This window comes from Prochlorococcus sp. MIT 1223, assembly GCF_034092465.1.
Lineage (GTDB): Bacteria > Cyanobacteriota > Cyanobacteriia > PCC-6307 > Cyanobiaceae > AG-402-N21.
Window position 1 is genome coordinate 454,972 of sequence record NZ_CP139303.1, and the last position, 57,145, is coordinate 512,116.

Consider the following 57,145-nt stretch of genomic DNA (forward strand, 5'->3'; position numbering starts at 1 on the left):
ATCGAATCAGGTATCAAGGAAAGAGAGCACATCAAACAATCTGACTTCAAGATGGCAGCAACAGCATTGAAAGGACTGGGATATTTTCAAGAAGAGAAACGAATCAATGGAATTAAAGCTCGATGGTGGTTTAAGCGAATGTAGGCTGAAGTGTCGCATGTCTCAGGAAAATCCGAAAAAAATTGCTGCGACACCTGCGACATTATTTTTGACAATTACTTAAAAGTTCTTCTTAAACTCAATTACTTTTAGAAGACCAAGACTTATTTTCTAATACTTCACGTAGCTGGTTTCTCAACAGCCTGTCGGGCAAACCAGCTGCAGCAATTAGTCCGAGAATATTAAAAAGGACTCCGCCAGCGAACCATCGCCAAGGGCTATAGCCTTTGTTATTTGCCAACGATGCGCAAAGTAATCCACAAGGTACTCCAAAAATAAACGTAAAAAGGAAGAGGGAACCAATTGAACTGTATGCGCCATAAAAACTTGTCATGTCTAAATTCATTACCTATTGATTACTATCTTGCTCGACTTTGAACTAAATGGAACTTTTTAAGACTTAAAAAACCTAAAATAACTACAGGAAAAAGATTGGCTCAATGAGACTAGGAAAAGAAATTGAACGTCTACGTCAACGTGTACATAATCTATCTATAGAGAAAGATCCACCGACTCTTCGTATGGTGATCGTTAAAGATAATGAGACTCCACAAGAGGTATCAGCATGGGATCTACGAGTGACAGTGGAGAAAAAGAAATGAATATGACAGATATCAAAGAGAAAAGGAACGGGAGGCCCACAATCAAGGAGATTCCACTGCCTCCTCACGTACAACGAGCACTCGTTATTAGAAGTAATGGATCCACATGGAAAGTCGCTGCTGAATCAGTAGGAATGGATTATCGAACACTTAGGAAATATGTACGAGAGCATCCTGACGCGAATAAGTTCCTGGAACGTCAAACACAAGACGCATTAGATCAAAGCCATAGCAAACTCATTGCAGCGGCACCTGCAGCGGCACAAAGACTAATCGATGTTATTAATGACGAGAACAATAGAGGATATGTTGTCGTTCAAGCTGTTGAGAGTTTATTTAGGATTATTGATCGAGGTATTACTGATCGAGAGAACGCTGAGCATATAAAAGAAATCAAAGAATCTTTATTTGCATTAGAAGGTGGGCGTGTATTGGATATTTGATAGTTAAGACTGTGATGATTACTGAAGTCGATCAGCTAAAAAGGAATAAGAGAGGAAGACTAATGACTGCAGTGCCAAATGATACTGAGGAATTTCTTAGTTCTCCTTTAGGGAAAGCCTTTGCACGACTTAATAAGGAAGGTATTCGGGCGCATGGAAAGTGCGGAGAGACTCAAAGTGAAGCGGCTTATTTAATTACGGCTGATGGATATGAAGGCCCATGGCTATGTTTTACCTCACAGGATCAAGTCGATCTATTGCAAACTGTTGGAAAGAAAGGAACTTTTATTTGTTGTGGAACAGAACCTTCTCCAGAAGATGATGCAACAAATTTACAGCTGTATAACCGCGTCATCAAAATCTTAGAAGAAGAAGAAGGCATAACTTGTACATGGGATGGTGATTTAAATAAGAGAATCTATATTGAAGTGAACTACAACCATAATGTATATTTAAGCTTTTTCGATTTATTTACTGCTGCCTGTTTTGATGATGCCAACTACTACATGCTTTCATGTATATATGAGTCAATAGATGAAAATTTGGAGTGGTTTGATAGTGATGAAGAGTGTCTTAAAGGTTTTAATTTTATATTTAATAGCTCAAAGGAAGAGCTAAAGAAAGATTTTATTGATGATTTTAAGTGTAATGATTTCTTTAACCTCGGTATACCAGAAGGCGAATATTCATCTGAGGAAGAATTTCTAGAAGAACTGGATTGGGATGGAATCTTTGAAGCTATACATGAGTACTGTGATGAAGAAACAATCAAAGAAAAATTAGCTAAATATCTTAAGAAAAATATTCAGGAAATTGACTTTAAAAAGACTGTAAAAGTTAAAGAAGACTAATGACTCAAAAAATCAGATTTGAGCTTATCCATAAGGAACACGCCTTAGAACAAGCAGAAAAATACAATTACGAATTCAATGAGATTGAGGGATCGGTAGTTGACATTATTGTTGATGATATTGATATAGATACCCCAGGTGTTCCCTTTGATTTTGAAGATACATGCCTTTATTTTCACTTAGAACCAATGTATGTTTTTCGCTATGAAGCATTTGATAGTGAGGAAGATTATGAGCGTTTTTCAGAAGAAATAAGAGAAGAAACTAAAGATGATGATGAATTATGGGCAGAAGATCCAGAGGATGAGGAGGAAAACTAATGACTCGGCGTCAAAGTAACTTGGCCGCCTCATCTCGCCCTGCCTCCTTGCAGGATGAAGACTTGAGCCAGATCAGCTAGAAAGGGGGTAAGAAGAAAAACTTGATTTCAATAATGTCTAGCCTTCTACCTATAACTGAAGAACTAATCGAAAAGGCTAAAAAGCTAGTCGAGGAGAGTCTCAAAGAGAAAGAACAATTTTTAAAAGAGAATCTTGGCGATTCACTCTCTCATAAAGGAATCTCTGAGGAAGGTGTCCAACATCTCGCGGAATCGCTTTACGGAAACAAGACTAACTATGACTGGGTTTTAAAATCACTAAGATATTTACCAACTCCTCCATCAAAGATTGAGGCTCAATTCCCAGACGAAGAATACTTCATTGAATTCATTGATAAGCGACCTGATGATTTAGAAGAAGAGAGCTTAGATAACGCCTCACAAGAAGAAAAAGTAGCCTTCATAAAAGGATTATTTGAACCATACATAGAAGAGTTTGCAGAACCAGACGAAGAGGATCCATTCCCAGGGATATTTAATTTTGGAAATAACCAATTATATTCTCGTGATTATGAACATATGGAATCAATTATTGCTCCTAAGAATATTGCTGAAAAATATTTTCCATATGGTGAATATAAAGAGGTTGAGGATGAAGAACTTGAGAGAAATCTTTCTTACTTTAAAGATAGTGAGGAGTGGAGTGTCTATTATTTGAATCTTTTAGAACTAAATAAAAGTCCTGATACTCGAATTATGAAATATGAGTTCCCTGGGCTAGTTTTAATAGACCATTTTTCCGATCAAGATCCTGATCGTAAAGTTCTATCTTTTAAAGATTTAATTGAATTCAATGAGGTTGATCCGGAATTCGCCGTATATTGGGACAATGAAAATGATTGTTATAAACCTGCTCTCCTAAAACAAAAATCATAAGTAAGAAGGATCATTGCGTATGAAACTCAGAAACACTGCGATTGCCTTTGGTATTGGAGCTGCTACCGCTTTGGGTTTGTCTTTACTAAAGGTGGACAAACTAATTATTGTCGGATCAACTGTTGTTGTAGCAAGCACAGGATTGATCCTTTCAAGAAGAAAAAAAGAACAGAAAGACATTAAATATCAATTATCGGAAGATGAATGGGAGTACGTAGAGATTTTGAGAAACTATGATGAGAAGCTAAGCCAAAAAGAATGGCAAGAAAAATATGCTATTAGGACTAAGAAGGATTGGAAGAAACTAGAAAAGGAATTAAATAAAGAATGGGAAGAGGTGTGGGAGGGACCACCTCGCAGAACACTAAAAAAGACAAACCTAGATATTAGCCTTCCAGAAATAAAAAGTGATCTTCAACTAGCCAATTTAGGTATTCCTAGAGTGCAACTACTTTTAGGAGAGGGTTATACAACAGCTAAAGACTTAAGTGGAATGAGTTTTGATGATTTATTAAATATTCACCATAATCTCACATGGCAAGGAATATTAAATATTTATATTGCGCTACGTGCAAACAAGCTAATAACCAAGGAACTATTACTAGAACTTGAGGATTCCCTCCAAGAAGTTGAATATGAATGGACTAAAAAAGAAGTTCCTTATAAGCAGTTAAAATATAAATTGGAACCAGATAATGACCGAGAGTTGTCAACAAAATATTTTAAAGAAGCTTGGTCAAAAGAAAGCTTAGGTAACTACGAAGGTGCAATAATTGATTTTACTAAAGCGATAGAGCTCAACCCATCAAATTATGGTTATTTCAAAAGGCGTGCACATGCAAAACATCAATACAAAGATCTCAACGGAGCGATCAAAGATTATAACAATTCAATAGAACTAAACCCTATTCACGCGGAAACTTACAAATTAAGAGGTTTCACCAAAGAATTAATAGGTGATATTCAAGGCGCTATAGATGATTATAGCGAATCTATAGAACATCTATCTAAGGAAATCGCGAGAGGTCAAATTAATGACTTCAGTGTAAAAATAGATGTAGGGGGTAAAGGTAATAGTAAAAATGAAGCCATTGGCTGGTGCTATTGTTATCGGGGCAAGGCAAAGAAAAAACTAGTTGATTTTAAAGGAGCCTGCCTTGATTGGTGGAAAGCATCAAGATTAGATAATAAAGAGGCAGCTAAATTATTTGAGGAGCATTGTGATGGATATTTAGAGATTGAAGATTATGAGATTCTCGAATCTGAAGCTAAAGATCATAGTGAAAAGTATGATCTATTAACAAAAATGATCCAAATCAAGCCAAATAATGTTGACCTATATTTGAGAAGAGGACACGCTGCAAAAGAAATAGAGTTCCTAAAGGGTAGTTATTTAGATTGGAAGGAAGCAACCAACTTAGGTAGTGATGAAGCTTCTAAATTATTAGAGGAACATTGCAAAGATTACATTCATTTTTATGCAATCTATGACCAGATCTCAAATCAAAAACCAAGTTCAGAGATAGCACTGATTGAAGAATTAGATAGATGGGTGAGTCAGCTCATAGAAGAAGCAAAAAACGGAAGAGCTTCATGGGCTGATTCGAGAGTTATCAACGAATTTGCGCATTATTGTGACACGACTTCTTACGAGCCTATGCTTGAGGAAGAGAAAATAGATTGGTGGGAAGAACAAAGGGGAAACATTGCAGAGTTTTATACAGTTAAAGATGCAAAGGAACTTGTAGAAAGGCGGTTAAGCAATTGTGACTATGAAGAAACTGAGTGCTACTGGGGAATTGGAGAAGGAACACATCATGAATGTGAGTATCAAGATGAAGAATCCTTTAAGGAGGATATTAATTGGGAACGATTAGTTGAAATAGTCAAGCAGAGTTGGAATAAAGTTTGTGAAATACAAGTTAATGAATAAAAGATCAAATAATGCCAACTAATAAAAATAACAAATGGACAGATAGATGGTTAGTTAACGATCTGGCAAATGGATTGCTTTGGCTATTCAGTGTATTTTCATTCATTGCATTTATGTGGGTTGTAGTACATCTTCCCTGGTTGATTATCATTGCCATATCGATTTATATTTTTAAGCGTTATTTATATAAAGAAGAAAAGCCGAAAATCAAACGAATAGGTCATAATTCTTTCAACAAATCATTAAAAGAACCTCAATATCATTATAAGAAAGAAAAAAGTAAGCCATCAAATAATTGTATCTGTGGTTGCAAGGGAATTCCTTTTACTCATCTTCCTATAGGTTCAAAAATTGACTTGAAAAAGCACAAGGTTTGTCCAGCAAGGTGGCAGCGCAAAAGAACTGGGTTTTATACAAATGCATTAGGGGAAAGGGTCTCCTGGGTCAGTAGCGCTGGACAAAGATCTGGGCAAAGAGCATTAGAGCGCCAAAAAGAAAGAGAAGAAGCTCAAAGGCAATTGAAAAAGGCTGCCGTAGAGCTACAGATCAAGAAAGAGCTGAGAAAGAAAGAAGCGAAAGAAGCTCGGCGCAAACGAGAGGAAAATAATGAAGCCGCTCTTTCACGAACTGAGGCGTTAGAGAGAGGATTGACTACCTACATAGGGCATAGCTGCAATGTTGGGCACAGCGGCATACGTCATGTTCGAAATAGCGAGTGTGTCGAGTGTCGAAAAAACGACCAAAGACTTAGAGATGCCATGAGAAGGGGTGCCTATCCAAGAGATCTAACTCAAGAAGAAAAGCTACAAATCACAAAAATTTATAAGGAAGCAAAGTTTTTAACTAAAGCAACTGGTATTGAACATCATGTAGATCACATCAAACCACTTGCAGCAGGAGGCGAACATCACCCAGACAACCTTCAAATACTTACTGCAAAAGAGAACCTATCGAAAGGTGCTAAATGGGAAGGGGGGTAAGAGAGAAAAGCTAATAGATTTTCATGCATTTATCGCTCTATAAAATCAAATTCTTGTTTACACATTTGCCAAACGTTATTTGTATCTTCCCAATCAATCTGTTCAGAGAGAAGATTCTTGTTGCCTTGGCAAACTTTATAAATTGCTTCCAGAGGAGTATCTGGACTTTGATCCCAATATGTAACTATCGCCAGTCGAACTTTAGTTCTAAAAGTTAATGGAGTATTAAAATTAAAAAGTTTTTGAAGTTGTTTAGGCTTAAAACTATTAACGATAACTTTTATAGCAAAGCAAGATAAGAATCTACTGGAAGTAATATTTTCTTGGGTGAGTTGATTATCTAGGAACTGATTTACTCTAGGCTTATTATTCTCGTTCCTAATCCGTTCCATAGATCTATCAAAATTAAAACCACCACCAATCAGTCCTAAGAAAAGAGATAAATAAACCCAATTTATAGAAAGATCACCTAGCAAAAGAGCTTTAGGAGATCCCTTACTTAGAAGAAACAACCCTATGAAAGCAACAAAGAATGATTTACTTGAAGATCTGACTCTATCTTTCCATTTTACTCCCATTGGGTGGAAGGTTGACTCAATTAGACCTGCTAAACCACCACATAAAAAAGTAAATCCAAACCAAGTCAGAAAACCTGAAGGCAACTCTTTTAATGCAAAAAGGCTTATTAAAGATACTGCAAAAGACCAAACAATTCTTTTAGAATAAAAGGTTTCTTTGACAAGTTGCTTATAGAGTTTAGATTTGGTCAAGATAAGAAATATTGAGATTATTTAAATCAGGCTAAATCAAATTTATTAAATAACTTCAATTCGTAAAAATTTTTCGTACAACTCTTGAAAGCCCATCTAGATTCTTGATGGTTCCTGAAAGTCAAAAGATTATGGAAATATGGTTATCACAGTTTGAAGTGGCTCAAAACCCATCCATATTGCATAGTAATCGAGCATGAGACTTAGGGATACAGCAATTGCTTTAGGTGTTGGCACAGCTACTGCACTTGGCCTTTCATTTTTAAAGGTAGAAAAGCCTATTGTAATGGGTTCAACTACGGTAATCTTTATTGCAAGTATTATGATCTCTAGCAAAGAGGAAGAAGACTTAAATGAAGAATATAATTCTGACCAAGCTTATATAAAAAGAGGAGGGGAAAAACTCTCACAGGGTAACATTAATGAATCTAAAAATGATATAGAACTTATAAATCTAGGATTGGCTCAACATAAGCTTGGTAATTTTCAGAATGCACTACTTGCCTACAACAATGCTCTTAAAGTTAATCCATTATGTGTAATTGCAATTAATAATAGAGCTTGTTTGAAGATTGAACTTGGTGATTATAAGGGTGCAATTGATGATGCAAATAAAGCAATAGATTTAGACGGAGAGTTTTCATTGGCTTACCTTAATCGTGCATTTGCGAATTATTTTTTATGTAATTATGATTCTTCTATAGAAGATTACAATCAGACAATAGATCTTGACCCAGAAAATGCAGACGCCTATTTTAAACGCGCTGTCTCCAAGAGTTCAATTGGAGACACTAAAGGTTCTCTTGATGATTTTATTCAAGCTTTAGAAATCAACCCTAATTTTAAAGGTGCTTATTACAATATCGGTAATAGATATTATGAACTAGGTGAAGTTGAAAAAGCAATTGATGCATATTCAAAAGAGTTAGATATTAATCCAAGCTGTCAACTCTCATATAATAACCGTGGTATCAGAAGGCATGAAATAGGTGATTTTGAAGGAGCTATTGAAGATTACAAAAAAGGACTTTTGATTGAAAATAAGAATGAAATTGACACTGCAAGTCTTTACCTTAATCTTGGCAATAGTTTACTTTCTTTAGAAAAATATCCTGAAGCAATTGAATCATACAACCAGTGTATAGAAAACAACGAAAACCTTACTTCTGCTTATTGCAATAGAGCTCTTGCAAATATTGAAATAGAAAACTATGAAGGTGCTAAAGTTGATTCACAGAAGGCTATTGCTATAAACCCTGATATTGCACTTGCATATACTAATTTAGCACTTCTAAAAAATCTTAAAGATGATTTCTTAGGAGCAATTTCAGACTATAATAAGGCAATAGAATTAGATCCTAATAATGGAATTAATTATCGAAATAGAGGCATTTCTAAGCTAGGGATTGAAGATGTAGAAGGTGCTATAAATGATTTAAATAAATCATTAGAAATAAATCAGTATGATGCTCTTAGCTATCAGAGAAGAGGAGTAGCAAAATGTCTTTCAAAAGATATTGTTAGTGCCTGCGAAGACTGGAAGATAGCAATAGAATTAGGAGATACGGAATCTGCTAATTATTTAAATGAAGTTTACAGCAGTGATTATTTTGATAGTGAGGATATAAATTCTGGTGCTGAAGATAAAAAACTTTTTACTCGTAAAGATGATGATGGCAAAGAGTCTCAAGCAGAATTGAGCAGCGAATGTGATAGCTACACAGCCGAGGATGGTACTGAGATATTTCAGATCAACGGGAAGGAATACATTGATGATGAGAACCATACTTGCCCCGTAACTATTAAGAAGTCAGATGCCAAGAAATACCCTGAGTACGACTGGGAGGAAGATGAGGAGAACCCAGAACTTGTTTCGGATTCTTTCTTTGAAATCATCCCTTGGAAGGATGGAGAAGAAACCCGTGATTACGACACGTATGAGCAAGATTTCTGTAGTTACTATGGTCTAGATCCGAAAGACATTGTCGATATAGGACCAGGTGCAGGTTGATGATCGACCTCAAAGGTGCCTGTGAAGATTGGAAGAAAGCAGCAGAATTAGGCGATGAAGATGCTGCGAAATTATTGAAGGAGCATTGCGAATAGGAGGAAGACTAATGAAATTTCACGAATGGGGACTAGAAGGAAATCATTTAACTAAAGCATTTGCTGATATTGGTAGTGAAGTAAGTAAAGAAGAGTTTGCAGAAATGTCTGGGTACAAATCTGTTGATGATTTAGATAAAGCTTTAGAGCAAGCGGAAAAAGCAGAAGAGGAGGAAATTAAAAATAAAACCATGTCCACACCTAACGATTCAAAATCCTCCTATAACTACTTCGTCATTAATGACTGTTTAGCCCAAACCATCTATAGATGGCAAACGGCTTACATGACAGTTGAGTGCTTCAATAAAAATTACAGAGATCTTGATGAAGATTGGGAAGATTGTTGGGAAGAAGTAGAAGACGAAGATGAAATGGAAGAGTTTGATGAACCAATGATGAAATGGGATATTCCTTTATTGATGTATGTAGATGGAGAGCCTGTAGAAACTGATGATATTTTGGAGCTACATGAAATAAAAAAACAACACTTAGACCCTGACTCTCCATTTCTTAACTTCTAAGAGTAAGACTAATGACTGGAAAAAGAGATGTTTACTACCAAAAGTATTTTCCTGATGGAAAAGGAATAAAGGCGAGCGAGGAACACATGCTCAATATTTGGTTGGATGATGATGCTGTAACCAGAGATGACTTGCTAAAAGCAGGATTAGTGGAAGGTAAAGATGAAGATGATGATGAATGCGATTTTTATCTAGATGACGAGGACCTTTTATGTGTTCCTCCTCTTGCCGTTCCAATGAATGGAGATGTAGGAATAGAGCAAGAGGACTTAGATGAAGGTTTACCAGGAATAGAAGTATTGCCTGATGATTGGGAGGAAGGTGTTCCTGAACTGATTGGGTTTAAACCTGAATGGGTTGATGGAGTATCTATGGATGGTTAAAAGGTTGCCCTCCCTCACCCTGCCTCCTAACAGCATGAAGACCTGAGCCAGATCAGCTAGAAAGGTTATAGCTAGAAAATAATTCACATATGTCCACTTGGTTGCCAGTTACGGATGAAATTAAGAAAAAAGCGAATGAGATCCTTGTAGAGAATCTCAAGGAAAAAGAGCAGTATATGGAGGAGAAAAGAGGCGGTTCAATTTCAGAGGAAAATATTCAATTTCTTGCAGATGGAGTGTTTGACAACAAAACTAATCTCGACAACATTATTCGGTCATTAACTTTTCAACCTTGGGATTCATCTGAACTAACTGATGAGCAGGTTTTACAGCTTTTTAATAGCAACCCCAAATTTAAGAAGTTTTTTTATAGGCAAGAAGAGGTAGAAGAAGCCATGGTTAGTGCGATTGACTGGGACTACGTTGAAAATAAATACAGCAAAAAAGAAATAGACGAATATGACCACTGGTGGGATTTTGGATCAGAAGAAAAAGAAGATCTATTTTGGATAAGACATATGAGAGGTTGGATTGCCTATCATTGCCAAGACTTGGATCTTGTTAATTCATTTTCAGACTTAATTGAACCTATTTCTGAAGTTCGAGATCCTGAAGATGGTCTAGGTGTATATGACGATGACGATGTGGAAATTATTGAGAAATCTACTGTCGATAAAACTTTTTCTGGTCACATCTTTTCTGCTTGCAGCACAGCGGAGGATATTGTTAGTAATGATTTTTATGGTAACAAAATAACTCGAGCCACTGCTGACGCTGCTTACTATCACATCCCATCAATAGAAGGTTCTGATGGTCCTGAAGATAAATTCTTCAAAAAGTTTTTTGCCAAAACTATTTCGGATTTAAAAGAAGATTTAAAATGTGAATTTGATGATCTTCTTGGAGAATTTGAAAATGATGAGGAAGGATTGAAAGATCACTTCGAAAGTTATGGAATAGGTTCAAATTGTCGTTATAAAGATATTGAAGATTTCCTAAAAGATGTTGATTGGAATTATGTTTTCAAAATGACTATTGAGATGGAATGGAATGGGATAAACAAAACAAAAATCAGTAATAGTCCTCCTCCTAGCGGGATGAAGAATTGAGCTAGATCAGCTAGAAAGGGATAAGAGATAGTTGAGCAAACCTAATGACTGAATACGCCTCTCTAAAGATTTTCTGCAAGCTTTCTTTAGTCAAGAATCTAAAAAAAACAAAGATTAATAAGGCTAGAGGAGATTGGTCTTACACCAGTCTTTTTACCGATAAAGAGCTTTGCCTAACTATGGACTACGTGGATGGTAGTGATGAAGAAATAGCGGAATATTTTGCTATAGACCCTGATCAAATAATTGCTATTAAACGAGTAAAACCAAAGACAAGATGGAGCCAAATTCATGTTCATATAAAAGAGTCTTATGATGATGAACTTGAGGATCTGGAAGTGCCTTTTACTTATGGTGACGGTGAATTAGATGTCTTTTTAGATAAACTCAAAGGCAAAACTAATGAAGAAATTATTGAAGAGAAAGGCATTGACCTTGAATATGTCACGCAAGTGGAAGATGCAGGAACTTTAGTAGAAGACTAATCTTCTCGCTCTAGCTCCTAGCAGGAATGTCTAGTTGAGCTAAATCAGCTAGAAAAAGAATAGTTTTTGATTGATCAAAATAAGATGTCAGAAAAAAATGAACAAAGAGGATTTCTCAAGAAATTTGGCAAATGGGCACCAATTATTGGTGGTGCTTGGATCGTTTTGAACATTGTTCTGCCTTTAGCCTTATTACGTATTCCTGCAGTTCAGAAATTCCTTGTAGCAGCATCAGAAAAGCTTCCTTTTGATATTCCTGGAAATGGTTAAATGAATTTTGCTGATAATTGGGCCAGGATTTTTGTTGTGATTACGTTTCTTACTTTTGGAGAAGCTCAGATTATTGGGGGCATCGTTCCTAATCTGATTGCTTTTAGCTTGTTTCTTGGAGCGATTGGATATTTTGCATTAACTGGAAAAATGGCTGAGATGTTCGGCTGGAAGAACAAGAAATAAAGCTATCACTAGCGAGTAAATACTCAGGAGATCCCGCTGAGATCCCGTTCTTATTTTGAGACTCTTCAAAACCCAGTCGGGGCGACAGGATTCGAACCTGCGACCTAGTGCTCCCAAAGCACCCGCGCTACCAAGCTGCGCCACGCCCCGTCAAATCAAATAATAAACCGATAAACGCCATATAAGAAAGTTTTGATAATGAAAAGCAAGTAAACCTATTTCTTAAAGTCATACACATTTATTAAAATTCAATCTTTTGATTAAACAAATCAAGAATGGAGCTTAAGAAAAAATAAATTTATTTACCTTAATCAAATAAAAGAATCCAGAACCATGAGATTATTCAAGACTTTAATCTAATTAAATTTTATACCATTTGTCTTGGAAAGGTAATTTATAATCCTCTTGGTTCATGGGGATCCAACTCCAATCACAACAAATAGTTACTTGATAACCTATTACATAAATAGCTAAAATCATGTTAAATAGGTTTACATGTGCCAGTGGGGACAAGCTAGGTTCCAACTTAAATTTATCATCTTAAACAATTATATAAGAATCATCCTTGTTGCGTGGTTCAAATAATAAATCCATAAGAAAGGTTTATCGAAAAGATTATTAGCTTATTATTAGCTTAATTTAATCTTTGAAGTCTTTTTTCCAACCTTTTATAAAACCATCTAAATCAAATATCTCTGACCTTATCTGATCTATAGACCTTCCCCTTTTTCTTTCTTCAGGTGTAAGAGGTATCCAATTCCAATCGCAAGTAACAGTAATTAAATATCCAACTAGTATATGCCAAGTTAAAATAATAAAAGGATTTTCCAAATGAGGTGCCAAAGCTTTTCCTTGATAATTATTTAGAATAACTAATTAGGAGAGAAATATACAAGTTATTCAGAAAAGATTTGCTTCTTTAAAAGATCAAGAGACAGGCCTCTTGATCTATCTGAGTCTGATATGGGGATCCAATCCCAATCACAAAAGAGAGTAATTCCTATTCCAAGCATAAGAAGACCTAAGAATAGACCTGCAAAATCAAGAAAAGTAAGAGAAGACTGATCCACTAAGAGTAATCTCAAGATGCGTAATTATACTTAATAGACTTAATGAAAATATTGCCAGACCGGTAGATATAACGCTAAATCCTGTCACAGACACGGTTTTCGGTCATTCAAGAAAACAATAGAAGCAGCAATAGAAATTCATAAAGTTAAATTTAAAAAGAATTAGATGAAAAAAAGCAGAACCATCTTAAAAAATGAGATATCCTCTGCTGTTAATACATCATTTGCCCCCGTTTTCATGTTTATTCAAACATTTGCCGCTCTAGCGTCATTCAACCAATCAGCAGCTCTTGTTGGGGTTCTGTCTATGGTTCTTTTTGCAATAGTTGGTGTAGTCGTTGGTCCTGACTACGACGGAATGAATGCTCCTGCAGTAAAAAAAGACTAAGTATTTAAAATACTAAGATTTTAACCGTAGGAAAAAGGACGGCAATAAGAAGCTGTCCTTTTTCTATGGTTGCACTAATTTTCCTGCAAGTCTTTTCTACTAAAAGAATTCACCTGCAAACCTATTTCAAAGAGCGATGTAATACCAGCAATACATTTGAGACTTACTTGTGTAAAAGTTTTTTCTGATTAAATATACTAACTAAGAAATTAAATTTAACTCGAACAGCAATTGTAATTTCTACTAGATAAAAATGAATTTAATATATAATGAATAGTAATAAATGATTATTTCACTTGGATACTTCATTTAATATTCATGGTAAATCTTTGCCTAATGGAACTACTTTATTAATAGTAGAAGATGACCAAAACATTTTATCGATTTTAGAAAGAACTTTAGAGACAGAAGGCTATCTCGTTAAATCATGCAAAAATGGAGAAGAAGCAAAAGATTTATTATATTCTAATAAAGGGAAATCAATAAGCTTAATAATTATGGACGTAGTATTACCTGGAATAAATGGATTAGAACTTTGCCACGAATTACGCAAAAACGGTAATCAAGTGCCAATTCTAATTATTAGTGGAAGAGATAGCGAAATAGATAAAGTATTAGCTTTAGAATCTGGAGCTGATGATTATCTTGTAAAACCATTTGGACTTAGAGAGTTAGTAGCCAGATGTAATTCTCATATAAGGAGAACCTTATTCAGAGATACGTATAAACTTGCCGAGGTCAGGGGGCCCTATAAGCATTCAAATATTTGTTTATACCCACAAGAGTATAGAGCGACTATAAAAGAAATAGAATTAGAATTATCTCCCAAAGAGTATAAACTACTTGAATTATTTATCCAAAGTCCCAAAAAAGTATGGAGCAGAGATAAGATTTTAGAAAAGATCTGGGGTATTAATTTTACTGGAGATAGAAAAACAGTTGATGTACATATCAGATGGCTAAGAAAAAAAATAGAGGATGATCCTTCAGACCCAAAACTAATTCAAACTGTAAGAGGGTTTGGCTACAGATTTACTTAATGGCAGATGAACTGGTTTTCTATAACAATTGGCTGAAAATTTATAATCTGAAATTAACCTGAAAAAATTTATTTTAAACATTTTTGCTTTTTCTTTTATCAATACTACTAATCTAAAAAAAATATCTTTTTAATGAAGATGACCTGCATCAAAAAGGCAATTTCATTTTTTTCATTTTTTGTGGTTGGGTTAAGCGCTAATGCATTAGCTGGAATGAGGATCAGTGGAGCAGGAGCAACTTTTCCCTCCAAAATTTACACTCGATGGTTTGCCGATCTATCCAAGTCTCGAGGCATAAGGGTTAACTACCAAGCGATAGGTTCTGGAGCAGGTCGCAAGGCCTTTATGGATCAAACTGTAAATTTCGGAGCTTCTGATGATCCAATGAAAGATGAGGATATAGAAAAGATAACTCGAGGTTTAATCCAAATACCAATGATCGGGGGAACAATTGCTTTTGGCTACAACCATAATTGCGACTTACAACTAACACAGAAACAAGCCGTAAATCTTGCTCTAGGAAACATCAAGAATTGGAGCGAACTAAACTGTCCTTCAGGGAAAATACTTTGGGTTCATCGTTCTGATGGCTCTGGAACTACCAAAGCATTCACCAGTTCGATGCAATCATTCTCAAAAGACTGGTTTCTTGGTACAGGAAAATCTGTAAAGTGGCCTTCTGGTATAGGAGCCAAAGGGAACGCTGGGGTTGCTGGAGCTATTAGAAACACACCTGGAGCTATTGGATATCTAAATCAGTCATACATAAGAGGAAATATAAAAGCAGCGGCCATAAAAAACCTATCTGGTGAGTTCATAAAACCAACAAGAGAAAGTGGTGCTATAGCACTTAACGAAATATCCCTCGATAAAAACCTTGCAGGGAGTAATCCTAACCCCAAAGGTAAAGGTGCTTATCCGATTTCAACCTTGACCTGGGTACTGGCTTATGAAACAGGTAATGGAAAAAATAGCAATGTATTAAAAGAAGTTTTTTCGACCTTATTAAGCAAAGAATATCAAGACAAGGCTAGCGATCTTGGATACATTCCTTTAGAAGGTAAAATACTCTCTAAATCGCTTAACGCAATTAATCGCATTAGCAAATAATAGATTAACTATTTTTTAAAATTAAATCTAAAAACAATCTCTACTTATATTACTATTTTAAAGTGTTTCTATGAATTAACTTCTTATAGATAATTAATTAACGATATTTCATTTACCTCAATTAAAGATATATTATTAGAATAAAGTTCTACATCATTTTAAAATGCCAGAAAAAATAATACTATATGGATATTCTCGATGTAATACTTGTAGGAAAGCAGAGAAGTGGCTTAAAAAAAATAAAATAAATTTTGACTCAATTGATATTATTGATAATCCTCCAGATAAAAAGATGATTTTAAAGGCTATAAGACAGTATGGTCACAAGAAATTCTTATTTAATACTAGTGGACTTAGTTATAGAGCTATTGGGGCAAAGAAAATAAAACAATTAAGCGAAGATGAATCTATAGAGGCTCTACTAAATGATCCCAAGTTGATCAAAAGACCTTTAATTATTAATAAGGATAAAATTCTAATTGGATTTAAAGAAATTGAATGGGAGGAAGTATTTCTTTAAGCTACCGATTTACAGACAAATTAACTATTTATTGGAAGTACTTAAACGGAAAGAAGATAACATCAGGCCCAGCAAGTATGACTGAACAGCCAATGATCAAAGCAATCACCTGAACGCCGAAGTACTGCTTCCAACGGTAACTAAAAGCACTGGATTCAGTATCTAGTCCCCAGCCCGCTTGTGGTTCATTTTGAGGAAGTCCATAAAAAAATATTTGAGAAATTTGAAATAAAATCAAACCTCCTGTTATGGCTGCCAAAGGATTAAACCCTCCAAAAGCTATTGTTCCAAGAAAATGAGGTGCGAAAAGCATCTTTTAGTCTTTTGTCATGCCAACCATTAATAGCCTATATCCCTGAAATAGTTGCAAAAGATCAATGAGACGTTACAAAAACGTATTAATTTATTGTGCCTACAAATATTACAAGAAAAAATCAATGCGGTGAATTTAAGAATCCATTGAAAACCAATTCAGTATTTTTTATTAGTCATAGCCTTGATTAAAAAATTGTTCCTTTTATTCACTACAAACAAAATATATCTATATCAAGCTAACGATTATAGTATTACTAGCTAGTTTTAAAGGCCTTACTCCGTTTGTTAAATCTTTTTTCTGCAAATTTAAAGAGTCCTATGATAAAAGGTATATGAGCAATACCTCCTACGGCTACTAGTGTTTGAGTGTAGGCCATAATCTTTTTATAACTTTATATAGAATATAATTGAGAACAGGGTATATGATGATTTATTTTTATTTCGTAATCTATTTTATTAAATAATAAAATCATGGCAAATTTTATTAAATTTAATCTAAAAACTAATATCTAAGAAGATTAAGGTATTTACAGAACTCTATTAAAAATCTTAGGGGGATCAATTTTATTATTAATGCAAGCTTGCCTTCATTAGGTTTACCTGGTTAAAGCTTTTAAAGTAATTTAGAATGATTAGAATATTGAATAATTTCTAAAAAGAGTTAAAACAAGCCACCACAAGGCTCTAGCTTATAAAGTTGATATGGTTAACGTCAAGATTTAAGGAGATTATTTGACAAAATAAAGAAAATTTAGTATAAAGAATTATGGAAAATAAAATTAAAAAGAAGTTAGCAAAATTGGACTCTCTTACCAATTTTGAGGAAATTGACCACAGATTAGCCTGTGGCTGGCATGTTGAGATAGAAGGTAGCGGGCAAAGGAAAAGATATCTTAGACAATTGAAGCCTGAAAGTAAGGTCGCATAGGATCGAAAAAGGTAGTATTTTATAAAAAATTCTCTTCAAATTTTTACTATAAATGAATTATACCGCCACATTTGGCATATTAGTAATATTTTTTTTATGGGTAATTATAGCAACAGTTTGGTGGTCCAGAAAGATGACATCTCTTAATGATCAGGCAGAAGAATTAAGGAGGCGCAAAAAAATCAATTAAGAACTAACCAATAATCTTCCAGATCCCTCCTTCTGGTATTTCTGGCGGTTGATTTAAATCAGTAGGCTCAGTAGATCGAACTCGCCATTCAGGAACTCGACAAGATACATATGAAGGGCTCTCAATCAATATCCCAGGCTTCTCGTCTTTAGTACCAGTAAAGCCTCCCTTCCAGTAACCCTGCTCCTTTATAGATCCTTTAAACCAAACCCAGCAACTCTCTTTTAGCATTGAAAATTACTGGTACACAAAGCTAATAATTAGAATACACTATAGAATAAATTATGATATGTATTTAGAGATTAATAAAGCAATATCTTTAATCTCTATAAATAATGATGCCTCCCTAATTTGATAAATTATTTATAAGCTTTTAATAAATTATTCTCAAAGAATAATTAGTATTTAATATCTTCTAATACTATTTTTAATATCGATTGAATTCTCACTTCTACGCATCAATCTTCATCTTCTTCCTCTGAATTAATAAATGAATCCATGAGTTTTTTATATTCATTTTCTTGAGAGCTTTTTGTAAAACCTATTATAAATAAAAGAGATGAACCCACAATTAATGAAATTATAAATGGGTTTAATCCCATTTCATTCATATTCAAAGCAAAGGTTAAATTCATTTTCTCATCTCTTTATATACAGAAAGAAATTCCTCTGTCGTTAAACCTGGCTTATATTGCCAAATCATTCCGAATTTCTCTCGCCATGGCCCAAATACTCTATATAACACAGCTGCATTTTTAGCTTTGCAAATAACTATACCAGTCCCATCCTGGGGAGTGTGGATCCAAGAAATCCTTTCATAACCATCTGGAGTTTGCTCTGATTCTCCACTTTCTACGTAATCAAGCAATGCATCAAGGGCAAACGTTTGATCTTCTGAAGACTCAAATTTCCATGTCACGACATAAAGCTGCATGTGAATAATTTAATTAATACTTACTATTTTGATCTCAAGAATCAATGCAAGCAATCTAAAAGTTATAACCCTTACAAAGGAACAAGAGATTAAAAGGTAATAAGTAGATGCAAAAGAAATTTTAGATTTTATCTGCTTCTTTTCTCTTTAATACGAGGCTCAACTTGTCTAAATAAAACTTTTGTTCTCAATAGGATTTGTCTACCTGAACTTAAAAAGCTATATCTAAGAGCTTTTCCTGATTTAAACATTGCTTCTCCTATTGCTTTGGCTCTTGTGATTTCTATTTTATAAGCACGGGCAATAGCCTTTTCTGCATCAATATTTGCAAGTTTTGCCTGAGCCGCTAATTTTTTTGTTTTTGATTTTGGAATAATTGAAAGTGTACTTTCAGGCTCCTGCCATTTCCATAACCAACCCTGTCTAGTGGGCGTAATTGATGATTCTTTTTTAGCCATTTAGATTGAACCAGAGTTACAAAGCTATAGCCTCTGTCTTAACTTAATGGGTTTATAGGCGATCAAAAACCATTAAGGGAGAAAATATACAGTACGCCTGAAAAGTTTTGATCAAACTGCTTTTGATGGGCACGTAGATTGGGAGCCCTATCAATCTATATATCAAATCAAAACAACTTGGAAAGCAAGCTCTGAATCTGTGCACGTAAACACTTTTAAAGTGGGGAGGAATTGGCCAAAGCCCAGAAATAAAGAACAAAATTAGCGCTTATAGCAGCAGCAACAGAAAATTTCTTCACCTTGAAAAGCAAGATATAACAATAATCAAACTTAAGAACCAACTATTTAGCGAGCATTTGTTAGCCCTCCAAAACAAATTACTAGATTTGGCAGGCCATCTAAGGAAGGTAAATTAAACCTGAATTTCTACACGAATTCAATGCATCCTTAACTTCCAGAATAGCTTTATTAGACCTATATGATTTATCCTTCAGTTGAAAAGGTTCAACAAGGTCTCCTTTCTTATCTAATCTTATTCGAGAAGAGAACCAAGTTCCTTTCTTGGGAATAGAAGCCCTGCAATAAATCCTGTTTGTCTTTGAATCAATTTTGCGCTCAATAATCCATATATTGACTTTGTCCAGATATGAAAATTTATCTAATCCCGCTAAAGCACTTTTGAAAAAAATAGAATAAATAAAGAGCATAAAGAAAAGAATTTTTTTAGAAACCTTCATATTCTTAAAATTTTCTCAATCTAATTACTTAAAAATGAATGGGTCGCCTGAGATTCGAACTCAGGACCAGCCGGTTAAAAGCCGGATGCTCTACCGCTGAGCTAGCGACCCTTGATGCATCTTTTCCTCGATGAAGTTATCACGCTACCTATCTTGAAATAAAATAGCTACAAGGACAAATTAATTTTGTACGCTGAAGCTAACAAAAGTGGTCGAAAAAATTGAATGAAAATAAATCAGTAATAATCATTGGAGGAGGACTCGCTGGGGCTGAAGCAGCTTGGCAAGCCGCAATTTCAGGTATAGAGGTAATTCTTATCGAAATGAGGCCTATTAATAAATCACCCGCTCATCACACTGATGAATTTGCCGAACTTGTTTGCAGTAATAGCTTTGGAGCTTTAAGTAGTGATAGAGCAGCAGGCCTTCTTAAACAAGAGTTACGTGAATTAAATTCTCTAGTAATAGAAACTGCTGATAGGCATTCAGTACCAGCCGGAGGAGCTCTTGCTGTTGATAGAAGTAAATTTAGTGCTGCAATTACTGAAAAGCTCTATTCGCATCCTCATATAACCGTAAAAAGAGAAGAATTAAAATCCTTACCTTCTGAAAAGCAATTATCCATTATTGCAACTGGCCCTCTTACTGGTGAGTGCTTAGCGAATGACTTGAAAAAATTCACAGGAGAAGAAGAATGCCATTTTTACGATGCTGCTAGCCCAATTATTTCTGGAGAAAGTATTGACTTTTCAATAGCCTTTCCTGCCAGCAGATATGACAAAGGAGATTCAGATTATTTGAACTGTCCTATGAATGAATCTGAATACAAGGAATTCAGGAAAGAATTAATGAAAGCAAATCAGAGCGAATTAAAAGACTTTGAAAAGGATAGTGCCAAATTTTTTGAAGGATGCCTCCCTATAGAAGAACTCGCCAGAAGAGGTGAAGACACTATGAGATATGGTCCACTTAAACCCATTGGGATATGGGATCCTAGATGGGGAGATTTATATGATCCAGATATAAGAAAAGAAAAAAGAGCTTATGCAATTGTCCAATTGAGGAAAGAAGATAAGCAAGGACAATTATGGAATCTGGTGGGATTTCAAACCAATCTGAAATGGGAAGAACAAAAAAGAGTTTTCAAAATGATTCCTGGTCTTAAAAATGCCGATTTCATTCGGCTAGGAGTAATGCATAGAAATACTTTCCTAGAATCGCCAAAGCTTTTAAAACCAACACTTCAATTCAAAAAAAGATTAAATCTTTTAGCTGCTGGACAAATAACCGGTACTGAAGGATATGCTACTGCCGTTGCAGGGGGCTGGATTGCTGGTATAAATGCTGCCCTCATAGCAAAAGGAGAGCAACCTATTACTCTCCCATCAACTACGATGATGGGAGCATTAACTCATTTTGTTAGTGGTCATGAGGACCTTTATACAAGATCACAAAAGAAAGGTGTTTTTCAACCTATGCCAGCGAACTTTGGTATCTTACCAAAACTACCAAAACATCTACCTAATAAAAGAGCTCGTTATAGCGCTTACCGTGATAGAGCCTTAGCAGAAATTTATCAGTTCAAAAGGAACCTACCTAAATCTCTACTTAAAGATAGATATTCCCCAAAATAAATCCAACTCACTTGATATCATGAAATCATTCACTCAATCCGATACCGATACCGATACCATTACCTGGGATGCAATAGTAATTGGCTCAGGTATAGGTGGCTTAGTTACAGCAAGTCAATTATCGGCGAAGGGAGCAAAAGTCCTTGTATTAGAAAGTTATTTAATACCAGGTGGAAGCGGTGGATCATTCAAAAGAAAAGGGTATACATTTGATGTTGGTGCATCTATGATCTTTGGGTTTGGCAACCAAGGATATACTAATCTTCTTACAAGGGCTTTATCGGATGTAGGGGAAGAGTGTGAGACAATTCCAGATCCTGTTCAGTTGGCTTATCATTTACCTAACAACTTAGAAGTAGCTGTTAAAAGAGATTACCAAGAATTCATATCAGACTTATGTTCTTGTTTCCCTCACGAAGAATCTGGAATAAAGAAATTCTACCAAAAGTGCTGGGATGTATTTAATTGCCTTGATGCAATGCCATTACTTTCAATAGAAGATCCAAAGTACCTAGCAAAAGTTTTTTTCAAGGCACCTTTTTCGTGCCTTGGACTTGCAAAGTGGTTACCAGTGAATGTCGGAGAAATAGCCTCTCAATATATTAAAGACCCAGAGTTACTTCGTTTTATCGACATTGAATGTTTTTGCTGGTCAGTTATGCCAGCAAGCCTGACTCCAATGATCAATGCAGGAATGGTCTTTTCTGATCGACATGCAGGTGGTATTAACTATCCCAAAGGAGGTGTCGGAAAAATTGCTGAAGGCCTTGTTAAAGGCCTCGAAAAAAATGGTGGTAAAATTAAATACAAATCAAAGGTCAAAAGAGTTCTAGTAAGAAAGAATAAAGCATATGGAGTTGAATTATTAAATGGCGAAAAGGTATTTGCAAATATCATAATTTCAAATGCAACACGTTGGAATACCTTTGGAGGAGAAGGAGTCAAAGAGCCTCTGATAGATCTTGACGACACTCCAAATAACGAGAAAAAATGGAGAAATAGATACAAACCTTCTCCATCCTTTTTGTCACTACATATTGGCGTTAATGATGTGGCCATTCCTGAGAATATGGACTGCCATCATTTGATCTTAAAAAAATGGGATGAAATGGAAAAAGAGCAAGGAGTTGCCTTTGTCTCAATACCTACTCTCCTAGATAAATCATTATCTCCAAAAGGATCTCATATAGTTCATGCATTTACTCCTTCATCAATTAATAAATGGGAAAATATAAGCAATAAGGATTACTTAGCTAAAAAAGAACAAGATTCAAATCAACTCATTAATAAAATTGAAAGTATCTTGCCGAACATAAAAGAAAATATTAATCATATTGAGGTTGGGACCCCTAAAAGTCATAGGAGATTTCTCGGACGTCATAAAGGTAGTTACGGTCCTATTCCTAATTTCAAACTACCTGGTTTATTACCTATGCCATTTAATAGCACAGGTATAAAAAACTTCTACTGCGTTGGTGATTCATGCTTCCCAGGGCAAGGTTTAAATGCCGTTGCCTTTAGCGGCTTCGCATGTGCTCATCTAATTGGATCAAAGTTAGGAATAAACAAATGGTCTCTGCCTAAATAAATACGAATTTAAGATGGCAATGTATCCAAGCTAAATCTATACCCCTGTTGACGGACAGTGGTAATACCACCTCCATCACCAAGGCCTGCTTGTTCAAGCTTCCTGCGAAGAGTTAATACCTGTGTATCCACTGATCGAGGCCCACCACTAAAAGGAGGCCATGCCATCCTTAAGAGTTCATTACGACTGCGTACCATACCTGGTGGCATTAATAATGCACATAAAAGAGCAAATTCTCTCGGACTCAATTCAACTGGCTTTTCTCTCAATGTGACTTGACGTAAAAGAAGATGTACTTCAAGTGGTCCGACAGAAACTCTTTCTTGCAGGCCAATTCGACCTCTTTTTAAAAGAGTTCTGCATCTTGCTGCTAATTCTTCTAACCCAAATGGCTTTCTTAAAACATCGTCTGCACCATCATCAAGTAAGCCAACTAAAGGTTCTACTCCTGATCTAGCTGTTAAGACAATTACCGAACATCCCAATTGTTGAGCCAAGCGCAGAGCAGAATTCTGCTCTAACAACTCTGCACTTACTAAAAGGTCAGGAGATTGCTCTCTGCACAAATCAACAGCCTCGTTAGCGGAACTAACAGCTGCCGCAAGATGTCCATCTTGTCTAAGCCTCTGAACTAAAACAGTCCTAAGGGTTGGATGAGGCTCTACAACAAGGACCTTAGATGGACTTTGAGTTGTGGCCTGAATGGATTGAGCCCCAGTAGCGACTGGGCTCTGTTCGTTTGAAAGGAGGTCTGAAGAAATAGAGGTCACAGGCCTAAAAATGGCTCAATTTGAAAGAGCTTCGTTAAAATAAAGCATCCACAGGACAATCTGTAAATTATGCATGTGGAGATTGCACACTATGACATCATTTGATGCTCCAGAAACAATAAGGCACTTCCAATCAATATGTGATGCCTGTCAGGATCTAGTAAGCAAATATCACACTCAATCTGATTTGAGACTATACGCAGACGGGTATTTAAACGCTTTACGAAATTGTAGGAATTTGGAAAGAAAAGATCAGGAAAAGCTAGAGAAGGTTATTGAAAAATGGATACTTGATCCATCTAGCTTTATTGGACCTGACGGAGATATTCGTAATCTGTTCTTCCAGAAAGAATTTTGATCTAAATATCAAGAAGCCAAAGCAATTTCAAGCTTTTCCAGCAGTTCTCCAGAGTTATACATTTCAATCAAAATATCTGAGCCTCCCATAAATTCTCCTTTCACATACACCTGTGGAATGGTAGGCCAATTAGAATAATCCTTTATACCTTCTCTTATTTCCATGTCTGAAAGGACATCAAAGGTATCAAAATTTACGCCAAGAGCGTTAAGGATCTGAACAACATTATTGGAAAATCCACATTGAGGCATTAATTTAGTGCCTTTCATGAAAACCAGTATTGGGCTTGAATTGATCAACCCTTCGATTCGATCCTTTGTATTAGTCTCCATAATCACAAAATAATTAAATGAATTAATTAGGAGTAGAGGTATTCAAGGCTAAAGCATGAATAGACTCATTAGCCATTTCATTAGAAAGTGCCCCATAAATCATTTGATGCTGTTTTATTAGAGAAACACCTTCAAATGCAGAAGAAACCACATTCACTTGGAAGTGATCTCCTCCGCCATTGAGATCTTCAACAGTAACTTTTGCGTCAGGTATCACCCTAATAATCGCAGAAATAACTTCCTCTTGTTTAATCATAGAAAATTCAAAAATTTGAAATTTTAAGGAAAAAAGAAATATTGATCAATTTCTTTGCCTTCCAGCATAAGGAGTTTCAACAAAACCTAGTTCTAAAAGAGACTGATAGGCTTTCTGACCATCTGCCTTGGTAGGTGACATAATTTTCACAACTTCTATAAGCAATGGAACTGCTATTTCTGGTTGATTCTGTCTTCTGAATAAAGCCGCTAACCTGAGATTAATTTTAGCTAACAAAGATTGAGCTTCTCTTCCTTTTGAATCCATTTCTCGAGGAATTCTTGCATCGATCCCACGGAAGGCACCATTAACATCTCTATAAAAGCCTAATAATTGCCTAGTTAAAAGCCTCGCCTTGTCATAAGACTTTCTTGCCTGAACTAAATCATTTTTGGATATAGCTTTATCACCTTTATCAATAAGGTCTTTAACGGTAAAAAGATTAAGTCCAGTCTTTTTACTAGCCAATACCTTGTAATCAGAAGAGGCAGGTTGCGCAGATAAAATCGGGATTTGATAGAAAACCAATCCTGCAATAATTAAAAGTGAGGCTTTAGGAAATCGAAAAACCATCTATTGGTAAAAGTACAATATACAGAGACTTTAGATCCCCTGTTATTTTCGGCCAACTGCTTTAAGGGACATTTCTTCCGCTAAATGCATTTTCTCAGATAAAATAACGTTAAAATTTTTTGCTCCAATCTTTTCAAAATCAGAGATTTTCAAAGGGTTAGCAAAGCAGATTGCAGCCAAACCAAGTGGATTAGGAATTATTTCGCTGTAACTTATCCCTATTGGTAAAACGTTAATCTCAACTCCCTGCTTATGCGCAAGTTGTGCAATACGAAATAATCCCTCCTTAAGTCTTTTAGGATTACTACTTCGTCTAATTCTCCCTTCAGGAAATACAACCAACTGTTCTCCTTGAACCAATAAGTCAACCGAATATCTCAAGCTAAGCAAAGAAGGGCAATATTGATCTATAGAGAAACATCCAAGTCGATTCAAAAACCAACCTTGCAAACCTTTCATTTCAGATTGAGTAACCATAAATCTACAATCTCTATTTGTAACCCTCCTCCCTGCAGCCATTGTTAGCATCAAAGCATCCCAACGAGATCGATGAGTAGGTGCCAGTACCACTGATCCTTTTAGTGGCAAGTTTTCCTGACCTAAGATTATTCTTTTACTGAAAAAATATCGTAATGCAAAATCCTGCGTAACTCCCATAGCAATACGGCTTAGGAGTGGGTCAATCCCTAGACATGCCTTTTTCTCGCGATCAACTAGGGACAAGTGCTCCTTCACCAAATGTTTATTTAGTCCTAAATTTAACTAGAAATGTATTCCTAATTCAATAAAAAGGGCAGTTGCATTAGCGTCTAGGCTGAGAATGGTTTGGCCATAAAGAAGAAAATGGGCTTATTAAGCTATAAATTCTGGGTATAATTTCTTCTATGTATCAAAAAAGAAAGAATTTGATAGTCAAATATGAATCAAAAGCCTTTATAAAAGCTAAATTTAATATGCTGTATATATCTTTCTAAAGATTTTTTATCTCTATGAATAATATTAATAAATTGATCTAAGCAAAAAATATTAAGCAAATTAATTGAAAATAGAAAATAAATATATTAAAATATTTTCAAATAAAATCATCTATTACTCGTCTTATTTAAATTCTATACTTACAGAAATAAATATAATAATAATTAAAAATTTACTTAAATTCAGCCACTAAATAACTATGCAATTAATATGAGCAGGACTTGTACCCAGAGAAGAAATGCCAAATCTTGGGGTTAATATCGATCACATTGCGAATGTGAGACAGGCTCGAAGAGCAAACGAACCGAACCCAGTTTCCTTAGCGTTTTTAGCTGAACTAGGAGGTGCTGATGGAATAACTGTCCACCTAAGAGAAGATAGAAGGCACATTCAGGATAAAGATTTAGAGTTACTAAGAAAAACAATATCGACAAGATTGAACCTAGAAATGGCTGCTACTCAGGAGATGCTTGACATAGCGATTAGGACCAAGCCATACATGGTAACTCTAGTACCTGAAAAACGAGAAGAAGTGACAACAGAAGGAGGATTAAATGTTATTAGTCAAAAAGAATACTTAAAAGAATTTACAAGAGAGCTGCAGTCAAAGGATATACCAGTAAGTTTGTTTATTGATCCAAGCTTAACGCAAATTGATGCCTCGAATGAAATAAATTGCAAGTGGATAGAATTACATACAGGTAAATATGCAAGTGCAACTAATACAACACAATTAAGTGAGCTGTCTATAATTAAAGAAGCTACAATTTATGCAACCAGTCTTGGACTGAGAGTAAATGCAGGGCATGGTCTCACCTATCAAAACGTAGAGCCCATAGCATCAATAAAGGGTATTGAAGAACTAAATATTGGTCATACTATAATATCAAGATCAATTGCCACAGGACTTAAAGAAGCTGTTAGAGAAATGAAATTACTTATTTTAAACCCACGTGAAGATCGCTTAATTAATAGTTAACTTTTAGAGAAGACTAAAAGCAATCAACAATTCCTCCAATGGAATATTAATTATAGAAAGAAATTTCTAGTAAAGAAAAGCCATAATCAATAATATAGAGATACAGTTAAAAATAAAAGTTTTCCTTCTTAAGAAAATTGCTAACCATATATCGCAGTAACAGAGCTGAATGGTTAGCAAAGTTGTTAGCCGAACAACTTCGTCTCGCACCACCTAATGTTTGCAGGACAGTAGAAGTCATGGTTAACACATGGCCAACTAGCAGATGGTTAGGGGAACAAATAGCTTTAACTAATGGCATAAACTCTCAAACAAAATTTCCATTCCCTGGTTCATGCATTAGAAGCCTTGTATATAAGGTATTAGAAGTAAAAGCTGAAGAAATCGATCGTTGGAGTACCCATCAACTAATTTGGCCATTACTAGAAGAATTGCCGAATCTTGTTAAATATGAAGAAGCTAGTGATCTAAAGGATTGGATAGACAATAAAAAAATAAACCTGGATGAACTGAATATTGAGACATGGAAACTTGCAAAAAGTATTGCTGAAGTTTTTGATGACTACATTCTTTATAGGCCTGACTTAATTCAATCATGGCTGAATTTGGAAACACAACATGAGAGAACCCCTTTAACCCTTACTTGCAATGAAAAGTGGCAACAAACCTTGTTTAGATTAATAAGTAAGAAAATTGGTAGTAAGCCCCTTTGTATTCATATCAAAAGAGCTATCGAAATACTTAAAGTCAACAATATTTCCGACAAAGGGCTTCCTAATGAAATTCATCTATTTGGAATAACAACTCTTGCTCCCATCCAAATTGAATTTTTACAGGCTCTTTCTGGTTCAATCGATATTCAAATCTTCCTACTCACTCCTTGCAAAGACCTTTGGCAGAGATTTAAGCAACGTAGAGACATTCTTAGTAGTAAATGGAATGAGCAACTTGATGAATTATGGCTCCTAAAATCTCCCCGATTAGAGGCGACATTTGGCCGAATGGGAGCAGAGTTTCAACAATTACTTGAAGGCACAGGTGAAAGTCAATTAGGAGAGATACAAGAAGAAGATCTTTTTGCGCTACCTGCTCAAATATCAAGGAACAATTTCAAGAAAGCATCACTTCTAGAGCAATTGCAAGAAAGACTCGTAAGTGAAGAAAACAAGATAAAGCTAAAACGAGATAAAACAGACGAATCAATACTCTTCATAGAAGCACCAGGACTAAGAAGACAAGTACAACTAGTACGTGATCAAATCATTAGATGGCTTGCAAAAGATGAAACTCTACAGCCAAGAGACATTATAATAATGACCCCTCAGGTAAATCGTTTCTCTCCATTAATCAATTCGATATTTAATGATGTTAATGCTACAGGTATCGATATACCTTGGAGAATAACTGATCGAAGCCAAGAAGATAATCCAGGGCTAATTCATTACATGATCCAACTTCTAGAGATATCAGAGGGTCGCATAACGGCTTCTGCATTGGACAGTTTACTCTCAAATCTAACTCTACAAAAACAAAATAAGTTTAGCCAGGAAGACCTTATAAACATAACGACATGCCTTCAAGAGACAGGATTCAGATGGGGAATTGATGCATCGGAGCGTGATGGTGACGAGACTCATAGTCTCAATTGGTGTCTTGATAGGTGGTTAATGGGATTAATACTTCCAAGTTTGAGAGGTCTTCCTCCAAATGGAATCGCCCCATTTTCGGAAGGAATGGAGACTGATGAGATAATCAAATGGTGGCATCTCTTATCAGACTTGTCTAACCAAATCTCCGAAATTCGTAAGTCAAGAACAGCTACGGAATGGGTAGATCTCTTAAAGAATATAGTTGATCAATCTTTTGGGAACAAAGGTGATTGGGCCTGGGAATATCAAAGTTTCGTCTCAGAAATTGAAAGTTTTCATGATGCCGCTAAAAACTTCAAGAAGAGAATCCCCTGTTCAGTTATCAAGGATATGCTCAAGGAAAAACTATCTAAGAGCGCCACTCGTTTTGGGCACAGAACTGGGAAAGTAACTATCAGTGCGCTAGAGCCAATGAGAGCAATTCCCCATCGAATAATAATTCTAATGGGGCTTGATGAGAACATCTTCCCTCGTAAAGATATCAGGCCAAGTTTTCATTTATTTGATCACACATATAGTTTAGGGGACAAGAAGACAAGTGACCAAGATCGTTATGTACTTTTAGAAGCTCTAATCTCCTGCAGGCAGCACCTACTCCTAACATGGAATAGTCGAGATGAGAGAACTGGCGACAGAATAGAGCCATCATGCCCTGTTCAACAGTTACTTGAATTTATTAACAACGAATTAGGTAAAGAGTATGAAGGCGTATTAAGAAAGCCTCCTTGTAACCCACTTGATAAAGAAAATTTCAAAGGGCCTTCACTTAGTTGTGATAAAAGGGATTTAGGAGCATGCTTATTGCTTAATGAACATCAAAAAAGGAACTCAATAGGAATTGGTATGCCCCTTGAGTGGGACCTAAATAAAACAACTCAAACCAATATACTTTCAAATAAAAAGCTTAAAGAGTGGCTGATTGCTCCACAATTAACCTGGCTAGCGCAAAATCAACTTAGGCCAAAAGAATGGGAAAAGCCTATACAAGATCTTGAATCACTAAGCTTAGATAACTTGCAACGCTATAAGCTCATGGAGAGACGTCTTATTGAGCTGTATAGTAAATCCGATATAGAACCAGAAGATCTAGAACAAGTCTCAGCAAAAAATTTCTGGAAAGATCTCTTAATGGGGAAAGGCGTCTTACCACCAAAAGCCGCAGGAGACATAGAAATAGCATTACTAGAGACCCGATGGCAGAACATCTATAAAATAATTAATGAGATCGGAGAAATAAGAAATCAACAACTTCTCATAGACGATGATGTAAATACTTACCAAATGATAGGAGATGTCGTTCTTACAATTGAGGTAGGAAGACTTAAGAGTAAAAATGTTATGAGCAGCTGGTTAAACCATCTGTTAATCTCAGCAAATGGTATGGAAATCGAAGGTAGTCTTATTATCGCGAGAAAGTCAAAAGAAGAATATGGAGTCCTTTTGAAACTAACTCCAACTCCTCAAGACGAAGCGATTTCAATCCTGACTCAACTAAGATCTTTAGCAAATCAAGGTCTTGAAAGATGTTGGCCCGTCCCACCTGAAAGTGGGTGGGCTTTTGCTAAAGCAAAACAAGATTCTCCGGAAAAAGCAATTAAAAGTTTTAAAGAAAAATGGAATGGGGCCTTTAAAATGGAAGGAGAACGAAAAAATGCGGAAATGCAGCTTTGCTTTGGCTCAGAAACTGATCCATCCATATTCCTAGAGAGTATGGTTTATCAACAGGCTATACCACTTATGTACGACTCCCTAATCAAAAATTTATCATTCAAAAATTAATATTATGAATAAATCAAAAACAAAACTATATCGCCTCAAGAAAGCATTCTCAGGATGGGGAGTCACTTGGTCTGGACTAATAAGAAATAGTGATGGAGAATGGTTGCTAATAGGACAGTTGTTAATTTTATCTCTACACCTGCTTCCTGCGTGGCCCAAGCTAATATCCCTAAATAATACTGCTAGAGGAATACATGAGACAGTTGGCATTGGGATAATTATATTAGGTATGTTGCTTTGCTTAAAATCATTATTTTCTTTAGGCACTAATCTATCACCTATTCCCAAGCCAAAATTCAACTCATCTTTAGTTACATCGAATTCATATAGGTATTATAGGCATCCATTATATAGAGCACTCATAATTAGTTCTATTGGATTTGTATTATATAAACTTAGCTTAGTACACCTTATACTACTTATCTCCTTAATCAAGATATTGATAAGTAAGGCTAAGAGAGAAGAACAATACCTTCAACTAAAATTTTCTTCTTATAGAAAGTATATGGTACTTACTCCTGCAATCTTTAAGAATTTTAGATACCTGGATTGGCGTAAATAATAATGGCTTCAGAGCAAAATAATAGAAATTATATATTCAATGCAAACAAATATCCGTTAAATAGTGGAATACAATTAATTGAAGCTAGTGCGGGTACCGGAAAAACATTCTCGTTGTCACATTTAGTTCTTAGACTCCTAACGGAGAAAAGGATATCTATTCAAGAAATACTAGTAGTAAGCTTTACGAGAGCAACTGCGTCAGAAATAAAAGCAAATATAGTAAAAAGAATTATTTCTGCATTGAAGTTGCTTGAGTCAAATCCCCATAAGGATTATGATAATAATAATGACAAAGTTCTTCTTGATTGGTTTAACTTAACGGCAGGGAATGAAGGCAAGAAGAAGGAATGGATTAGTCTATTACTTAAAGCATTGGATAAGGTTGACCAGGCTGACATAACAACTATTCATGGCTTTTGTAGTAGGACATTAAAAAGAGAGGCAATCGATTTAGGAACAAGTATTCAGCCAGAAATAAAAGATGATCAAAAAGACTTAGTAGAAGAAGTTGTTCATAGTTATTGGAAAGAAAATATACTAGACATTGAAATCAAACATATTAAAGGTCTTGAGAAAGCAGGACTTACAACAAAAACTCTAGAAGGAAGCCTACATAAGATTGAGAGCGATCCAAGTCTTAAATTCAGAGGTTATGCTGACTGTACAGAGATGTTTTCAGGGAAAGAACTAAGAGTTCAATTTAATGATTTATATCTTAAATATTGGCTTAACTTTCTTAGGCTCTGGTCTGAAGAATCTTTAGAATTAGATAAATTATTAAGAGATTATGCTGCTCAACTAAGAGAGTTAGGGATAAAAGATACAAAGCCCTTCAGTCCGAAACCTAAAAAAAGTAGACTTGACATAATGAATGCTTGGATTGAGACTTTTCAATTAGAGAAATATTCTTCAGTTGATGAGATTGCTCCATTTTATGATGAAATATTAAACGATAAGAACCATTTACTTAATTATTATCATCCAAAAAATTTATACTCTTTAGAGAAAAAATTTTGCTTGAATAATAATATAGAGTTCACTCCTCGATTACAAAAAGCCATTTCACTATTAACTGAAGGGCCTGGAGAATTTGTATGGGCACATGCATTATTGAGAACATCAAATGCTTTAAAGGAAAAAAGAGAGAAAAGAGGTTTTCTAAGTAATGGTGATCTTTTAAAGGTGTTAGACCCAAGCAATAATGAAATTAAAATAGATAAAAAGAAAAATATTTTCAAGAAATTACGTATGCGCTATAAGGCTGCCTTCATTGATGAATTCCAAGACACTGATCCACTGCAATGGAGAATACTGGAGGAAATTTTTGGGAGTAGTGAAGAGCACCTCTTAATCATGGTAGGGGATCCCAAGCAAGCTATTTATAGATTTAGAGGTGGAAACATCAATACCTATATAAAAGCCAAAAAACAAGCTAAAAGAATTGACATCTTATTAGAAAACTTTAGGACAACCCCATTGCTAATGGATTCATTAAATAAATTAATGTCAAGAGGTCTTATACGCTCAGGACTATGTACCTCTAAATTAATACCCAAGTCTATCGAAATACCTTATACAAATATAAAAAGTAAACATCCACTACATCTACTATGTGTGAGGGAAAGATCTAAGGGTGATGACTCAAGAAAGAAAAGTTTAATGAGCAAAACGGAACTAGAAGAAAAAATTCCAAATATTATTTCCAATTACCTACTAACGCAAATAGATTTGAAATCCTCAGAAATTAAATTATCCGATATCTGTATTCTTGTAAATAATCATTATCAAGCAGAGAAAGTCAGAATATCCCTTTCAAAGGCACGGCTTCCAACTCGACTCGTCACGCAAGGAGATATCTTTAAAAGTGAGGCTGCTGATCTTTTACAAAGATTCTTAGATTGTCTTGCGTCTCCTGGCCATTCTGAAAAGATAAAACTTTTAGCCTGTTCAACATTAATTCAATGGTCAGCGGCAAAATTAATAGTAGCTGAAGAAGATGGTGAATTTGATAAATTGGCTTCAAAACTCAAATACTGGGCAGAAAGTATAGAAACATTAGGGCTTCCAGGTTGCTTATTTGAACTACTGGAAGCTCGTAATCTTGCTAATATTGCCTTTAGAGGAAGGCTACTTAGTGATTTAAATCAATGCTCTCAACTTGTTCAAGAGGAAATACATAAACAAGGTTTTAACACTTTAAGGGCCGCGAGATGGCTAAAGCAACAACGTCTAAAATCATCCTCTTCAATCCCAGAAGATAGACAACCAAATAGTGACTCAAACGAAAATGCTATTAATATAATAACTATTCATCGCAGCAAGGGACTCCAATTCAAAATAGTAATATGTCCATTCTTGTGGCAATGTCCACCAATTGAAGATGGTCCACTATGGAGAATAGATAGATCTGAAAATTGGCTACTAGCTAATAGTAGTAGCTGGAAAGAAGGAGTCGAAGCTCAGGAAGATTCTAAGAAAGATACCTTACAAGAATATGAAAGGCTTGCATATGTCGCACTTACAAGAGCACAAAAGCATTTAACTATTATTTGGGGAAGAGCTTCAAAGCAAGAAGGAAATCCTTTAACAAGTCTTTTATTTGGTCCTTCTGAGATTAATTCAAAGATAGAAGACCTTTCTCAAACAAAATTAATAGAATGGCTCTCAGGAAACAATGTCCCAATTACTATTGACTGCATAAGCTGTGATCCAATAGACAATAGCTGGCAACCTAATCATACGAATGAAGTCTTAAAAGTCGGAGAATCACCAAAACGTTTTTTAGATTCATCTTGGGGTAGATATAGTTACTCATCCTGGATCAAAAATAAAAACTCTAAAATTGTCAAGCTCGTTAATTACCCCGCATTAGAAGAAGGTCGCGATACCGATATTGAAGACAGTGATTATGTCCTTCAAGATAAGAGTTCTATAAACAACTCATTAGATAATCTTGAAAATATAATCTCCGAAGAAAGTCCATTATCAAACTTTCCTCGTGGATCAACTGCAGGAGATTGCCTACACAAGATTCTTGAAAAGATTGACTTTCAAGTTCCTTTTGATTCCAGCCAATCAGAAAAAATAATATTAGAGGAGCTAAGGAAATCTGGCTTTTCAAAAAAGCTTCTTCCAATTACCCAAAAAGCTCTCGATAGATTAATTAAGACTCCTCTTGGGAAAGAACTAGATAACCTAAAACTTCATCAAGTAAGTTCCAAAAATAGAATTCACGAAATGAGCTTTGACTTACCTATTGCAATAAATGGAAAACCAATTAAAGCACTTGATCTTTCTAAAACTTTTGAAAAAGATAACGCATCAAGATTCAGTATTGATTACAGCAAAAAGATAAATGATCTAACCATTTGTAGCAAAGGCTTTTTGACTGGTTCAATTGATCTAGTATTTCCAGACAAAGAAAATCATTCCACTGCGAAATGGTGGGTTGTTGATTGGAAATCAAATTGGTTAGGAGTCAATGACGAAGATGGTGTCGCAAAGTGCCGACCTAAGGACTACGGCAAGGAATCCATGGAAAAAGAAATGATTCTTCACCATTACCCTCTACAAGCACACCTGTATTTAGTTGCTTTACACAGATTACTTAAATGGAGATTACCTAATTATTCACCTTCAAAAAATCTAGGAGGATATATATATATATTCATAAGAGGTCTTCCAGAACAAGATAATATATTCAATAAAAGCAATGAAGAGTATACACCGGGAATTATTACAGAAAAGGCTCCTATTAACCGCATTATCGAAATAGATAATCTTATGAAAAGAGGTGGACAATGAAATCTGAAGATAGTCATAGGACAACAATCATGGCAAAGTCAACACTAAAATTACTTGCATCTTATATCCCAAATAATACACAGTTAAGTTATCTAGAAGATATATTCTTTCTACTTTTTGACTCCTTATCAAGGGGAGATTTATTTGTTCACTTAGACAATCAAACATCTACTCATACTCTAAAGAACAAAGGGTGGCCAATAGATCATATTAATGCATTATTAGAGACTGATTTAACTAAAGGTGAGAACTCTCCTATTGCAATTAATGACAACTATATAAGTTGGCGAAGGTGGAATAATGAGCTAAAGGAAGTTATTCAATTACTTTTAAATAAAACAAAACTATTTTCCGCTTCAAGTAATTCGTTCCAAATCAATGAAAAAGTCCTGGACATTGTCTCCGTAAATAAAGAGCAACTACTCGCTATCAAGAAAATCATTCAATGTGGTCTTGTTTTAATGAGTGGTGGTCCTGGGACAGGTAAAACCATGACCATTATTCATATGGTTAATCAAGTCCTTTGTAATGATCCTTTAGCTAAAATCACTCTTTCTGCACCAACAGGTAAAGCGACTAGACGCCTCCAAGAATCTCTACAAGCTAACATTTCAACGTCTATAAGTTCTTCAAAAGAAAGGCTTCTAAATATACCCTGCATAACTCTCCATAGCTTACTGCAGGCAAGGCCAGGAGGTTTCGGGAAAAACCAAAAATCGCTTTTAGATCTTGATCTTTTAGTTATTGATGAAATGTCTATGGTTAATCTTGCTTTAATGCAAGCTGTCCTAAATGCACTGCCTAATAAATGTAAGTTAATTCTTGTCGGGGATCCCGATCAGTTACCACCAATTAGTACTGGAGCCATATGGCAAGAACTACAGAAACCAAGAACAATTGATAAATTTGATGACTCAGCAATTCATCTAAGAAAGCTTTACCGAAATCGAGGAGCAATAGCAGAGCTTTCAACGGTAATTCGTGATGAAGGACTAGAAGCTTTTTGGACAACACTATCCACTTTAGATAGCTCCTCAAATGTCCAACTCATAAGATCAAAGCTAAATGTTCTCCCCAAAAAAGTAATCTCTATAATGAAGCAACAAAAACAAGAGTTGGAAACCCTAACTCGCCAATTCAAGAAAGACATCTCATACGAGACAGAATTCTCAAATATTCAAAAAACTCAACCTATTGAACTAAGCAATAAGGTATTCAGATGCCTTGATAGGCTTATAGTTTTATGCCCTCAGAAGAATGGTCTTTGGGGAGTGAGGGATATACACCAAAAACTATTAGGGAATTCACTTCTTGAGGGATTGATGAGTTGGCCTGAAGGTACTCCTGTTATCTGCTCAACAAATCAACCCGAACTAGGCCTATCTAATGGTGACATTGGAATAATTATTGGAAACTCAGAAACAAGACGTATCTTATTCAGAGTATTTACAATTGAGCAGAAGCTTGTTTCCTCTATAGTTCATCCTGCAAGAATAAAAAAACTTGAACCAGCTTTTGCCCTAACAATTCACAAAGCACAAGGTAGTGAAGCAAATAATGTAATACTTATGTGGCCAGAAACTATCAGTGATTCAAATGCCAAGAGCATTGCTCCGACAAAAGATGAGTCATATAATCAAAAATTGTTATATACAGCAATAACTCGTGCCAAGCAAAACTTAATTATAAATATCACTTACTTTGATGCGTTTAAAGATAAAAACTCTCAAATATGAAAATAAAACTTCTCAAGATGATAAGTTAATAGGAGACTTTAAATAGGCGAGTCAACAGAGCGCGGTTAAATTCCGATTGGACGTTGTCTGCCTGAATTGAAGCATCCAGCAGGCTAACACTTAAATTAAATGTCAAAGTCAAAAGAAATAGAAGGATCTGAGCTCTCACTTGAATCAGCATCTAAAGAACTCCCCTCTTCTGTGGAAAATAATGATAGGGCTGAGAAAATCCCGGCCACACCAATAGATTCAACCGTAAAAGACGATCAGACTATTGAGGGGCAACAGATAAATGGTTTTGAAGGTTTTGGTTTTAACGAAAAATTAATAACAACACTCAGGAATAAAGGGTACAACGAACCTACTCCGATACAAAAAGCAGCCTTCCCAGAGCTAATGCTTAGTAGGGATCTAGTGGGCCAAGCTCAAACAGGAACGGGGAAAACAGCTGCATTTGCTTTACCAATAATTGAAAAGCTAGAAAAGCCAGGTGGTCCACCTCAAGTACTAGTCCTCACTCCAACACGTGAATTAGCTATTCAAGTTGCTGAATCATTTCGTTCATATGCTATTGACCAACCTGGATTAAAAATACTTGCTGTATATGGTGGAGCAGACTTCAGAGGGCAAATAAATGCTCTAAAAAGAGGAGTTGCCATTGTTGTTGGTACCCCTGGAAGAGTTATGGATCATCTAAGACAAGGAACAATCAATAAAAGTGAATTAAAGTGTCTAGTTCTAGATGAAGCGGATGAGATGTTAAGGATGGGTTTTATAGATGATGTCGAATGGGTTCTTGAGCAATTGCCGAACGAACGTCAAATGATTTTATTCTCGGCAACTATGCCTTCTGAAATCAGAAGAATCTCCAAACAATATCTCAATGATCCTGCAGAAATAACAATTAAAGCAACTAAACAGAAAACAAGTCTAATAAGGCAGAGGCATCTTATTGTACAAAATAGTTATAAGATTGATGCTCTTAAAAGGGTTCTTGAAGCAATTTCAGAAGAAGGTGTAATTATATTTACTCGAACAAAAGCAATAACACTTACGGTTGCCGAAAAGCTCGAAGCTTCTGGTCATAGTGTAGCAATATTAAATGGAGACGTTCCCCAGAACCAGAGAGAAAGGACAATTGAACGACTACGAAAGGGTACAGTAGATATACTCGTTGCCACCGATGTAGCCGCTCGTGGACTAGATGTCGATAGAATCGGATTGGTAATTAATTTTGATATGCCCTTCGACAAAGAAGCCTACATCCATAGGATAGGTCGTACTGGCAGAGCTGGAAGAAGTGGTGAAGCTATCCTTTTTGCGAGCCCTAGGGAGAGAGGTTTCATAAACAATCTAGAAAGAGCAGTAGGGCAACCGATAGACAAAATGGAAATACCTAATAATGAAACCATAAACAAAAATAGAATTAATAAATTACAAAAGAACCTTGTCAAAGCCTCTGAAACGGGAAGAGATCATGAAAAAGAAACTGTACTCCTAAAAGAATTAATAGATAAGATTGGGAAAGAACTAAAGATAGATGCCAATGAAATCGCACTTGCTGCAATAAATTTGGCCTTAGGGCCTTCTCCATTATTAAGTCAAGAAGATGAAAGCTGGATAAAACAAACTGATCAAAGAAGGTACAGGAATGACCGGAGAGAAGAAAGAGGAGGGAGGAGAAGTAGAAGAACTGATTTCGATCAAAGCTCTATGGATAACAATATGGAGAGATTTAGAGTAGAGGTGGGGCATCGAGACAGGGTCAAACCAGGAAATTTAGTTGGAGCAATTGCAAATGAAACAGGCTTAAAAGGGAGAATGATCGGTAAGATCCAAATCTTTGAAACACACAGTTTTATAGACCTTCCAAAACAAATGCCATCAGATATCTTTAATAACTTGAAAAGAGTTAAGGTTATGAACCGTGAATTACAAATCAATCGAAGTGCCTAAAGAGTTAGATTAATAATGAAAAAACATAAATTATTAACATATATTCTAATTACGTGGGTAATGACATTACAAGTTTCCTTTGCGAAAGAAAAAACAGAGAAGAAAGAAGATTCACTTTTAAAAAGTATGTGCATTATTGGATTTAATTATGAAATGGAGCTGGCAAATAAAGTTCCACCAAAGGGAATGAGTGATTTTACCTGTGATTGTTTCCTCGATGAGTTTAACTTAGGGACAAACCTTGATAAAGCTCAAGAAAAATGCAAAGATAAAGCTTCTTCAATATTTGATTTATAAATATAGGTTCAATCTAAAAGGCAAGATTATTCGTTATTCCATGAAAAAACATTTAAAAGAAAATAAGAAAACTGCATTACACCGATTATTCGAATTTCTAGAAAATAAGCAATTGTTAATTTGGGCTGCAATAAGCTGTTCAGTCATTAATAAGATATTGGATCTTGCTCCGCCAGTTTTAATAGGACTTTCAGTAGATGTAATTGCAAGGGAAAATGCTTCATGGATAGGAAGCCTTGGTTTTTACAGTGTCCCAAGTCAATTAGGCGTTATTGCGTTTATGTCCTGCTTGATTTGGAGTGCAGAATCATTTTTTGAATATCTTTATGGACTACTTTGGCGTAACCTTGCTCAAACTACTCAACATAAACTTCGTATTAATGCATATAGCCATCTTCAAAAACTTGAAATGGCTTTTTTTGAATCAGATAATTCTGGTCGATTGCTATCTGTACTCAATGATGATATTAACCAACTTGAAAGATTTCTGGATCAAGGAGCAAACCAAATACTTCAATTAATAATTACTGTCTTTTTAGTTGGAGGAGCAATGGCTTTTTTAGCTCCAGGAGTAGCATTCTTTGCATTTATTCCAATACCTATAATTCTTTGGGGATCGATAAGATTTCAAAGAAACCTTGCTCCTAGATACAAAGAGGTAAGAGAAAGGGCAGGAGATATTGCCGCAAGACTAAATAATAATTTAGGAGGAATAGTTACAATCAAAAGTTTTGCGACCGAAGATTGGGAAGTAGAAAGATTAACATTAGAAAGCAAGTCATACCAAAGAAGCAATAGTAAAGCGATAAAACTTTCAGCAGCTTTTATTCCACTAATAAGGTTTGCAATATTATTTGCTTTCCTTGCAATATTATTATTTGGTGGACTTCAAGCATGGTCTGGAGAAATAGCTATAGGTACATATAGCTTTCTAGTATTTATTACTCAGAGACTGCTCTGGCCTTTAACAACACTTGGACATATTCTTGATGATTATCAAAGATCAATGGCCTCAACAAATAGAGTATTAAATCTAATTGATACACCTATAAAAATTTCCAGTGGAAGTTATTCTCTTAGAGATAAGGAAATAAAAGGTGAGATCAGCTTTGAGAAAGTTTCATTTAAATATGAAAATGGACTAGATATAATCAAAGACCTGGATTTAACCATAAAGGCTGGTAAGACAATTGGAATTGTAGGACCAACTGGTTCAGGTAAAAGCACATTAGTAAAACTACTTTTAAGACTATATTCGATAGATTCAGGCGAAATTAAAATTGATAATAGATTAATTGAATCATATAATTTAAAAGATTTGAGAAGGTCAATAGCTTTAGTTAGCCAAGAAGTTTATCTATTTCATGGGACAATTGAAGAAAATATTACTTATGGTACAAATAACCCATCTAAACATGAAATTATTAAAGCTGCAGAGCTATCTGAATCTTCAGAGTTCATAAATCAATTACCTCACTCCTATAAAACATTAGTAGGGGAGAGAGGACAAAAGTTATCTGGTGGTCAAAGGCAAAGGATTGCATTAGCCAGGGCAATCCTTAAAGATGCACCTATACTTATTCTTGATGAAGCAACTGCCTCAGTAGACAACGAAACAGAAGCCGCTATTCAAAGGTCTTTAGCCAAAATAACAAAAAATAGAACTACTGTTGTCATTGCTCATAGATTAAGCACAGTAAGGAATGCTGATGAGATAATAGTATTAGATAAAGGTTCTATTATTGAATCTGGTACACACGAAGAACTAATAAAAAATGATAATCTTTACTCGGCTTTGTGGAAAGTTCAGGCTGGTATTCTAGAAGTCTGATCTAATTAAATTAATAAAGTAAATGAGTCTACTACTCTTTGAAATATTGAATTAACTTTAGGCCATCTAACCTCATCAGTTCCAGCCGCAAACGTATATAAAGTCCCTCTATCAATAACAACAGTAGCCAACTCATGTCTAGTAGAGCTTGGATAAGTTACCTTATATTCCAAGTCGTAGAAAATGTGTCCAGAACTCTCTCTTTCTTCTGAATCAATCAACTCAATCAAACGACTCTGATCGTCAGGAGAAATCAATTGTTTAATTAACCTATCCCCAACCTCTTCAGGAGTCCCAAGATTTTCAAGGTCAATATCATTATTTATTTTAGAGATAACGAGACTAAGAGTTTCGTCACTGTTAATTAGGTCATGAAAAACGACCGCTGGCCCATTAGGAACAGAGACTCTTGTCCAGCCAGTGGGATACAAGAATCCATATCGGCCATCAGTACTTTGAAAAGGTTCTAAACCAGCAGAGGGATTAGCACTACATGCTCCAATCAAAGCAATAAGAACAAAACTCAAAAGCACACGTGCTGAAGAACGGAGCATTTGAATCATTAACAAAACCTATAACCTGTTATCCATTCTGCCTGAAACATCACCAAACTGAAAGAAGAGTTAGAAAAATAATGTTCAAACCAGATAAGTTGATTAAATTCAGAGTAACTGCATTCGACTCCTGAGCGGCTTTACCAGACCTCTTGCACGTCTAATAGACCAATTCGAGCAATTGCCTGGCATCGGGCCTAGAACAGCTCAAAGGCTTGCCTTGTTTCTATTAAGACAACCTGAAGAAAAAATCAAAACTTTCTCAAACGCATTACTTAATGCTCGAAGCCAAATAGGTCAATGCAAAAAATGTTTTCATCTAACATCTGAGGAAATTTGTGAAATCTGTTCAAGTTCCAATAGAGATCAGCAGCTTTTATGCGTTGTTTCTGACTCTAGAGACTTGCTAGCACTAGAGAGAACAAGAGAATATAAGGGGTTCTACCATGTCCTAGGTGGCTTAATCTCCCCAATGGATGGAATTGGCCCCGAAATGCTTCAAGTAACAACTCTAGTGGAAAGAGTAAATCAACTCAATATTGATGAAGTAATACTTGCTCTAACACCAAGTGTAGAAGGCGATACTACTAGTCTATACCTTGCAAGACTTATAAAACCTTTCGCTAAAGTAACACGTATTGCCTATGGTCTACCAATGGGGAGTGAGCTCGAATATGCAGACGAAGTAACGCTAAGTCGAGCCCTAGAAGGCCGAACAAATATTGAATAAATAAATTTCTAAGTACTATGACAACAAAACAGAGACAATCTAAATACAGCTCTATCGCTCCAAAAGAGCGACTTCCTAAATGGATTAAACCCTCTATCGGCAAAGCCTCTGAATTAGAAAAAGTGCAGACACTTGTTAAAAGATATCAACTAAATACAATTTGCGAGGAAGGCCGCTGTCCAAACAGAGGAGAATGTTATGCCGCTGGCACTGCAACATTCTTGCTTGGAGGTTCAGTTTGCACAAGAAGTTGCGCATTTTGCCAAGTAGACAAAGGCAAAGCTCCTGAATCAATCACCAATCAAGAAGCTCAAAAAGTTGCCAATGCTGTTTTCATATTAGGACTTCGCTATGTAGTCTTAACTTCCGTAGCAAGAGATGACTTACCTGATCATGGAGCGAGTCTATTTACAAATACTATCAATGAAATAAGGAAGCTGATACCAACTATCTCAATTGAAGTGTTAACACCTGATTTTTGGGGAAGCAACTCTAATACGAAAGATCCTATAAAGGCACAAAAGGAACGCCTCACAACAGTTCTTAATTCAAAGCCTGTCTGTTTTAATCACAATTTGGAAACAGTGAAACGACTACAAAAAGAAGTTCGACTTGGTGCTACCTACGAACATTCTCTTAATCTATTAAGACTCGCTAGAGACATCGCAAATGATATACCAACAAAGTCAGGTATAATGCTAGGGTTAGGAGAGAAGAAAGAAGAGGTCATCGAAACACTTCATGACCTTAGATCCGTAGACTGTCAACAAATTACAATCGGTCAATATTTACGTCCATCTCTAGCACATATTCCAGTACAACATTATTGGAGACCTAAAGACTTTGATGATTTTGCAGAGATTGCTAAAGACCTTGGATTCAAAAAGATAAATAGTGGGCCATTAGTTCGTAGTAGCTACCATGCTGAGAAACACTAATCTCAGTTAAAGTTTGTAGTATTAATTCGCCACAAATTATAACTATATTCAAACACCTCTGAACAATCTCCAGACATCAAAGAACCTGCTCCACCCCAAATCATTCTTAAAGGCAGATCTAGAATAGATGAGCGTACTTCTCTTGAGAGATTAAAACCCCTTCTCCTAAAATACTTAACAAGTCGAGTATGCTGACTTTCTTCGTCAAAAATAGCTAATAATCTAGCGACTTTACATGGTGTGGATTCTAATGCCCAGGCCATAGTAGCCGACCATATCAGATGACCTACTCCTGGAGGAGACTTCTGGTTAACACGCATAGTGTCAAGCTGCAAACCTTTTTCAGAGTTATATGCCCATCCTTTCATTTCACCTAGAATCCTAATCTTGTGTTTATTAATGGGCTCTGCAACTACTACCTTAAAAGACCATATATTAATCGGTTGTCTAATTTGTAGACGAAGTAAAAGGCCAGCATTTGTAGCCTCTTTCTCTAATTCAGCTAATCCAATAGGTTTCATGGAGTAAGCGAAAGAGTATTTACTGAGTCATTGCCAATCAAGTTATCAAGGTGTTTCTGTCTATCAGCAAAACGAGCCCTATCATCATCACTAAAACGATCAACACAATAGTGACACTTAACTCCCCTAATATAACTTTCTTTCATAAGATCTTCTGGTGAAAGAGGCATACCACAAGCATTACATAAGCGATGCATCCCTGGAACGAGATTATGATTTAACGCAACTCTTCTATCAAATACAAAACATTCTCCATTCCACTTGCTCTTAGAGATGGGAACTTCTTCTAAATATTTAAGAATTCCACCATGAAGTTGAGTAACCCCCTCAAACCCTTCCTGCCTTAAATAGCAAGTAGCCTTTTCACAACGAATTCCACCAGTACAAAACATTGCTATTTCTCTTGGCTTTTTTTCATCGACAATAGGTCTTAAAGTTTTCTCGACCCAATCTGGGAATTCACTGAATTTATCTGTATGCGGATTCAAAGCTCCTTCAAAAGTACCTACAGAAACTTCATATTCATTCCTCGCATCAATTACTAAAACGTCAGGGTCATCAAGGTATTTATTCCAATCGGATGGTTCTATATAATTTCCCGTCAACTCGTTTGTATTAATATAAGAAATACCCATTGTCACTATTTCTGTTTTCTGTCTAGCTCTGAATCTTCGAAAAGCCTGCTTATCGCAAAAACTATATTTTATCTCCAAATCCTCAATACAAAGGTCAGACTTAATTAAATTAATTACATCGCTTATAGAAGAGCTTGAACCGCAAATAGTTCCATTAATACCCTCACAAGCAATTAAAACCATACCTTTAACATTTTTTCGATTAGCATGTTCTCTTAACTTCTGTAAGAAAGCATTTAGTATCTCACCATTTATCTCTAAAAAACTATAAAAGGCTGCCACCTTATAACTTAAACCAGCATTATCTTGTCCCTGATTAATCATCTTTAGTTAAATCCCAATTAACTTGAACTCCTGCTTGTGAAAGTAATTCTCTGTCTGCTTCTACAATAGGATTACTTGTTGTAAGAAGAGTGTCTCCATAAAAGATAGAGTCAGCTCCTGCCAGTAGGCATAGTACTTGGGCTTCCCTACCAAGTTGCTCACGCCCTGCACTTAAACGAACTCTGCTTTTTGGCATAAGAATTCTTGCAGTCGCAACCATTCTTACCATTTCCAAAGGGTCGATCGAAGAAAGATTTTCTAGTGGTGTCCCCTCTACTGCTACTAATGAATTGATAGGTACACTTTCAGGATGAGGGTTCATTGTTGCCAAAACACGTAACAAAGAAGCTCTATCAGTTAAAGATTCCCCCATACCAATAATTCCACCACAGCAAACAGATATACCTGCTGAACGAACTCTTTCCAATGTCTCCAAACGGTCCTGATAAGTTCTTGTAGTAATTATTCGCTCATAATTCTCTGGACTTGTATCAAGATTATGGTTATAAGCAGTCAATCCAGCTTCCGCTAATCTGTGAGCTTGGTTATCAGTAAGCATTCCAGCTGTTACACAAGCTTCTAACCCCAATGCCCTAACACCTCGAACCATCTCAAGCATTGACTCAAAAGGTTGTCCATCTCGAATTTCTCTCCAAGCCCAACCCATACAAAATCTATCTGCTCCAGCTGCTTTTGCCGCTTTTGCTCTATCAAGCACTGGATCAATATTTAAAGGGGCACTAGCACTTACTTCACTATTATTGTGAGAAGATTGAGGACAATAAGCACAATCCTCTGAACAGCCTCCAGTTTTTACACTTAACAAAGAAGCTAGTTGTACTTTATATCCAGGATTTGCTGATCTATGAACTGATTGGGCTTTCCATAAAAGATCCATTAAGGGTTTCTCAAGCAAATCTTTTACTTCTGTCAATGTCCAATTATGGCGGATATCAAAAACCTCCACTTTTTGGGGTTTTGCTGCTAGTAAAGTCATGGATTAACTCCCAATTTAAATCTCATAATGTTTTGAGCTTTCAGCTTCTAACCCCCCAAAACGCCTTCGCCTAGACTGATAATCAATCAAAGCTTGTATCAAAGCATTTTCATTAAAATCAGGCCATAAAGTCTCGGTTATATGTATTTCAGCGTAAGCCAATTGCCAAAGCAAAAAATTACTGATTCGCCTTTCTCCACTTGTTCTAATAACAAGGTCTGGATCAACATCGTTAGCAGTTAGCAATTCTGCTGCAAAAGCATTTTCATCAATAAGATCTGGTTCTAATTCACCATTAATGCATCTTTTGGCCAACTTCTGAGCTGCTAAAACCAATTCTCGTCTACCTCCATAATTTGTACATACATTAAAATGAATTCCTTTGTTAGCAGAAGTTTGTTCAGTCGCTTCTTTAATTAGTCCCTTTAATCTAATAGGCAAAGGAGAAAGATCACCAATAAAACTAATCTTAACTTGCTCGAGTTTTAATAGATTCAATTCTCTTTGAAGAACATTTTCAAAAAGACTCATCAAGAAATTAACTTCTTCCCCTGGCCTAGACCAATTCTCAGTTGAAAATGCATATACGGTTAATGCCCCAATACCCCAATTACTAGCGAGCCTCAATGTCGTTTTCAATGCTTCCACACCAGCTTTATGACCCATAACTCTTGGAAGACCTCTCTTTTTTGCCCAGCGTCCATTCCCATCCATAATTATGGCTAAATGATCAGGCATACGAACTGGGTCCAATTGCATTGGAATTGGAGAAATTAATTTGGCTGGATCTGAACTAATTGCCAATTGTCTTTTTACCATTAGTTTTCCTTATTAGTGCCTGAAGCACTAACTCCAATCTGTAACTGGGAGGTTTTTGAATCAATATTAGAAGAGGCTGGTTTAGTTGTATTTACATTACTCAATGAGGGCTTTGTATTAGCTGAAGCTATAGAGCTCCCCATCAAATCATTAAGCAAATCAAGCAATCTGCTGCTTGTAATAGGTCTTTCTAACCGACCTTGGTTTGCTAAAGACAAAGTGCCTGTCTCCTCAGAAACTACAACACAAATGCATCGATCAAATCGTTCAGTAATTCCCAAGGCGGCTAAATGCCTTGTGCCATATCTGCTAATGCCTTGACGAGATAATGGCAATATAACTCCTGCCGAAATAATTCGATTACCTTTTATGAGAACTGCTCCATCATGAAGCGGAGTATCAGAAGCAAAAAGGTTCAGTAACAATTCAGTTGATAATTTGGCATCAATGGGAACTCCAGAATAAAGAAAATCTTCTGGTCGTAAATCGCTACCCATATCGACAACCACTAAAGCTCCTCGTCTATTTTGAGACAAACGACCTGCCGCCTCTGTTAACTGAGTAATTGTACCTGCATTTGCTATGAATTCTTTTTGCGGGTTTCCAAGTAAAACAGCCAGCCTTCCTGTACCAAGAAGCTCCATTAATCTTCTCAATTCACCCTGCCAAAGAATTGCTAGAGATAAAGAACAGGCTAGAACAAGCGCGTCCACCAACTGAGAGGTGATTGGTAAATTGGCAAAACGTTGAACAAACCAAGCAAGTGAAGCTAAAAATAAATATCCTCTAAGAAGCCAAAGGGTCCTAGCCTCCTTAACTCTCGAAAAAAGCAATACTCCTAGAGCAGAAGCAAATAAGACATCTAACAGAATACGTAAATTTATAAACCACCAAAAATTCACTCCTGTATCCCAACCTAATATTAAACTTACCTAATTAACTCCAATAAAGCGATCTGGCAGAACATCTAATCGTAATAGATCTTCTGGAGTTTCTCTTCTTTGTATAAGTTCAGAGTGACTATTACAAACAATTACAGCGGCAGGTTTTGGAATGCGATTGTAGTTTGAACTCATTGAGAAGTTGTAAGCACCTGTTCCAAACACTCCTAAAATATCGTTACTTTTAGATCGCGGTAAAGGAAAATCCTTTAATAACACATCGCCAGATTCACAATGTTTGCCTGCAATTGTCACTGTTTCCTCTGGTTGCTCGAGTGCTTTATCAACTAAGCATGCTTGGTAAGAAGATTGATAAGTAATTGGACGAGGATTATCACTCATCCCTCCATCAACAGAAATATATGTCCTTATTCCTGGTACATTTTTTCTTGAACCAATTGTATATAAAGTTATCCCCGCTGAGGCAACAAGTGATCTACCTGGTTCGCACATCAATCTAGGTAAGGCAATTTTTCTATGGTCACATTCTTGTTTCAATTTTTCAGAAATCACTCTTATCCAATCATTTATAGAAGGAGGATCATCATCATTTACGTATCTAACACCTAAACCACCTCCTATATTTATATCTTTTATATTATGGCCAATATTTAAAGCTAATTCATAAGCCTGGGCCATTACAGTCACTAAATCTTCATGCGGCTTTAATTCAAATATCTGAGAACCAATATGTGCATGCAAACCATTTAATTCTGACCATTTAGCTTCTTTTAATTCTTTTAAAATATCCTGCAATTGATCTGGATCAAATCCAAATTTACTATCTAAATGACCGGTTCGTATGTATTCATGCGTATGGCATTCTATTCCAGGGGTAAATCTAAGCATTAACTTAGCAGGCTTATCTCCAGGTCTAACAATTACTTTTAATCTTTCAATATCATAATAATTATCTATGACTATAGTTACATCATTTTTATAGGCAAAATATAATTCTTGATCAGACTTATTATTTCCATGAAAAACAATTTTATCAGGTGAAATCCCTCCATTCAATGCTGTAAGTAATTCACCTTCAGAAACAGCATCAAGTCCCATTCCTTCTGAGGAAACAATGCTACTTAAAACCAAAGAGCTATTAGCTTTTGATGCATATAAAGCCAAAGCAGGTCCTGGATAATATTTTTTCAAAGCTTCTGTATAAGCTTTACAAGAAGCCCTTAAAGATTTCTCGTCTAAAACATAAAGAGGAGTGCCATATCGTTTCGCAAGTTCACTTAAAACGCATCCCCCAACAACTAATGAGCCCTTTTGATTAACCACAGAAGAGATAGGGCATATATTTTTATTTGGGCTGTCTGAATGCCTATTCTTTTCAAATGGAATTAGGTTTTCCATGAAGAAGGTGATAAAACAAAAAAAGAAAAGTCAAATTAAAGATCTAAGAATCAGCAATGTTGAAGAAAGAAGATCTAAATCATATAAAAGAATACATCCAAGAAGAAGTTATATCAATTGGGATTCAACATCTAAATAGCTGTATAGCTCTAGATAAACTAGCTCTGAATGGAATGTGGAGCAAAGAACAATGGTCAAGAGAATTAAATGACACTCAAAGGCTATGTTTTGGAATATTTTCTCATTCAGAAATTATTGCCATGGCGACTGGCTGGATAATTGATGATGAATTACAAATCACTTCCATTGCTGTACATCCAAGTCACCAACAACGGGGACTTGGACGAAAAGTTCTGAATCAATTATTAAGTAAAGCTCATGAGTTAGGAGGTGACAAGGCATTCCTAGAAGTAAAAAGTACTAATTCCGCCGCAATATCTCTCTATCTAAGTCTTGACTTCAAAATTATTGGAGAGCGAAAAAAATACTACAAAGATGGCAGTGATGCGTTGGTTTTTTTCTGTGATTTGTAAATAAAGAAGGCCAGAAATACATGACTTCAAGCGTTCGGATAACCGAACATTTGGAACTATGTATTCCTTTGAAAAGGCTCTTCCCTATATAAGTTCAGAGAATTAAAGATTCCTGATCGAATAACTTAAGAAACACTAATTTCACAATCGACTCATAATCCTGATAAGTTAGATAAAGATGAATATGGCCGACTGAAACATGTTCGAAAGGTTTACTGAAAAGGCCATCAAGGTAATAATGCTTGCTCAAGAAGAAGCAAGACGCCTTGGTCATAATTTTGTAGGAACTGAACAAATACTTCTTGGTTTAATAGGAGAAGGAACTGGTGTTGCAGCAAAAGTACTTAAATCCATGGGAGTAAACCTTAAAGATTCAAGAGTAGAAGTTGAAAAAATAATCGGAAGAGGATCAGGTTTTGTTGCTGTAGAAATACCATTCACTCCCAGAGCTAAAAGAGTATTAGAACTTTCTCTTGAGGAGGCTAGACAGCTTGGACACAATTACATAGGAACAGAACATCTTTTACTGGGTCTTATAAGAGAAGGCGAAGGTGTCGCAGCCAGGGTATTAGAAAACCTTGGAGTGGATTTGAACAAGGTAAGAACTCAAGTTATAAGAATGCTAGGAGAGACAGCAGAAGTAGCAGCTGGAGGAGGTTCTTCCAAAAGCGGGTCAGCAAAAACAGCTACGCTAGATGAGTTTGGGACTAATCTGACCAAGCTTGCAAGTGAAGCGAAATTAGATCCAGTTGTGGGTAGACATGATGAGATTGATCGTGTTGTTCAGATTCTTGGCAGACGAACTAAAAACAATCCTGTTCTAATAGGAGAACCCGGAGTAGGAAAGACTGCAATAGCTGAAGGTTTAGCACAAAGAATCCAACAAGGAGAAATACCTGACATACTAGAAGGTAAAAGGGTTTTAACTTTAGATATTGGCCTTCTAATTGCTGGCACTAAATATAGAGGTGAGTTCGAAGAGCGTTTAAAGAAAATAATGGAGGAAATCAAAACGGCAGGGAATGTAATCCTTGTAATCGATGAAGTTCATACGCTTATAGGAGCAGGTGCTGCCGAAGGGGCTATTGATGCAGCAAATATACTAAAACCAGCCCTTGCTAGAGGAGAGCTTCAATGTATTGGAGCCACCACTCTTGACGAATATCGTAAACACATAGAACGAGACGCTGCCCTTGAAAGACGTTTTCAACCGGTAATGATTGGAGAGCCTTCAATAGAAGATACCATTGAAATTTTAATAGGACTAAGAGAAAGATATGAACAACATCACAGACTAAAAATCACAGATGAAGCGCTTAAAGCAGCCGCAAATCTTGGGGACAGATATATATCAGATAGATTTTTACCTGACAAAGCAATAGATTTGATTGATGAAGCTGGTAGCAGAGTTAGGCTTCTAAACTCAAAGCTACCTCCTGAAGCAAAAGAAGTAGATAAAGAATTACGTAAAGTACAAAAACAAAAAGAAGAAGCAGTAAGAGAGCAGGATTTTGCAAAAGCAGGAGAATTAAGAGAAACAGAAGTTAGTTTGAGAGAAAAAATAAGTAATTTACTTCAAGGCAATCGCCAAAAAAAGGAATCCACAAGTTCAAAAGAGGCAATAATTAACGATTCAGAAGAAAATAAAGGAAGTAATGTAGTGACTAATTCTCCTATGGTTAGAGAGGAAGATATAGCTCATATTGTTGCATCTTGGACTGGAGTTCCTGTTCAAAAGTTAACCGAAAGTGAATCAGTAAAATTATTAAATATGGAGGAAACACTTCATCAAAGACTAATAGGTCAAGATGAAGCAGTAAAAGCAGTTTCAAAAGCAATTAGAAGAGCAAGAGTAGGTCTTAAGAATCCAAATAGACCAATTGCAAGTTTTATATTTTCTGGCCCAACTGGAGTAGGTAAGACTGAATTAACAAAAGCCTTGGCTCAATATTTCTTTGGGAGTGAAGACGCCATGATAAGACTTGATATGTCTGAATTTATGGAGAGACATACTGTAAGTAAATTAATAGGTTCTCCTCCAGGATATGTTGGTTTTAATGAAGGTGGTCAATTAACTGAAGCGGTCAGGAGAAGACCTTACACTGTTGTTTTATTTGATGAAATTGAAAAAGCTCATCCTGATGTATTCAATCTACTTCTTCAACTATTAGAAGAAGGCAGACTTACAGATTCAAAAGGAAGGACAGTCGACTTCAAGAATACTTTGATAATAATGACCTCCAATATTGGATCAAAGGTTATAGAAAAAGGTGGGGGAGGCTTAGGGTTTGAATTCTCTGGAGAAAGCAATGAAAACAGTCAATATAACAGGATAAAATCTCTTGTTAATGAAGAACTTAAACAATACTTTAGGCCTGAGTTCTTAAATAGATTAGATGAGATAATTGTATTTAGACAGTTATCTAGAGATGAAGTTAAAGATATTGCCGAAATAATGCTGAAGGAAGTCTTTGCGAGAATCAAAGATAAAGGAATAAAATTATCAGTTTCTGAATCCTTCAAAGAAAGGCTTGTTGAAGAAGGCTATAACCCCTCTTATGGAGCAAGACCTTTACGGAGAGCTGTAATGAGACTTCTTGAAGACAGCCTTGCCGAAGAGGTTCTTTCAGGAAGAATAAAAGAGGGAGACAACGCAATTGTTGACATAGATGTGAATAAAAAAGTTGTAGTTAATCATGTACAAGAAAGTAATTCCAAACAAGAATTAGCAGGTGCAGGGATTTAAATACTATTAATTGAACAATGAGTCCTGAACTAACTAACTCATATAATTCAATTTCTCCGAATAAAGTCTTTCGAGGAGATGAAGCTTGGAAAGATGGAATGAACTATATACCTCTTATTTGCAAGTCTCCATTACTATTAGGTAAAAGCAATTCAACTTATAAAATCAGGCAAACTATATATAATGATTTAAAGGGGATAGGAATAAATCCTATAAATAGTGAATTGGAGTATGGCTGCTGTGAAGAAGATCTCCAACGTATTTCAAATATTATTTTAGAAAAAAATTGTGATTCAGTTATTGCTGCAGGAGGGGGGAAAGTTCTTGACTCAGGGAAATTGCTTGCAGACCGACTTTCGTTGCCTTGTATAACAATTCCATTAAGTGCAGCAACTTGTGCTGGATGGACTTCTTTATCAAATATTTACACCAAATTCGGTGCTTTCATTAATGATAAATCACTTAAATCATGCCCAAATGCACTAATATTTGACCATGGATTTGTTAAAAGTGCACCTAAAAGATTACTTGCAAGTGGGATTGCCGATGGGCTAGCCAAGTGGTACGAAGCATCACTAACTAGCTCAAGAAGTAACGACGGATTTGTACAACAAGCCTTACAAATGGCCAGGGTACTAAGAGATCAATTATTTATTGATGGATTAGAAGCTTACCGCAATGCAGAAAGTGATTCGTGGGTAAGAGTCGCTGAGGCTTGTGCTTTAACCGCCGGTTTAATTGGAGGGATTGGTGGAGCCAGATGCAGAACGGCAGCAGCTCATCCAATTCATAATGGTCTTACTCAACTAGAATCTCCAAAGATGGGTCTTCACGGAGAAGTAGTTGGCTTTGGAATAATTATTCAACTACACCTTGAAGAAAGATATTCCAAAAACAAGTTAGCAACGCAGGCAAAGGGACAATTAATAAAATTTTTAAAAGAAATCAATCTGCCAACAACTGGCAAAGAATTAGGTATAGAAAATATCTCAAGCGAAGATCTACAAAAAGTCTCTAACTTTTCATGCAATCAAAACTCTGAAATTCATTTACTTCCATTCAAAATAAATAAAGATGTAATTAAACAAGCAATAATGGATAATATTTCTGAAAAAACATTTGGTAAACTTTCAGATATTAAAATCCAATAGATGCTCTCTGAATTGACTAAAAAAGAAATTTCATCAAAACAACAATTAACACAATTAAAGGATAAACTTTTAGACCCATTGGCTAGAGACTTAGCTGACAAAGTTAAATGGGTTTTTCTAAAGGGATTCTCAAAGGATAAAGATGAATTATATCCAATTGCAGAAATAGGAGAAGGCCCTCCCATACTGATGTTGCACGGTTTTGATAGCTGTTTCCTAGAGTTTAGAAGGATTGCACCACTATTAAAAGATAAGCATAAATTGATTATTCCTGACTTATATGGTTTTGGTTTTTGCCCTCGTCCATATAAAAGCAATTATGGAATCGATTCCTTAATATCACATCTTTCAAAAGTTATTATTAATTATGAGAATAGTTATCCCTTCGGGATAATAGGAGCTTCAATGGGAGGGTGTTTAGCATTAGATTTAGCAAGAAAGAATCCAAAAGGAATAGATCGTATTCTATTAATATCTCCAGCAGGTATTTCTACTAAACAATCAAAAGTACCTTGGCCTTTAGATCAATTTGGCACTTGGTTCCTAAAGCAAAAATTTGTCAGGAAGAGTCTTTGTAAGCAAGCTTTTGCAAACCCAAATAAAAATGTAGGCAAAGAAGAAGAAGAAATTGCATCTATTCATTTAAAGGTACCAGGATGGCAAAGATCACTAGCAACATTCGCGCGGAACGGAGGAATATCTAATTTAGGCAAGTCAAATCCTCCTCAACCTATTGATCTAATATGGGGAGCAAACGATAGAATAATTACAAAAGATATTAGAAAAGAATCAACAATTTTATTAGGGAAAGATCTAAAAGAAATAAATGAATGTGGACATCTTCCACATTTAGAGATGCCAAATTTAGTAGCAAATCATTGGCATATTTTTAATCAATATTATAAATAGATTAAAGAATAGCCTAATTGAGACTTAAATATTTCAATCTATACCTAATTAAAGTTTTCCAATTAATGTCAAGACATAGTAAATAACTGCTGGAGTAAAGAGATAGCTATCTATTCTATCTAATATACCTCCATGGCCAGGTAAAATGTTGCCAGAGTCCTTAAGCCCTGCATCTCTTTTCATCATTGATTCTGTCAAGTCTCCAACTAAAGCAAATAAAGAAACCAAAAGACCCAGCAAGCAACTTACAAGTGTAGGAATAGGTAAATTCAAATATTTTATGGATAAGGCTCCAATCAATATTGAGCAAAAAAGTCCTCCTATAGCGCCCTCAATTGTTTTAGATGGTGAGATTGGAGATAAAGACGTTTTCCCATAATTCCTACCTAGAAAATAAGAGCCAATATCAAAAGCTACTATCATAAAACATACACTAAGTGTTATTGACATACCAACATTGATTACTTGTGAAGGAGATATTAAATACTGATTAAGACTATTAAATAAAGTGATGTCATTAATATTTCTTAGTTTCAACCAATGGCTCGGTAAATAACCCAAATAAAAAAGTCCAAATATTGAAGATGCAATATCTGCTATTGAGCCTGTTTTTGGTTGCAATAACAACCAACCACATATAGCCGCTCCAGATAAAGGTAAGACTGCCAAAGTTAGAGAGTCAGAAACAACCCCATCTATTCCTAGTTGAGTAGTCAATAACAAAAGCTGGCAAGCGACTAAAGTTGTTTTTGTAGCAGGCCTTATTCCAGTAAATTCAGCCATCCTAAAGAACTCAAGGAGAGCCAAATGGACAATAACTCCCAAAGAAACTGCAAACCACCATCCTCCAAGAGTTACGACTATTAAGCCAAACCCTCCTGCCGCTAAACCACTGCTAAAACGCTTATTTAAAAACCTTTTTAACATCAAAAATAAAATTAATTTCTGAAACTGCAGCTAAAAATAATTGATATTTTAAAGCACTATAGAAATTTAAAAGTGATAGCAAAGTCATACTACAACCCTAATGTGAGAGGGTATTTGGTCAGGCCATAAAGAACTTTGTAGCAAAAGCCAATCAACATATTTTTTTTCCAACAATTCACCTGGTATAAGCATAGGTATACCAGGGGGATATGGAGATAAAATTTGAGCAGAAGTTCTCCCCACAGAATCCTGCAATCTAATTAATTCACTGGTTCTCCTAAAAGCCGAAAAACAAGAAACTTTCGGCACCGTTACAATTGGAAAGGGTGGAGCAGAAAAAGGAGGAGAAGGTATTCCTGACGAATATAACGAAACAGCTTCATCCCAATATCTTTTCAAAATACTTACCAAGTCATCTTGAGAAGAAAACCCCAAACAAAAAGTTAAACAGCCAGGCTCTGGTAACTCAGCTATTAGTCCTTTAGAAATCATCCATTCATCAACTTTAAAACCAGATATACCTACTTTTGCAGTATGTAAAAGTAGTCTCAAAGGATCTTGGTTTTCAAGCAATGGAACTCCTTTTTGAACAAGTTCCTCAAATATAGATTTGGCTGAATTTATTCGTTTAATAAAGATTTTTCTAGTTGAATTATTTTTTAAATCTCTAAGAGAAGCTTCACAAGAAGCTAACAATAAGGAACTCGGACTTGTAGTTTGAATTATGCCAAGGTTCTTTTCTAGATTCTCTGGGTCAATACGATTTCCTTTAAGCCAAATTACTGCAGTTTGGCAAAGCCCATTTGCAGATTTGTGCAATGAATGAACAACAATATCTGCTCCAGCATCTAAGCCAGAGTTAGGTAATTGGCTTAATCCCATTGTAAAATGAGAACCATGAGCCTCGTCAATAATTACAGGTATAGATTTGCTATGTAGAAATTTTACTAGAGGATATATATCTTTTGAATATCCCTGATAAGAAGGGTTTACTAATATTGCCCCTGAAATAAAAGGGGTATTTGCAGGCAAAGAGTCTAAGACTTTATTAAGAAGAAGAGCATCTGGTGGAACAAAATGCCCTCTATCCTCTAAAAATGGCAAGTTGAAAAGTATTGGTTTTATATCTCCAAGGACACAAGCCTGAATAATGCTCTTATGAACATTTCTTGGCATCAGTAATCCAGTACCTGGATTTGCTATGGAAAGGATTGCTGCTTGCAAAAGACCAGTCGCTCCATTTACTCCATACCAACAATGATCAGCACCAAAAGATTCTGCTGATAAATTCTGACTTTCAGCTACTACCCCATTTGATATGAGAGGTCCTCCAAAAGAAGGTAGTTCAGGTAAGTCCCACAAACCTGGCTTTAAACTCAAAAGTGATTTCAAAGATATTGGCAACGCATCTCCCCTTCCGTGGGCAGGTAAGAAAAGATTTTTCTCTCTATGAATCGACAAAAAAGAGGAAATTTCCATAAAATATATATGTGCAACAAATTCTTTCTACCAAAATTCAATTCACTTAGCTGAACATCTAAAACAAGTTTTCTTAAATGAGAACATAAGATATATCTATGAATTACAACTTTGAGCGAGATCTTAATTGGTTGATCATTAGGCCTTGGATCTGGATACCCAGAATTACATATATCATTTATTCTTTGCTTGCCCTCACTATAAACCTGTTAATCCGAGGTTCCAGTAGCAATCCTGAGGTACAGAAAAATCTTGCTAAAAAGATCTTTAGCACACTTATTGACCTTGGCCCTTGCTTTATTAAAGTTGGTCAGGCTCTTTCAACAAGACCAGACCTATTAAGAAGAGATTGGCTTGAAGAACTTACTAAACTCCAAGACAATCTCCCAGCCTTTGACCATGACAAAGCTATTCATATAATACAAACAGAGTTAGAAAGTAATGTCGATAATTTATTTGAAGAGTTTCCTAATAGTCCAATTGCATCAGCAAGTTTAGGACAAGTTTACAAGGCTAATTTATATGGAGATTACTATGTTGCAGTTAAAGTTCAAAGACCTAATTTAGAATTTATAATCAAAAGAGATCTAGTATTAATTAAAATACTTGGTATAATTAGCAGCCCAATTTTACCATTAAACCTTGGAGTAGGTTTAGGTGAAATTATTGATGAATTTGGCAAAAGCTTATTTGAAGAAATTGACTACAGAAAAGAAGCTCTTAACGCTAAAAGGTTTTCAAAGCTATTTAACAATAAT

The 57,145-nt window shown here is 35.7% G+C and carries 62 protein-coding genes and 2 tRNA genes (2 of these 64 running past the window's edge); 38 read left to right on the top strand and 26 right to left on the bottom strand.

The genetic code is table 11. The annotated features are described in order from the left end of the window. Positions 1-144 carry the 3' end of a virulence-associated E family protein gene (locus SOI85_RS02470; RefSeq protein WP_320664653.1) on the top strand. 1,053 nt of this gene lie to the left of the window's left edge, so the window shows 144 of its 1,197 coding nt (coding positions 1,054-1,197); its start codon lies off the left edge, out of view; the stop codon is at positions 142-144. Between the two features lie 94 nt (positions 145-238). On the opposite strand, the gene SOI85_RS02475 is transcribed toward SOI85_RS02470, so the two are convergent. Continuing rightward, positions 239-505 (bottom strand): hypothetical protein, encoded by a 267-nt coding sequence (locus tag SOI85_RS02475; RefSeq protein WP_320664654.1) that lies wholly within the window; start codon positions 503-505, stop codon positions 239-241. Positions 506-599: 94 nt separating this feature from the next. Between SOI85_RS02475 and SOI85_RS02480 the strand changes: the two genes are divergently transcribed. From SOI85_RS02480 to SOI85_RS02510, 7 genes are all read left to right on the top strand, one after another. Beyond that, positions 600-761 (top strand): hypothetical protein, encoded by a 162-nt coding sequence (locus SOI85_RS02480; RefSeq protein ID WP_320664655.1) that lies wholly within the window; start codon positions 600-602, stop codon positions 759-761. Beyond that, positions 725-1,204, top strand: coding sequence for a hypothetical protein (locus SOI85_RS02485; RefSeq protein ID WP_320664656.1), 480 nt, complete (start codon positions 725-727; stop codon positions 1,202-1,204). Before SOI85_RS02480 ends, SOI85_RS02485 begins: the two co-directional genes overlap by 37 nt. Positions 1,205-1,218: 14 nt before the next feature. Continuing rightward, the gene (locus SOI85_RS02490; protein ID WP_320664657.1) at positions 1,219-2,055 is read left to right on the top strand and encodes a DUF6891 domain-containing protein; all 837 of its coding nucleotides are present in this window, start codon (positions 1,219-1,221) and stop codon (positions 2,053-2,055) included. Then, on the top strand, positions 2,055-2,375 hold the full coding sequence (locus SOI85_RS02495) for a hypothetical protein (RefSeq protein ID WP_320664658.1): 321 nt from the start codon (positions 2,055-2,057) through the stop codon (positions 2,373-2,375). The genes SOI85_RS02490 and SOI85_RS02495 overlap by 1 nt, the downstream gene beginning before the upstream one ends. Positions 2,376-2,488: 113 nt before the next feature. Continuing rightward, complete coding sequence (locus SOI85_RS02500) at positions 2,489-3,310, top strand: hypothetical protein (protein ID WP_320664659.1); 822 nt, start codon at positions 2,489-2,491, stop codon at positions 3,308-3,310. Between the two features lie 19 nt (positions 3,311-3,329). Then, positions 3,330-5,243 carry a hypothetical protein gene (locus SOI85_RS02505; RefSeq protein WP_320664660.1) on the top strand — a complete coding sequence of 638 codons (1,914 nt, stop codon included), beginning with the start codon at positions 3,330-3,332 and terminating at the stop codon, positions 5,241-5,243. Between the two features lie 11 nt (positions 5,244-5,254). After that, positions 5,255-6,223, top strand: a complete 969-nt coding sequence (locus SOI85_RS02510) for an HNH endonuclease signature motif containing protein (protein ID WP_320664661.1) — start codon at positions 5,255-5,257, stop codon at positions 6,221-6,223. 29 nt (positions 6,224-6,252) lie between these two features. On the opposite strand, the gene SOI85_RS02515 is transcribed toward SOI85_RS02510, so the two are convergent. Further along, positions 6,253-6,993, bottom strand: coding sequence for a hypothetical protein (locus SOI85_RS02515; protein ID WP_320664662.1), 741 nt, complete (start codon positions 6,991-6,993; stop codon positions 6,253-6,255). 196 nt (positions 6,994-7,189) lie between these two features. Between SOI85_RS02515 and SOI85_RS02520 the strand changes: the two genes are divergently transcribed. The 7 genes from SOI85_RS02520 to SOI85_RS02550 all read left to right on the top strand — a co-directional run bounded on the left by SOI85_RS02520 (position 7,190) and on the right by SOI85_RS02550 (position 12,053). Continuing rightward, on the top strand, positions 7,190-9,004 hold the full coding sequence (locus tag SOI85_RS02520; protein WP_320664663.1) for a tetratricopeptide repeat protein: 1,815 nt from the start codon (positions 7,190-7,192) through the stop codon (positions 9,002-9,004). 106 nt (positions 9,005-9,110) lie between these two features. Further along, a complete protein-coding gene (locus tag SOI85_RS02525) occupies positions 9,111-9,620 on the top strand; it encodes a hypothetical protein (protein ID WP_320664664.1) in 510 nt (169 codons plus the stop codon). An 11-nt stretch (positions 9,621-9,631) separates the two neighbouring features. After that, positions 9,632-10,003, top strand: a complete 372-nt coding sequence (locus tag SOI85_RS02530) for a hypothetical protein (protein WP_320664665.1) — start codon at positions 9,632-9,634, stop codon at positions 10,001-10,003. A gap of 89 nt (positions 10,004-10,092) precedes the next feature. Then, positions 10,093-11,112: a hypothetical protein gene (locus SOI85_RS02535; protein ID WP_320664666.1), complete on the top strand. Its 1,020-nt coding sequence runs from the start codon at positions 10,093-10,095 to the stop codon at positions 11,110-11,112. A gap of 44 nt (positions 11,113-11,156) precedes the next feature. Next, entirely contained in the window at positions 11,157-11,597 is a 441-nt protein-coding gene (locus SOI85_RS02540; RefSeq protein WP_320664667.1) for a hypothetical protein, read from the top strand. Positions 11,598-11,681: 84 nt separating this feature from the next. Then, complete coding sequence (locus SOI85_RS02545; protein WP_320664668.1) at positions 11,682-11,867, top strand: Signal peptidase I; 186 nt, start codon at positions 11,682-11,684, stop codon at positions 11,865-11,867. Then, the gene (locus tag SOI85_RS02550) at positions 11,868-12,053 is read left to right on the top strand and encodes a hypothetical protein (protein ID WP_320664669.1); all 186 of its coding nucleotides are present in this window, start codon (positions 11,868-11,870) and stop codon (positions 12,051-12,053) included. It begins immediately after the preceding gene. A gap of 76 nt (positions 12,054-12,129) precedes the next feature. On the opposite strand, the gene SOI85_RS02555 is transcribed toward SOI85_RS02550, so the two are convergent. From SOI85_RS02555 to SOI85_RS02565, 3 genes are all read right to left on the bottom strand, one after another. Beyond that, positions 12,130-12,203, bottom strand: a tRNA-Pro gene (locus SOI85_RS02555). A gap of 489 nt (positions 12,204-12,692) precedes the next feature. Further along, positions 12,693-12,896 (bottom strand): hypothetical protein, encoded by a 204-nt coding sequence (locus SOI85_RS02560; protein ID WP_320664670.1) that lies wholly within the window; start codon positions 12,894-12,896, stop codon positions 12,693-12,695. Between the two features lie 53 nt (positions 12,897-12,949). Further along, positions 12,950-13,123 (bottom strand): hypothetical protein, encoded by a 174-nt coding sequence (locus tag SOI85_RS02565; RefSeq protein ID WP_320664671.1) that lies wholly within the window; start codon positions 13,121-13,123, stop codon positions 12,950-12,952. A 166-nt stretch (positions 13,124-13,289) separates the two neighbouring features. Here SOI85_RS02565 and SOI85_RS02570 point away from each other — a divergent pair, with 166 nt between their 5' ends. The 4 genes from SOI85_RS02570 to SOI85_RS02585 all read left to right on the top strand — a co-directional run bounded on the left by SOI85_RS02570 (position 13,290) and on the right by SOI85_RS02585 (position 16,181). After that, complete coding sequence (locus SOI85_RS02570; RefSeq protein ID WP_320664672.1) at positions 13,290-13,511, top strand: hypothetical protein; 222 nt, start codon at positions 13,290-13,292, stop codon at positions 13,509-13,511. Positions 13,512-13,807: 296 nt separating this feature from the next. Beyond that, a complete protein-coding gene (locus SOI85_RS02575; RefSeq protein ID WP_320664673.1) occupies positions 13,808-14,551 on the top strand; it encodes a response regulator transcription factor in 744 nt (247 codons plus the stop codon). 138 nt (positions 14,552-14,689) lie between these two features. Continuing rightward, a complete protein-coding gene (gene pstS / locus SOI85_RS02580; protein ID WP_320664674.1) occupies positions 14,690-15,661 on the top strand; it encodes a phosphate ABC transporter substrate-binding protein PstS in 972 nt (323 codons plus the stop codon). Between the two features lie 163 nt (positions 15,662-15,824). Continuing rightward, entirely contained in the window at positions 15,825-16,181 is a 357-nt protein-coding gene (locus tag SOI85_RS02585) for a Spx/MgsR family RNA polymerase-binding regulatory protein (RefSeq protein WP_320664675.1), read from the top strand. Positions 16,182-16,209: 28 nt separating this feature from the next. On the opposite strand, the gene SOI85_RS02590 is transcribed toward SOI85_RS02585, so the two are convergent. Beyond that, on the bottom strand, positions 16,210-16,494 hold the full coding sequence (locus SOI85_RS02590; RefSeq protein ID WP_320664676.1) for a hypothetical protein: 285 nt from the start codon (positions 16,492-16,494) through the stop codon (positions 16,210-16,212). A 768-nt stretch (positions 16,495-17,262) separates the two neighbouring features. Here SOI85_RS02590 and SOI85_RS02595 point away from each other — a divergent pair. Next, positions 17,263-17,424 carry a hypothetical protein gene (locus SOI85_RS02595; protein ID WP_320664677.1) on the top strand — a complete coding sequence of 54 codons (162 nt, stop codon included), beginning with the start codon at positions 17,263-17,265 and terminating at the stop codon, positions 17,422-17,424. Between the two features lie 193 nt (positions 17,425-17,617). Here SOI85_RS02595 and SOI85_RS02600 read toward each other — a convergent pair whose 3' ends face one another. The 6 genes from SOI85_RS02600 to SOI85_RS02625 form a co-directional block, all read right to left on the bottom strand. Further along, positions 17,618-17,845 (bottom strand): hypothetical protein, encoded by a 228-nt coding sequence (locus SOI85_RS02600; protein WP_320664678.1) that lies wholly within the window; start codon positions 17,843-17,845, stop codon positions 17,618-17,620. 227 nt (positions 17,846-18,072) lie between these two features. Continuing rightward, positions 18,073-18,249, bottom strand: coding sequence for a hypothetical protein (locus tag SOI85_RS02605; RefSeq protein ID WP_320664679.1), 177 nt, complete (start codon positions 18,247-18,249; stop codon positions 18,073-18,075). After that, complete coding sequence (locus tag SOI85_RS02610; protein WP_320664680.1) at positions 18,246-18,548, bottom strand: DUF3303 domain-containing protein; 303 nt, start codon at positions 18,546-18,548, stop codon at positions 18,246-18,248. Before SOI85_RS02610 ends, SOI85_RS02605 begins: the two co-directional genes overlap by 4 nt. Positions 18,549-18,676: 128 nt before the next feature. Next, positions 18,677-19,006, bottom strand: a complete 330-nt coding sequence (locus SOI85_RS02615; protein ID WP_320664681.1) for a hypothetical protein — start codon at positions 19,004-19,006, stop codon at positions 18,677-18,679. Between the two features lie 398 nt (positions 19,007-19,404). Beyond that, on the bottom strand, positions 19,405-19,743 hold the full coding sequence (locus SOI85_RS02620) for a hypothetical protein (protein ID WP_320664682.1): 339 nt from the start codon (positions 19,741-19,743) through the stop codon (positions 19,405-19,407). 39 nt (positions 19,744-19,782) lie between these two features. Continuing rightward, positions 19,783-19,854 (bottom strand) — tRNA-Lys (locus SOI85_RS02625). Between the two features lie 110 nt (positions 19,855-19,964). Between SOI85_RS02625 and trmFO the strand changes: the two genes are divergently transcribed. Beyond that, positions 19,965-21,377, top strand: a complete 1,413-nt coding sequence (trmFO, locus tag SOI85_RS02630; protein WP_320664683.1) for an FADH(2)-oxidizing methylenetetrahydrofolate--tRNA-(uracil(54)-C(5))-methyltransferase TrmFO — start codon at positions 19,965-19,967, stop codon at positions 21,375-21,377. 19 nt (positions 21,378-21,396) lie between these two features. After that, a complete protein-coding gene (crtH, locus tag SOI85_RS02635) occupies positions 21,397-22,965 on the top strand; it encodes a carotenoid isomerase (RefSeq protein WP_320664684.1) in 1,569 nt (522 codons plus the stop codon). Between the two features lie 8 nt (positions 22,966-22,973). Here the strand turns inward: crtH and SOI85_RS02640 are convergent, their stop codons facing one another. Then, a complete protein-coding gene (locus tag SOI85_RS02640; protein ID WP_320665099.1) occupies positions 22,974-23,669 on the bottom strand; it encodes a response regulator transcription factor in 696 nt (231 codons plus the stop codon). A gap of 157 nt (positions 23,670-23,826) precedes the next feature. On the opposite strand from SOI85_RS02640, the gene SOI85_RS02645 reads away from it, so the two are divergent. Beyond that, positions 23,827-24,093 carry a DUF6761 family protein gene (locus SOI85_RS02645; protein WP_320664685.1) on the top strand — a complete coding sequence of 89 codons (267 nt, stop codon included), beginning with the start codon at positions 23,827-23,829 and terminating at the stop codon, positions 24,091-24,093. A gap of 8 nt (positions 24,094-24,101) precedes the next feature. On the opposite strand, the gene grxD is transcribed toward SOI85_RS02645, so the two are convergent. The 4 genes from grxD to SOI85_RS02665 are packed head-to-tail and all read right to left on the bottom strand — an operon-like array spanning position 24,102 to position 25,977. Continuing rightward, on the bottom strand, positions 24,102-24,425 hold the full coding sequence (gene grxD / locus SOI85_RS02650; RefSeq protein WP_320664686.1) for a Grx4 family monothiol glutaredoxin: 324 nt from the start codon (positions 24,423-24,425) through the stop codon (positions 24,102-24,104). Between the two features lie 22 nt (positions 24,426-24,447). After that, the gene (locus tag SOI85_RS02655; RefSeq protein ID WP_320664687.1) at positions 24,448-24,681 is read right to left on the bottom strand and encodes a BolA family transcriptional regulator; all 234 of its coding nucleotides are present in this window, start codon (positions 24,679-24,681) and stop codon (positions 24,448-24,450) included. A gap of 45 nt (positions 24,682-24,726) precedes the next feature. Next, entirely contained in the window at positions 24,727-25,254 is a 528-nt protein-coding gene (locus SOI85_RS02660) for a hypothetical protein (RefSeq protein ID WP_320664688.1), read from the bottom strand. 42 nt (positions 25,255-25,296) lie between these two features. Continuing rightward, positions 25,297-25,977, bottom strand: a complete 681-nt coding sequence (locus SOI85_RS02665; RefSeq protein ID WP_320664689.1) for a lysophospholipid acyltransferase family protein — start codon at positions 25,975-25,977, stop codon at positions 25,297-25,299. 490 nt (positions 25,978-26,467) lie between these two features. Here SOI85_RS02665 and SOI85_RS02670 point away from each other — a divergent pair, with 490 nt between their 5' ends. The 8 genes from SOI85_RS02670 to SOI85_RS02705 all read left to right on the top strand — a co-directional run bounded on the left by SOI85_RS02670 (position 26,468) and on the right by SOI85_RS02705 (position 40,824). Next, positions 26,468-27,208, top strand: a complete 741-nt coding sequence (locus SOI85_RS02670; RefSeq protein WP_320664690.1) for a pyridoxine 5'-phosphate synthase — start codon at positions 26,468-26,470, stop codon at positions 27,206-27,208. A gap of 137 nt (positions 27,209-27,345) precedes the next feature. Beyond that, positions 27,346-30,636 (top strand): exodeoxyribonuclease V subunit gamma, encoded by a 3,291-nt coding sequence (locus SOI85_RS02675; protein ID WP_320664691.1) that lies wholly within the window; start codon positions 27,346-27,348, stop codon positions 30,634-30,636. A 4-nt stretch (positions 30,637-30,640) separates the two neighbouring features. After that, a complete protein-coding gene (locus SOI85_RS02680; protein ID WP_320664692.1) occupies positions 30,641-31,198 on the top strand; it encodes a methyltransferase family protein in 558 nt (185 codons plus the stop codon). 2 nt (positions 31,199-31,200) lie between these two features. Next, complete coding sequence (locus SOI85_RS02685) at positions 31,201-35,004, top strand: UvrD-helicase domain-containing protein (RefSeq protein ID WP_320664693.1); 3,804 nt, start codon at positions 31,201-31,203, stop codon at positions 35,002-35,004. After that, on the top strand, positions 35,001-36,740 hold the full coding sequence (locus tag SOI85_RS02690; RefSeq protein ID WP_320664694.1) for an ATP-dependent DNA helicase: 1,740 nt from the start codon (positions 35,001-35,003) through the stop codon (positions 36,738-36,740). The genes SOI85_RS02685 and SOI85_RS02690 overlap by 4 nt, the downstream gene beginning before the upstream one ends. A 129-nt stretch (positions 36,741-36,869) precedes the next feature. After that, positions 36,870-38,696, top strand: coding sequence for a DEAD/DEAH box helicase (locus tag SOI85_RS02695; protein ID WP_320664695.1), 1,827 nt, complete (start codon positions 36,870-36,872; stop codon positions 38,694-38,696). A gap of 60 nt (positions 38,697-38,756) precedes the next feature. Further along, positions 38,757-38,993: a hypothetical protein gene (locus tag SOI85_RS02700; protein WP_320664696.1), complete on the top strand. Its 237-nt coding sequence runs from the start codon at positions 38,757-38,759 to the stop codon at positions 38,991-38,993. A gap of 40 nt (positions 38,994-39,033) precedes the next feature. Beyond that, positions 39,034-40,824 carry an ABC transporter ATP-binding protein gene (locus SOI85_RS02705; protein ID WP_320664697.1) on the top strand — a complete coding sequence of 597 codons (1,791 nt, stop codon included), beginning with the start codon at positions 39,034-39,036 and terminating at the stop codon, positions 40,822-40,824. 5 nt (positions 40,825-40,829) lie between these two features. Here SOI85_RS02705 and psbP read toward each other — a convergent pair whose 3' ends face one another. Next, positions 40,830-41,387 (bottom strand): photosystem II reaction center PsbP, encoded by a 558-nt coding sequence (gene psbP, locus SOI85_RS02710; protein WP_320664698.1) that lies wholly within the window; start codon positions 41,385-41,387, stop codon positions 40,830-40,832. Between the two features lie 121 nt (positions 41,388-41,508). Here psbP and recR point away from each other — a divergent pair, with 121 nt between their 5' ends. Then, positions 41,509-42,108: a recombination mediator RecR gene (recR, locus tag SOI85_RS02715; protein ID WP_320665100.1), complete on the top strand. Its 600-nt coding sequence runs from the start codon at positions 41,509-41,511 to the stop codon at positions 42,106-42,108. A gap of 17 nt (positions 42,109-42,125) precedes the next feature. After that, positions 42,126-43,046: a lipoyl synthase gene (gene lipA / locus SOI85_RS02720; RefSeq protein ID WP_320664699.1), complete on the top strand. Its 921-nt coding sequence runs from the start codon at positions 42,126-42,128 to the stop codon at positions 43,044-43,046. Positions 43,047-43,048: 2 nt separating this feature from the next. Here the strand turns inward: lipA and SOI85_RS02725 are convergent, their stop codons facing one another. The 6 genes from SOI85_RS02725 to lysA are packed head-to-tail and all read right to left on the bottom strand — an operon-like array spanning position 43,049 to position 48,642. Beyond that, positions 43,049-43,567, bottom strand: a complete 519-nt coding sequence (locus SOI85_RS02725; RefSeq protein WP_320664700.1) for a hypothetical protein — start codon at positions 43,565-43,567, stop codon at positions 43,049-43,051. After that, a complete protein-coding gene (locus tag SOI85_RS02730) occupies positions 43,564-44,526 on the bottom strand; it encodes a rhodanese-related sulfurtransferase (RefSeq protein WP_320664701.1) in 963 nt (320 codons plus the stop codon). The genes SOI85_RS02725 and SOI85_RS02730 overlap by 4 nt, the downstream gene beginning before the upstream one ends. After that, on the bottom strand, positions 44,519-45,523 hold the full coding sequence (gene bioB / locus SOI85_RS02735) for a biotin synthase BioB (protein WP_320664702.1): 1,005 nt from the start codon (positions 45,521-45,523) through the stop codon (positions 44,519-44,521). The genes SOI85_RS02730 and bioB overlap by 8 nt, the downstream gene beginning before the upstream one ends. 15 nt (positions 45,524-45,538) lie before the next feature. Beyond that, positions 45,539-46,342 (bottom strand): isoprenyl transferase, encoded by an 804-nt coding sequence (locus tag SOI85_RS02740; protein WP_320664703.1) that lies wholly within the window; start codon positions 46,340-46,342, stop codon positions 45,539-45,541. Then, entirely contained in the window at positions 46,342-47,244 is a 903-nt protein-coding gene (cdaA, locus tag SOI85_RS02745; protein ID WP_320664704.1) for a diadenylate cyclase CdaA, read from the bottom strand. Before cdaA ends, SOI85_RS02740 begins: the two co-directional genes overlap by 1 nt. Before the next feature lie 30 nt (positions 47,245-47,274). Beyond that, positions 47,275-48,642, bottom strand: a complete 1,368-nt coding sequence (gene lysA / locus SOI85_RS02750; protein ID WP_320664705.1) for a diaminopimelate decarboxylase — start codon at positions 48,640-48,642, stop codon at positions 47,275-47,277. 56 nt (positions 48,643-48,698) lie between these two features. Between lysA and rimI the strand changes: the two genes are divergently transcribed. The 4 genes from rimI (at position 48,699) to SOI85_RS02770 (ending at position 53,981) form a co-directional block, all read left to right on the top strand. Beyond that, the gene (gene rimI / locus SOI85_RS02755; RefSeq protein ID WP_320664706.1) at positions 48,699-49,175 is read left to right on the top strand and encodes a ribosomal protein S18-alanine N-acetyltransferase; all 477 of its coding nucleotides are present in this window, start codon (positions 48,699-48,701) and stop codon (positions 49,173-49,175) included. 199 nt (positions 49,176-49,374) lie between these two features. After that, positions 49,375-51,921, top strand: a complete 2,547-nt coding sequence (locus tag SOI85_RS02760) for an ATP-dependent Clp protease ATP-binding subunit (RefSeq protein WP_320664707.1) — start codon at positions 49,375-49,377, stop codon at positions 51,919-51,921. A gap of 17 nt (positions 51,922-51,938) precedes the next feature. Continuing rightward, a complete protein-coding gene (locus SOI85_RS02765; RefSeq protein ID WP_320664708.1) occupies positions 51,939-53,072 on the top strand; it encodes an iron-containing alcohol dehydrogenase in 1,134 nt (377 codons plus the stop codon). A gap of 12 nt (positions 53,073-53,084) precedes the next feature. After that, positions 53,085-53,981 (top strand): alpha/beta hydrolase, encoded by an 897-nt coding sequence (locus tag SOI85_RS02770; protein ID WP_320664709.1) that lies wholly within the window; start codon positions 53,085-53,087, stop codon positions 53,979-53,981. Between the two features lie 48 nt (positions 53,982-54,029). Here SOI85_RS02770 and SOI85_RS02775 read toward each other — a convergent pair whose 3' ends face one another. Together SOI85_RS02775 and SOI85_RS02780 are read right to left on the bottom strand one after the other, a co-directional pair. Next, positions 54,030-54,908 (bottom strand): phosphatidate cytidylyltransferase, encoded by an 879-nt coding sequence (locus tag SOI85_RS02775; protein WP_320664710.1) that lies wholly within the window; start codon positions 54,906-54,908, stop codon positions 54,030-54,032. 84 nt (positions 54,909-54,992) lie between these two features. Further along, positions 54,993-56,387, bottom strand: a complete 1,395-nt coding sequence (locus tag SOI85_RS02780; RefSeq protein ID WP_320664711.1) for an aminotransferase class I/II-fold pyridoxal phosphate-dependent enzyme — start codon at positions 56,385-56,387, stop codon at positions 54,993-54,995. 98 nt (positions 56,388-56,485) lie between these two features. On the opposite strand from SOI85_RS02780, the gene SOI85_RS02785 reads away from it, so the two are divergent. After that, a protein-coding gene (locus tag SOI85_RS02785) for an ABC1 kinase family protein (RefSeq protein WP_320664712.1) crosses the window boundary here: on the top strand, positions 56,486-57,145 show its start. It continues 987 nt past the right edge of the window; the window shows 660 of its 1,647 coding nt (coding positions 1-660); it begins with the start codon at positions 56,486-56,488; the stop codon falls past the right edge of the window.

Excerpts from the sequence above, each read along its gene's own strand:
- SOI85_RS02570 (WP_320664672.1), top strand. The coding sequence starts at position 13,290 with ATGAAAAAAAGCAGAACCATCTTAAAAAATGAGATATCCTCTGCTGTT.
- SOI85_RS02585 (WP_320664675.1), top strand. The coding sequence starts at position 15,825 with ATGCCAGAAAAAATAATACTATATGGATATTCTCGATGTAATACTTGT.
- SOI85_RS02760 (WP_320664707.1), top strand. The coding sequence starts at position 49,375 with ATGTTCGAAAGGTTTACTGAAAAGGCCATCAAGGTAATAATGCTTGCT.
- SOI85_RS02500 (WP_320664659.1), top strand. The coding sequence starts at position 2,489 with ATGTCTAGCCTTCTACCTATAACTGAAGAACTAATCGAAAAGGCTAAA.
- SOI85_RS02610 (WP_320664680.1), bottom strand. The coding sequence starts at position 18,548 with ATGCAGCTTTATGTCGTGACATGGAAATTTGAGTCTTCAGAAGATCAA.
- SOI85_RS02690 (WP_320664694.1), top strand. The coding sequence starts at position 35,001 with ATGAAATCTGAAGATAGTCATAGGACAACAATCATGGCAAAGTCAACA.
- bioB (WP_320664702.1), bottom strand. The coding sequence starts at position 45,523 with ATGACTTTACTAGCAGCAAAACCCCAAAAAGTGGAGGTTTTTGATATC.
- SOI85_RS02655 (WP_320664687.1), bottom strand. The coding sequence starts at position 24,681 with ATGATTAAACAAGAGGAAGTTATTTCTGCGATTATTAGGGTGATACCT.
- SOI85_RS02475 (WP_320664654.1), bottom strand. The coding sequence starts at position 505 with ATGAATTTAGACATGACAAGTTTTTATGGCGCATACAGTTCAATTGGT.
- SOI85_RS02595 (WP_320664677.1), top strand. The coding sequence starts at position 17,263 with ATGGAAAATAAAATTAAAAAGAAGTTAGCAAAATTGGACTCTCTTACC.
- SOI85_RS02695 (WP_320664695.1), top strand. The coding sequence starts at position 36,870 with ATGTCAAAGTCAAAAGAAATAGAAGGATCTGAGCTCTCACTTGAATCA.
- SOI85_RS02545 (WP_320664668.1), top strand. The coding sequence starts at position 11,682 with ATGTCAGAAAAAAATGAACAAAGAGGATTTCTCAAGAAATTTGGCAAA.
- SOI85_RS02540 (WP_320664667.1), top strand. The coding sequence starts at position 11,157 with ATGACTGAATACGCCTCTCTAAAGATTTTCTGCAAGCTTTCTTTAGTC.
- SOI85_RS02725 (WP_320664700.1), bottom strand. The coding sequence starts at position 43,567 with ATGAAACCTATTGGATTAGCTGAATTAGAGAAAGAGGCTACAAATGCT.
- SOI85_RS02530 (WP_320664665.1), top strand. The coding sequence starts at position 9,632 with ATGACTGGAAAAAGAGATGTTTACTACCAAAAGTATTTTCCTGATGGA.
- SOI85_RS02520 (WP_320664663.1), top strand. The coding sequence starts at position 7,190 with ATGAGACTTAGGGATACAGCAATTGCTTTAGGTGTTGGCACAGCTACT.
- SOI85_RS02705 (WP_320664697.1), top strand. The coding sequence starts at position 39,034 with ATGAAAAAACATTTAAAAGAAAATAAGAAAACTGCATTACACCGATTA.
- SOI85_RS02550 (WP_320664669.1), top strand. The coding sequence starts at position 11,868 with ATGAATTTTGCTGATAATTGGGCCAGGATTTTTGTTGTGATTACGTTT.
- SOI85_RS02535 (WP_320664666.1), top strand. The coding sequence starts at position 10,093 with ATGTCCACTTGGTTGCCAGTTACGGATGAAATTAAGAAAAAAGCGAAT.
- SOI85_RS02680 (WP_320664692.1), top strand. The coding sequence starts at position 30,641 with ATGAATAAATCAAAAACAAAACTATATCGCCTCAAGAAAGCATTCTCA.
- SOI85_RS02740 (WP_320664703.1), bottom strand. The coding sequence starts at position 46,342 with ATGGTAAAAAGACAATTGGCAATTAGTTCAGATCCAGCCAAATTAATT.
- SOI85_RS02730 (WP_320664701.1), bottom strand. The coding sequence starts at position 44,526 with ATGATTAATCAGGGACAAGATAATGCTGGTTTAAGTTATAAGGTGGCA.
- SOI85_RS02505 (WP_320664660.1), top strand. The coding sequence starts at position 3,330 with ATGAAACTCAGAAACACTGCGATTGCCTTTGGTATTGGAGCTGCTACC.
- SOI85_RS02670 (WP_320664690.1), top strand. The coding sequence starts at position 26,468 with ATGCCAAATCTTGGGGTTAATATCGATCACATTGCGAATGTGAGACAG.
- SOI85_RS02600 (WP_320664678.1), bottom strand. The coding sequence starts at position 17,845 with ATGCTAAAAGAGAGTTGCTGGGTTTGGTTTAAAGGATCTATAAAGGAG.
- SOI85_RS02615 (WP_320664681.1), bottom strand. The coding sequence starts at position 19,006 with ATGGCTAAAAAAGAATCATCAATTACGCCCACTAGACAGGGTTGGTTA.
- SOI85_RS02775 (WP_320664710.1), bottom strand. The coding sequence starts at position 54,908 with ATGTTAAAAAGGTTTTTAAATAAGCGTTTTAGCAGTGGTTTAGCGGCA.
- crtH (WP_320664684.1), top strand. The coding sequence starts at position 21,397 with ATGAAATCATTCACTCAATCCGATACCGATACCGATACCATTACCTGG.
- SOI85_RS02605 (WP_320664679.1), bottom strand. The coding sequence starts at position 18,249 with ATGAATTTAACCTTTGCTTTGAATATGAATGAAATGGGATTAAACCCA.
- pstS (WP_320664674.1), top strand. The coding sequence starts at position 14,690 with ATGACCTGCATCAAAAAGGCAATTTCATTTTTTTCATTTTTTGTGGTT.
- grxD (WP_320664686.1), bottom strand. The coding sequence starts at position 24,425 with ATGGAGACTAATACAAAGGATCGAATCGAAGGGTTGATCAATTCAAGC.
- SOI85_RS02510 (WP_320664661.1), top strand. The coding sequence starts at position 5,255 with ATGCCAACTAATAAAAATAACAAATGGACAGATAGATGGTTAGTTAAC.
- psbP (WP_320664698.1), bottom strand. The coding sequence starts at position 41,387 with ATGATTCAAATGCTCCGTTCTTCAGCACGTGTGCTTTTGAGTTTTGTT.
- SOI85_RS02780 (WP_320664711.1), bottom strand. The coding sequence starts at position 56,387 with ATGGAAATTTCCTCTTTTTTGTCGATTCATAGAGAGAAAAATCTTTTC.
- lipA (WP_320664699.1), top strand. The coding sequence starts at position 42,126 with ATGACAACAAAACAGAGACAATCTAAATACAGCTCTATCGCTCCAAAA.
- SOI85_RS02490 (WP_320664657.1), top strand. The coding sequence starts at position 1,219 with ATGATTACTGAAGTCGATCAGCTAAAAAGGAATAAGAGAGGAAGACTA.
- SOI85_RS02660 (WP_320664688.1), bottom strand. The coding sequence starts at position 25,254 with ATGGTTTTTCGATTTCCTAAAGCCTCACTTTTAATTATTGCAGGATTG.
- rimI (WP_320664706.1), top strand. The coding sequence starts at position 48,699 with ATGTTGAAGAAAGAAGATCTAAATCATATAAAAGAATACATCCAAGAA.
- SOI85_RS02700 (WP_320664696.1), top strand. The coding sequence starts at position 38,757 with ATGACATTACAAGTTTCCTTTGCGAAAGAAAAAACAGAGAAGAAAGAA.
- SOI85_RS02645 (WP_320664685.1), top strand. The coding sequence starts at position 23,827 with ATGACATCATTTGATGCTCCAGAAACAATAAGGCACTTCCAATCAATA.
- SOI85_RS02620 (WP_320664682.1), bottom strand. The coding sequence starts at position 19,743 with ATGAAGGTTTCTAAAAAAATTCTTTTCTTTATGCTCTTTATTTATTCT.
- SOI85_RS02485 (WP_320664656.1), top strand. The coding sequence starts at position 725 with ATGGGATCTACGAGTGACAGTGGAGAAAAAGAAATGAATATGACAGAT.
- SOI85_RS02765 (WP_320664708.1), top strand. The coding sequence starts at position 51,939 with ATGAGTCCTGAACTAACTAACTCATATAATTCAATTTCTCCGAATAAA.
- SOI85_RS02525 (WP_320664664.1), top strand. The coding sequence starts at position 9,111 with ATGAAATTTCACGAATGGGGACTAGAAGGAAATCATTTAACTAAAGCA.
- SOI85_RS02480 (WP_320664655.1), top strand. The coding sequence starts at position 600 with ATGAGACTAGGAAAAGAAATTGAACGTCTACGTCAACGTGTACATAAT.
- lysA (WP_320664705.1), bottom strand. The coding sequence starts at position 48,642 with ATGGAAAACCTAATTCCATTTGAAAAGAATAGGCATTCAGACAGCCCA.
- SOI85_RS02685 (WP_320664693.1), top strand. The coding sequence starts at position 31,201 with ATGGCTTCAGAGCAAAATAATAGAAATTATATATTCAATGCAAACAAA.
- SOI85_RS02495 (WP_320664658.1), top strand. The coding sequence starts at position 2,055 with ATGACTCAAAAAATCAGATTTGAGCTTATCCATAAGGAACACGCCTTA.
- SOI85_RS02590 (WP_320664676.1), bottom strand. The coding sequence starts at position 16,494 with ATGCTTTTCGCACCTCATTTTCTTGGAACAATAGCTTTTGGAGGGTTT.